Here is a 56,310-nt window from a genome sequence, read left to right on the forward strand (position 1 = left end):
TCCGAGTAGTCCTTCATCGCCATCGGCGGTCTTCTCGCTTCCTCCGGATCAAGCAGATCCAGTATCAGCGTGTCCACCACTCAGGGGGAGGCCCCAGATCCGCGGATCGCAGCGCAGATTCACGCGGCGCTCGGGGACGCCTCGGATGTGATCAATGTAGGAGCGGGTACTGGCTCCTACGAGCCACCGCAGACGGTTCTCGCTGTCGAGCCGAGCCAGATCATGATCGCTCAGCGCCCAAGCCGGTCCGCGCCCGCCGTGCGCGCGGTCGCCGAGCATCTTCCGTTGTGCGACAACGCTGCCGACGCCGTCATGGCACTGCTGACCGTCCACCACTGGAGTGACCTCGCGGCCGGCATTGCCGAACTCCGCCGGGTCGCGCGCCGCCGCATCGTGATCCTGACCTGGGACCAGCAGATCTTCCGCGAGACATTCTGGCTCGTACGCGAGTACCTCCCGCAAGCCGCAGCTTTCGATGACACCCGTGCCATTCCGATCGACCGGCTGGCCGCTCTCCTTGGCGGGGCGCGCCAGGAGCCTGTCCGTGTCCCGCACGACTGCACGGACGGGTTCGGCGCAGCATACTGGCGCCGCCCCCATGCCTACCTCGACCCACAAGTGCGCGCCGGAATCTCCATGTTCGCCCAGACCGGAGAAGACGCCCTCGCTCCCGGCCTGGCATCGCTCACCGAGGACCTGGCGACCGGCGATTGGAACCGTCGTCACGCCGATCTGCTCGCGCTCGACACCATCGACGTCGGCTATCGACTATTGGTGACAGACGCCTGACCTGCGCCAGGACTCGGGCGAAGAACGGGCTCGTAGTGCGACATCACGAGCTCACCATCAGTAGGGATGGGACCGAGGATTCTGATGGCACGAGACGGGCACGAGACTCATCTACCGCCGGCCGGCCAGCCGGTGAAATGGTCGGCAAGGCCGTCTGTATCAAGGTCACTGGGGCCCCTTCGAAGGCCGAACCCGCGTCGACCGTCTCGATCAGGACGGCGCACCGCCAATACGCACTGGCCCGCCCCCCCGGGCCAGTGATCAAGACTGCAGACATGCCGTCGCGGCACGGCACCGCGACGGCACTCGGTTCAGATCTGAGTGCGCGCTCGTTCGACCCATCCCAGCACGCCCTCGGCGCCGCACTGTTCGGCGGTGGTCTGCGCCTCGTCGAGGTATCCGAGGGCCGCCTCGCGGTCGCCCGTCTCAGCTGACAGGTAACCAAGCGCCACCAGACCCGCCGCCACTCCGGGCAAAAACCCGATCTCGCGTCGCAGGTTCACCGATTCGGTCAGCAGAGCATGGGCTCTGTCGAACCGTCCCGCCTCCTTCTCCGTGAAGCCGAGATGGCGCACCGAGTAGGACATGGTCTTCCGGTCACCGACGGACTGCGCCAGCGCATACGACGTTTCGAAGTACGGCCTGCCAGTGGCGCTGTCGTCGCGTACCACCTGGTGCCAGCAACCGATCCAGAACAGGGCGTCGGCCTCACCGCTCGCGTCATCCAGGCGGTGGTACAGCTCGGCCGCACGCTCGAACAGGACCAGTTTCCTGACCGGCGCGCTGTTCCTGATGCGCAGGATTCCACCGACCCAGGGCCGTACGCCGGCCACCGTGCTCGCGCTGTGGGCTTGGGGCCCGGTGGCCGGAACGCTGGCCGTGACCGTCTCCGCGCCGTGGCTGATCGCATCCCGGGGGCACGGCAGCTACCGGGTCCTGCCGCAGCTGGCGGGTGTGATCGCGTCGAGCGGGCCGGTCGTGGTGTTCGCGGGGCTGGTGACCACCCTGCTGACAGTGCTCGTGGCGCGTGTCACCGCCAAGGGTGAAGTTCCGCTGCCTCGGCAGAGTGTGCTGGCGCGCGCCGCCCGCCTGGCTGCGAGCGCCGGGACCGCGGTGATCGCGCTGTCGCTGGTGGTCCTGTCGTACGAATCGGTGGCGGCGCGGATCCAGACCTCGTTCAGCGGCGGAGGGCTGCTGTCCGAGCCGGGCGACCTGCTGCGCGAGTGGCTGCTGCTCGGCGGCCGGACGCGGCTGGCGACCACGCCGCTCGGCGACTGGTTGCTGTACCGAGCCGTCGACGCGCTCATGCTGGCGGTGGTGTGGTGGGCGTTGCGGCTGCTGCCCGGCCTGCTCACCCGGACCACGGCGCCGGCGATGGCGCTGGGCGCGGTCTGCGCAACCGTACTGGGACTGCTGGTGAGTCAAGTGCTGTACACGGCGTTGGGCGACACCGCCGCCGTGTGGGGGCCCGTGTACCTGTTTTCGAGGCTCGGCGAGGCTGTTCCGGCCGCCCTCATCTTCGGAGGCATGGCGGGGCTGGCGGCCTTCGCGACGCTGCGGCTTGCGGGGACCGTGACACGAGCGAGCTCCCCCGATGACGGAACGAGCTGAACCCGACACGGTGATCTCATCGGCTTCTCCTGCGACGGTGACCTCCCCGTCGTGGCTGAGCAGGTGGACGACGTGAACTGGTCCGGACTGTTCCACGCCCTGGGGCCCGCCTCTGACACGCCGCGGCATCTGGAAGTGCTCCTTGCTTGCGTGTCGTGTCTGCCAGTTCAGTTCCTGAGGACTCTCGTCGTTGCACTGCTCAGGACATTCGTGAGGCTCCTTGTGTGACACCTGTACTGCAGTATGTGTGCCTCTTGACACTGCACGAAGCCCGGTGACCTCCGTAGGCTTGGGGCATGTTCAAATCTCACAAACCAGGACCAGACGATGCCTGGGAAGGCATCGTCGAGAAGAAATCGCGGGGCATGCTCGACGGCTCGAACATGTACCACTTCGTCAGGGTGAGGCGTGTGGACGGCCAGTCCATAAAGGTGCGCATCGACCGTGGGCTGTGGAAGTCGATCGGGGTCGGCGATCGCATCGTAAAGGAGCCAGGCAGCGGCCCAGCCAAGGCGTAGCCTCCCAGGGCGCGGGACGGAGAACACCTCGCAACGACCCCCGCCAGCACCCACAGGCCGACCACCGCATCCCCGACTCATCCAACGCCGCACGTCGCTGCTCACTCGGCTTCGCGGCCCTCCGGCGGGCGTTACTTCGGCTCGTCAAGGTGCATTGTTCCGGAGTTCCTGATGAGCTCGATGTGGTGGCCGTATTTCGTGGTGTGTGAGGTATGCGGACGGGGGCGTGCTGGCTGCTGCGGGTCGGTGGCGCCGGGAGACGGTACGGATGCAGGCGACCGAGCTGTACCGCGGGTCGCCACCCCTCTCCGGTGCGTATGCCGATGCGGGGACCGGGGTCTCGGGCCGGCGGGCGTAGGACACCATGCGCACGGTGCGGGCCAGATCGGGGGTGTAGGTCCAGCGCCGGGCCAGCGAATCGGCGGCAGTAGCGCGAAGCTCCCCGGCCGGTACGAGCGGCGCAGGCACCCCTGTCCACGAACAGGCCCTCTACGCCGGCGCACCGCCCCCAGAACGTCTCCTTGCCCTCCTCGTCCTCATGGACCAGCAGGTACTTGACCGGGAAGCCTCGCCCCCAGGCAGCATGATGTTCGACCTGCACCCAACCCCCGAACGACCGGACGAGTCCTCGCATCCACGATACGTGGACCGTCCCCTGCGGCCTTGGCGATCGGACGAGGACGGCCCGCACGACCGAGCCCTGCCTTCTCGCGGCCGTCCGATCGAGGGCGGGCTCAAGTCGGCGGGCTCGATGCGGGCCTGGGGCGCTGCGGCGCGTTCGCCTCGTCTGGAGGTTCCGCCCGGCGCCGAACACCATTGCCGACGCTGGCGCCGAAGGTGCGTCAGTGGTGGTGGCCGTGCCGGCCGAGGGTCTCCACGGGGGTCGCGCCGGGGCGAGTCCACTGCGGTACGGGCCGGCTGGTCGGGCCCCAGGTGGCGACGCCGTCGGCGTCAGAGCGCCAGTACCAGCAGGCCTGGCGGCCGACGGAGGGGTGCGCCTCACGGACATCGCCGATCACGGGCCAGCCCTCGGGGTTGTCCTCCCACGCCTCGCCGCGGCCGTAGGGCGTCATGTCGAGCAGGCCGAGTGACCCGTTGACCGGCTCGTTGCCACGGCCCGTCGTGGAGTAGGTGAGGAACACGCGGTCGCCATCGCGCAGGAAACAGGTGATGTGCCCCATCTCTCCGCCGATCGGCGCCTCCACGCCTCGTACCGAGTACCAGGGCTGGACGTAGCCCATGAACTCGACGTAGGAGGCCACCTCGTCCCGAGGGCCCGTGGTCAGGATGGCGAACGAGACGCCGCGGGCGTTGAGATAGACGGCGTCCTTCACGTGCCAGGCCGTGGTGGTGCAGCCCTCGCACTGCCCCTGGTGCGGCGCGCCGTCGTACCACATGTGCTGGTAGACCACGAGCTCGTCGCGGCCCTGGAACAGGTCCAGGAACGGGACCGGGCCGTCGGGTCCGACGACCTCGACCGTCCCGTCGAGCTCCACCATCGGTAGCCGGCGGCGGGCCGCGGCGAGAGCGTCGCCCTCGCGGGTGTGGGCCTTCTCGCGGACCAGGAGCTCGTCACGGGCGGCCTGCCAGGTGGCCAGGTCGACGACGGGCGGGCGGCCGGGCAGCGCGGCGGTCGGGTCGTTCGGCGTGGTCGTCATGGTGTCCTCCGTGGTGTCTCGTGCCGGACAGCGTCGTACCACGTTCTACGACGGTCACCAGAACAGACTCGCGACCCGGCCGGAACTCATCGCGGCAGGGGGGGCGCCCTCCGCCGGCCTGCCCGAGCAGCTGGTGGCCTACCTGAAGCGCGACCGCGGCCGGCGGGGGAACGACCGGAAGGTGCGGACCCCGTCGGGCTGACACGTTCACGGACGCGCTCCCAGCCGGGCCTGACGGGCACCCGCTTCTCAGGGACGATGCTTCATACGGGTGGCCGGCTCAGCCGCGGGAAGCGTCGTCGTCGACACGGGGCGTCGGCCCCACCCCGTCCGATGACCTGCCGATCACATCGCGCCGCTGCTCAGAGGGCTCGTTCCTCCGGTGCCGAGCCCTTCGCACTCATCCGGGTCACCGGGCGCGCGGACACCGCGACCGGGCGGCAGGGTAGTGGTGCCGACGTCGGAGAGCACTGATGGGAATCGCCGTCCGGACCGCGGCGTCGTCCGCGGTTCCTGTCCCGGACGAGAGGCCCTTGAGCGCATTCATCAGGAGGTTTCGTGCACGACAAGCCGCTCCTCAAGAGCGTCGGTGAACTGCTGCGCCGACGGCACGGTTCCTCAGGCCGCGCCCAGGCGGCAGGGCCGGACGGGTTCGCCCTGGACGGCTTGAAGGTCAGCGGGTTCATCGCCGGCACGCTCAGCGCCGAGGACGAAGCCAGGCTCGCCGACGAAGTGGCTCAGCTCCTTCCCCATCACTGGGATCTCCCCACCAAGTCGGTGGAGGCATTGACTCCGGTCATCGACCACCTCGGTGGCCAGCCGGAGTTGATGGCCTGGCTGGACCGTCACCCCGGGCGGCCGCGGCTGATCGCGCGGATCTACGTCCTCCTGGGTCACCTCGACCAGTACAGCGACGACCCCGCGGTACTGGCGGCTGTGCGGCACGCCAGAGCTCAGGACCCGTACCCGGTCGGCCTGCGCGGCTACCTGACGCCGGAGACGAACGACGAAACCCTGGGCGGTCTCGCCTACCGGATCGAGGAGCTCCTCGGCGACAACCGCGAAGCGGACGCCACCGCACTCGCCCTGGCGGCCGCCGACTGGCTGCGCGGTGCGGCACGGAACGCCGACACTCCGAACGCCGACCTCCGCGAGATGGGCGAACTCATGGACCACATGCACCAGGACATCAGCGAGGCCGCCCCGCCCGCCTGACTCGGCAGCACGCAGGGGCGGAGCGCGCAGGGGCGGGTGGCCGCGCCGTCCGTATCCGCCCGCAGGTGGTTTTGTGACGTGTGAGGCAGCCGTGCGGCGACGCGGAACGGGCAGACGGACTCGATCCGGTGCCGTACGGCCGTTTGACCACCACGTCAGAAGCGCTCCGTGTGAAGATCCTCCAAAGCGTCGGGCTCGAGCCGGACGGTGCGGTGCCTTCCTCTTCCGCACCTCGACCCGGCCGTGGCAGTCGGCGCTGACGGCTGTGCCTCGGCCCGCGGTGGTGGGACGAGGTTGGGGAGAAGGGCATCGGATGAGCGCACGTTTCGAGGAGATCGACTGGCGGCCGACGGCCATGGGCGAGATCAGCCTGCGTCGTCGGCGAGATCCGCTGTCGGGCGAGGACGTGTACGAGGTGAAGCTCGGTGACGAGTACCTGATGTCCAGTCTCTTCACCACGGGCGAGGTCGAGCTGGCCCGGCTCGGCCTGGCGGAGCTGTCCGAGGGCCCGCTCGACGTCGTGGTGGGTGGACTCGGCCTGGGGTACACGGCGAGGACGGCGCTGGACGATCCACGAGTGCGCTCGCTCATCGTCGTCGACACCCTGGCCGAAGTGATCGACTGGCACCGGCGCGGGCTTGTCCCGCTGGGCGCGGGACTGGCGTCGGACCCCCGATGCCGTCTGGTGCGCGGGGACTTCTTCGCGATGACTGCCGGGAACGCGGCGGGCACACCGCCGTCTGCCGAGGGCGCGGGGGTGGACGCTTCGGCGCCGGCGGGAGACGAGGCCGCCGACGGTGCCGGCGCGGCGCCGCGCGGCTTGGACCCCGAAACTCCCGGCCGTCGTTTCCACGCGATCCTGCTGGACGTCGACCACTCGCCGCGTCATGTGCTGCACCCCGACCATGCCGCGCTCTACACACGGGCCGGTCTGACAGCTCTGGCCGAACTGCTGTATCCCGGCGGCGTGTTCGCACTCTGGTCGAACGACCCACCGGACAAGGAGTTCAGCTCGGTGCTCGCGGAAGTCTTCGCGGAGACCGCCGCGCACGTAGTGGATTTCGACAACCCGCTTCAAGGCGGGACCGCGGCCAACACCGTCTACGTCGCCCGAAGGCGCGATACCTGACAACGCCGAGCTGGACGGCGGCCTTCTCCACATCCCCGACGCCCCAGTACGACGCCGTTCTGCGCCGACCGCAGAGTGTGTCCCTTGGAGACTCAACTCTGGTGGAGGCACTGGAGGCGGTCCAGTTCGTCCTGCGAGAGCCGCAGCGCGCCCGCGCCGACGTTCTCGGTCAGGTGGTCAGGGTTGCGCGTGCCCGGGATGGCCAGCACATGTGGCCCACGGTGCAGGGTCCACGCCAGCCGGACCTGCGAGGGCGTCGCGCCGTGCGAGCGCGCGATGGCGAGCACTTCGTCGTGGTGCGTGCCGCTTGCACTCGCCTCGCGCTGGTCGCCGGAGATCGCGAAATACGGTACGAACGCGATGCCTTGCTCGCCGCAGCTGTCCAATAGGCCGTTGAAATCAGCGAGTCGGTGGTCGAGGCCGTACCAGTTCTGCACGCAGACCACCGGCGCGATGGCCTGGGCTTCGGCGAGGTGCTCGGGTTTGACGCTGGAGATGCCCAGGTGGCGGATGAGCCCGGCGTCGCGCAACTCGGCCAGGGCGCCGAAGTGTTCGGCGATCGAGTCCTGGTTCATCCTGCGCAGGTTGACGACGTCGAGGTGGTCGCGGCCGAGCTGGCGCAGGTTCTCCTCGACCTGGCCGCGCAGTTGCCCCGGCGTCGCGGGCGGCAGCCATTCACCCGACGGGCTCCGTCCCGGCCCGACCTTGGTGACGATGACCAGGTCATCGGGGTACGGGGCCAGCGCCCGGTTGATCAGCTCGTTGGCGGAGCACAGCGGGGAGAAGTAGAACGCGGCGGTGTCCATGTGGTTCACGCCGGCCTCGACCGCGCGGCGCAGGACCCTGACCGCGAGGTCGCGGTCGGTTGGGGCGCCATCAGAGTTCCCCCTCATCCCGTTCCCCGTAAGCCGCATCGTGCCGAAGCCGAGACGGTTGACTTCCCGGTCGCCGAGCATCCAGGTACCCGCGGCCGCCGCGGTGGTCGTCTCCGAGATCAAGATTGGGTCCTTCCCTACGACTTCGGAGCGCCTGACAGGGCGCTCCGATCCTTGGGCGCGGGCGGCCGATCCTGACCGGTACTGACTCCGGTCACCGCAGTTCGCCGCCGTTGCCGACCTCGGAGTATGGGGGCGCGATCACTACGAAAAGAAGGCATGGACCGGGCGGGAAGAGTCACATGGAGAACTGGAACGAGTTGGCATCGTGTCGCGTTGGAAGATATGTGAACGTCGCCACCTGGTGCGTGCTGGGGCGAAGGGGCGCGCACCGGATCTTCCGAGACCCCGGGAGCCGAACCGGCCTTCGGACCTAGCCGGTTGACGGGATCACCGGAAGAAGCGCGCGGTCCGGCAGACTCCGCGGGATGCGTTCCAGGACGCCGCCCGCGAAGACGTCGTACAGCGGAAGCGTCTCCAGGTGGACGTAGCCGATGTGGCAGTCACAGGTGGTCAGGGGGCAGGGGCGTGGGGCCAGTGCGGCGCGGTAGGAGCCGTCGTACAGGCGGCCCAGCTCGGTCCGTTCGAAGTGACAGCGGCTCACTCTTCCGTCGCCGTCGACCGAGATGACGGACTCGCCGGTGCGGCAGGGCAGGCCCGCCGACCGGTGCGGGTGGCGGCTGTAGGGGAAGAGGGGGTCGAGCTCGGTCCATTCGGCGGCCTGCTCGTCCGTGTACGTGTGTCCTTCGGCGGCGTTCACCCACAAGTACACGTGCTCCGGGAGTTCCGCGCGCAGTCTGCGTGCGGGTTCCCTGTGCTCGGGCAGGCCGACGACGCCGACACTGAAGCGGACGCCCAGAGCCGTCAATTGCCGGGTCTTGGCGACGAACCGTTCGTGCGGTGTCTGCCCGGGGTGGTACGTGCACCACAGCGCCACCGTCTCCCGGTCCGCTTCCGCCAGCCAGTCGGTACGGCAGCTGAGGTTCGTCTGGATCGCTACACGCCGGATGTGCGGCTGGTGCGACAGCTCCACGAGCGCGCGGCGGTACCAGGAGCGGACCAGCCCCTCGCCCCACGGGGTGAAGAGCACCGAGAGCCGGTCCTCGCGCTGCTCGCCCGCCCACGCGGTGAACCGTTCCAGCGCCGCGCGGTCGGCCCGCAGTTGTGCGGTGGTGTCGCGGCGCTTCGCGAACGGGCAGTACGGGCAGTCGTAGTCGCAGGAGGCGAGCGGGCCGCGGTACAGGATCGTCAGGTCCACGGAAGCCTCACTTCATCTCGTAGGCGGCCATGGAGTCCCGCACGGCCGGAGAGAAGAATTCGGGGCCTATCGCGTCCGAGTGGGCGAGTCCTTCCGCGGAGAGGCGGAGCCGTTCGTCCGCGGGGTGCGCGAGCCATCCCCGTGCGCCGAGTGTGTCGAGCTCGGACGGGAAGTCGTCGTACGGACCGGATCCGAAGCGCAGCCGGTAGTCCGCGACGGGCAGGCCCTCGGCCTGGAGAAGGGACTGAAGGAGATGCCGGCGCCGTGCCTCGTCCTCGTCGACACGGCGGCCGTGCAGTGCGCGCGAGAAGTCCTCGGTGGCGGTGTACTCGTCGATGATGCCGCGGATCTCCCGCATCGACACGGCGTAGTCGAAGGAGTAGTGCAGCGTCGACGTGTACGAACGGGCACCGCAGCCGAGGCCGATCATGCCGTCGGTCTGGCAGGCGTAGTCGTCCGGTCCCTGAGGCGGCGCGTCCGCGCGCCGGAACATGCGCATCGACACCTGCTCGTAGCCGTGTGCCAACAGGTGGTCGCGGCCCTCCCGGTACCGGCGCAGGCGCTGCTCGTCCCATTGCCGGTCGGCCGTCTGCGTGTCGGTGTGCCGGCCGAGTCCGGTGAGGGGGCGGATATAGAGGGGATAGAGGTAGATCTCCTCGGGTCGCCAGGCCAGGGCCGCGTCCAGGGAGAGACGCCAACTGGCGGCGGTCTGACCGTCGATGCCGTAGATGAGGTCGATGTTGAGGACGGGGACGGCCGCCTCGCGGATCCGTCCGAGCGCCGCCTCGACCTCGGAGCGCCGCTGCGGTCGTACGGCGGCACGGGATTCCTCCTCGACGAAGCTCTGCACCCCCAGACTGAGGCGCGTGGTGCCCCGCTCGACCAGCACGGCCAGCCGGTCGGCCGTGGCCGTGGAGGGCGAGGCCTCGACGGACAGCGGGATCGCGCGGAGATCGGCTCCCATCTCCTGCTCGGCGATGTCGCACAGCCGCTCCAGCTCGGCGGCCTCCAGGAACGTCGGTGTGCCGCCCCCGAACGCGGCGTTGGCGAAACGCGGGGTCTCCTCGTCGCCGAGGGCCTCGCGCATCGCGGCGGCCTGGCGCCGCACCGCGTCCAGATAGCGTCCTGTCAGGTCGCCGGGCGCGCCGATTCGGGTGAACAGGTTGCAGAAACCGCAGCGGACCTCGCAGAACGGGATGTGCAGGTACAGCGAGAGCGACCGCCGGGACTCGCCGGCCCACAGGTCCTTCAGCGCGGGGCGCGGGGCGAGGGGCCGGTAGGCGGTCTTGTGGGGATAGGCGTAGGTGTAGCTCTGGTACGGGCGCGGCAGGCCGGTCGGCGCGGCCACTGGGGCGAGGGTCATGCGGTCGGCTCCAGGAAGAAGTGGCTGTAGGGCACGGTCCACACGGAGTCGTGACCGAGGCGGTGGCCGGTGTAGCCGTCGTCTCCGTAGGCGGTGCCGTGGTCGGAACAGACGATGGCGAAGCAGCGGCGGCGCGAGCTCATCGCGCGGAACAGCCGTCCGACATGACGGTCCATGTACTCCAGGGCCGCCGCGTGGGTGACCCGGCTGTCGCCCGCCTCCCGGGTGGCGCCGGGCAGGTGGAACCAGTTCGGCTGGTGCAGCGCGGAGGCGTTCAGGAACAGGAACAGCCGCTGCTCCTCCGGGAGTTCGGCCACGGTCTTCTCCACCCGTGCGACCTGGGCTTCGAACGAGGTCGGGGAGGCCACCGAGAACTCCGGCTCCCAGTGGCTCTCCTGGAAGAGTCCTGGCAGTACGTCGCCCAGCGCGCCCTGCTTGTTGAAGAAGCCGACGCCGCCGATGCACACCGTGCGGTAGCCGCGGGCGGCGAGAGCGGACACCAGGTCGGGGGTGTCGAAGACGAACGTACGGTCCGCCGTGGTCTCGCTGCCCGCGAACCGTGCCGCGAACAACCGCGGATGAGGTCCCGGCGCCGCCGGGGTGGGCAGGAATCCCGCGAACATGGCCTGGTGGGAGGCGTAGGTGAAGTTCCCCGGCGCGTGCCGCCGTTCCCAGGTGCCGCCGGGCAGATGCGCGGCCAGGTTCGGCAGGCGGCCGGCTGCGGCGAGTTCGACTGCCACGTCGTAGCGCAGGGTGTCGAGGGTGAGCAGGAGCAGATCGTCCCGGCCCACCACCTCGTTCATGTCGGGTGTCCTGGCCGGTCCGGGGGCGGAAGATGTCACGTCCGATGTGCGCTCGGGGTCAGGCTGGTGCATGTGCTGTCCTGGCAGGGGTGTTGAGAAAGGGTTCGATCGGCGGCGCGGGTCGTACGGGGAACCGGTCGGGGGAGAGGGACCGGAACGCCGCGATCTGCGCCGCGTACGTGTCCAGGCCTTCCGCGCCGCTGCCCGGCAGCCCGGTCAGGCGGGGGAGCAGATCGCCGAAGGCGTTGACCTCCCCGACGGCGAACCGGCGCCAGCCGACGGCGGGCAGCAGATCGACGCCCACGCACAGGGTGCCGGGGAAACAGGCGGCTGCCCGCTCGCTGATGGAGAGGGCTTCTGCCCACCGGTCACCGGCCAGCGCGCGCACGGCCGCGAGTTCACCGCGGGCCCCGCCCAGATGCAGATTGGTCAGGGGAGAGCGGCTCGTACGGACCACGGCGTGGGTCGCGCGCCCGGCCACCACCACGACCCGCAGGTCCGCCGACCGGTTGCCGAGCGAGGCCTTCGGCAGCCAGCGCTCGATGTGCAGCCCGTCCGGCGCGAGCGTGTCCACGACCGCGGCGATCTCCGCCTCGTCCGTGTAGCGCCGGATCCGCAGGGAGTTGTGGAGACTGCCGTCCGCCGTGCGTTCCACCGAGGTGGTGGCCCGGATCCGGCCGGAGGCGGTCGTCTCCACGGCCAGTACACCCGACGCGGAGGAACCGTGCGCGAGCTTGACGAAGACCCGCCGCATCGCTGCTTCCGCCATGAGCTCCCGGACGCCGCTCCATCCTTCCACCGCTCGGTGGGCACCGGAGGTGGGGGACTGGGGAACCGGAACGCCCGCGGCGTCGAGGCGGGCGTGGCACAACCGCTTGTCGAAGAGCACCGCCAGATCCGCCGGGTCGTCGAGCCGCCTGCCCCCGCGCAGCGAACCCACACAGTCCAGGAAGCCCGCGTACCAGCGCGCGGAACCCTCCACCCGGGTCGGCTCGTCGGCGCCGCGCAGCAGACGGTCCACCTCCGCGTTCTCGCCTGGGGAGTCCAGCCGTACCACCTCGTCGTCGGCGAAGTCGTGCCCGCCGTCCCGCAGTACGTCCCGCCACTCGACGACACGGGGTGTGCCGCAGTCCGCCTCCTCGGCCGCCGTCGTGAACAGGCCCACACGGCGGTTCTCTCCGTTGGCGACAACCGCCCACTTCACCGGCGCGCCCTGCGGCCGCATCTCGCCCATCCCGCTTCCTCGTTCCGTGTTCCGGCGCCGGTCTGCGCTACTCACCCACCGCGACGAAACGCCAGACCGTCCCGTCCTCCTCCTCGTCGGACTCTGCGTCGTCCTGATCGACGTTGACCAGTACACCGGCGGGCTCCAGCGTCTCCAGCAGGCGCGTCCGCACCGCCGTGCTCAGGTAGTTGTGGTGCAGGTCGAGCATCTTGAGGTGTGTCAGCGGCTGGCCCGAGAGCAGGGCCGTCGCGCCGTCGTCGGTGAGCACGCCCATGGAGAGGTCGAGGTGCTCAAGACGCGCCACGACCGGGGCCGAGGCCAGCGCCGTGCAGATGCCGTCCTGGATCTCGCTGTTGCGCAGGCCGAGACGGATCAGGCTGGGCAGCCGGGTGCCCGCGAAGAATGGCTCCAGGTCGGCGACATCGGCGTCGCCCCCGTACTCGGAGGTGCCGAGCCACAGGTCGAGTGTGGTCAGCGCGGGCAGATCGCTGCCTGCGATGCCGCGCACCGCTTCGACGGGCATGCCACCGGTCTCGACGGTCAGCGTGCGCAGCTGCTCGTGCCGAACGGCGGGGAAGACCAGCTGATTGCCGCCCCGGACGCCGAATTCCTCGAGGGCGGGGAAGGCCCCCAGCAGCGGCGACACGTCACCCTGGACGATCCAGGAGATCTCGCACTCCTCCATCACGATGTCGGCGAGGAACAGTCCGCGCAGTGCGGGCAGCCGGTCGCGCGCGGCCACCAGAGCCGCGATCACCGAGTCGGGAGACGTGTCGTACACATCGCTCCACGCGCCGACGATCAGCGCCCGCACCTGCTCGGTGTCCACGGTCGCCAGGAAGCGCGCGAAGGCGTCCTCCCATTGCTCCTCGCTGTCGTAGGCGTCCACGGCGATGCGCCAGGCGACGGTTTCGGGCGCGGGAAGTGACGTGGACCGGGGCGACTTGTCGTCGGCGCCCGGAAAGGTGAAGGCCGGCAGGCCGTGGAATTCCTTGAGGTGGCTGTTGACGGTCATGCGCGCCCGCTCCTTCGTCCTGGTTCCGGTGGATCGACATGCGTGGTGGAGAGTCCGGAGCGCGCGACCGCACCCAGGTAGACGAGTTCTACCAAGCCCCACTGACATCACGGCGAACAGGGGTCGGCACCTGGGGACGGGAAGTGGGGGAGCGGCCGCCGGCGAGCGGCCCCGAGTGGCTTCGGGCTGGGTATGACGCCTGGTCACGGGGGATATGTCGCCGAGTCATCGAGGGTACGGCGCCGGGGTCCGGAGGCCGATTGTCAGTGGTCGCCTCTACGGTTTTTCCCATGGCACACCCCGTGCCGTGCCGGGAGGGAGACCCATGTTCCGCCAAGGAGACGTGCTGATCGTGCCGTTGGACGAGAAGGCGGTGCCGGACCACGCCCTCGACGCGGTGTCCGAGCCGCGCGACGGACGCGGACGACTCGTGCTGGCCCTCGGTGAAGTCACCGGGCACGCCCATGCCGTGGTCGGTCCTGGGCGGTTGATACGGGAGGCCGGGGTGTTCGGCCCGATGCTGCTGCACGTGCCCGACGGTGCGCGCGTCGTGCACGAGGAGCACGGGGCGATCTCGCTCCACAAGGGCTGGTACCGGGTGATCCGCCAGCGGGAGTACGTGCCGGGCTCGGTGCGGATCGTGGCCGACTGACGCGTCCGCCGGTGGTTTCCGCTCCGGCTGCGGAGCGGTTCGCGGGAGCGTGTGGACAGCACGCTCGGAGGCAGGACCGGGTGGCACCGCGGGTGTCGCGCCGCTTGGGTACAGGGATTCTGAGAGGAACGGCGTGATGGAACAGGGCAGTTGGCGTGCTACCGCAACGCGGACGGGAGTGGGCGACCGGGCGGCGGCCGAGGAGGGTGTCAGGCTCGCCTACCGGAAGGCGGGGCTGGACGCACCCGCGCGTATCGTCTGGGCGCGCTCGCCCCACGAGGCCGTGCGCATGCTCATGGGTGCAGCACTCGTGGACGGTGCGGGACTTGGGGACACCGGCCCCAGTGTCCGAAGCGCGGTCGTGGCCGGACCCTGGGCGGCGGAACGGGCTCGCGCCCACGAACGGCTGGGGCCGGAGGGGTGGAGCGGACACTGGCGGGCCACGGGAGCGGCCCTGTGGGAGTCGACCCGCACGCTGGCCGACCGGGTGCGGTCGGGGATCGTCGAGGACCTCGCCACCGACCGGCACGAGGAGAGCCGGATCCGGCTGCTGCTTCTGGACGCGACCCTGGGCCAGCACGACGCGGCGTGGCTGTGCGCGTTCGATCCCGACGAAGCGAGCGCTTTGGTCGGAATCGCAGCGGTGGCTCGCGACGCGGGCTGGTGGTGGCCGTACGAGAAGGTGGCGGTCCTCAGTGAACGGCCGCTGAGCCTGCACCGCGACGAGGCAGGTCGCCTGGACCGGGGAGACGGCCCGGCACTGCGCTACGCGGACGGCTTCGAGCTCTACGCATGGCGCGGGATGCCGGTCCCGCGCACCTTCCTCGACGAACTCACCGCGCTGACGCCCGAGCGGATCCGCGCCGAGGAGAACGCCGAACTGCGCCGCGTGATGCTGGAGTACTACGGCTACGACCGGTACCTGGACGAGTCGGGGGCGGTTCCCGTCCACCGCGACGAGACGGGGGTGCTGTGGCGGGTCGAACTGCTCGGAGACGAGGACGTGGTGATGGTGGAGGTCGTCAACTCCACACCGGAACCCGACGGTACGACCCGTACGTACTGGCTGCGTGTCCCGCCGACGACCCGTACGGCCCGTGAGGGAGTGGCGTGGACGTTCGGCCTCGCCGCTGAGACGTACGAGCCGTCTCGGCAGACGTGAGGACGGACGGGCGGCCTTTGGCGATGCTGTTGCAGGAGAGGTCTCCGGGAACCCGCGGGCCGTTGTCCGGGACCGGGGCACCGGTCGCGTCACCGGCCGCCGACTGGACGAGTCGTTCGTCGGAGCCGGATTCATGCGCGCCGCGGCTTGCACGTCGCGCCGTGAACGTCGGCCGGCCGATGATGACGGCCGCTGCCCACGGCTCAGCGCCGCTGCCCCCAGGCCATCATCAGCCCGGGGCCGAGTTCGGCGAGCTGGGGCGACGCCAGGTAGGCGAGTGCGTCGTCGATGACGGCGGAGTCCACTTGCCCGGTTTCCTCCAGGGCGGGCCGCATCCGGTTCCACGTCTCGGACCAGAAACGAGCCAGAGGGCTGCCCGCGACCAGTGGTGGGCAGAAGAGTTCACCGGCGACGTTCTGGAGGCCTTCCTCTCTCAGGAAGTGCGGATATGCCGGGACGGCCGACGTGTCGGTGCCGATGGTCGACCGCAGTGCCTGCCACATGGCGTCCATGGTCCGCCGGTAGGCCGACGAGGTGTCCAAAGCATTCGGCACCTCCACGGCATCACCGAGCACCAGCCAGCCGCCCGGGTTCAGCCATCGCGCGAGACGTGAGACGAGCCGACGACGTTCGGGCAGATGCATGAGAACGAACCTGGCATGAATCAGGTCGAAGCTGCCCAGGTCCAGGCTCTCGTCCCTCAGATCGGCGGTGACGACCCGTACCCGCGAACCCCCGAGGTCGTCCAGGCCGCCGGTGTCCCGGTCCAGTGCGACCACCTCCGCGGCGCCCTCCTCCAGCAGCCAGCGGACCACGGTCCCCGTTCCGGCCCCGACTTCCAGGCAGCGGCTGCCCGGCCCTGAGCCCAGAGCGCGCAGACGACCTGTGGTGACCGGGTCGTAGACCAGCGCAGCCGCATCGATGCGCTCGGCTTCCTGCGGGTGCTCCGGCTCGAACAGGTCCTGTCCGTAGTGGCCGCCGGCAGCTGGAGGGCCGGTCATGACCGGCCCTCCAGCCTCGGTCCTCCTGCACCTCTCCTGCCTGTCCGTGCCATGAAGACTCCTGACCATGGAAGATCGGTTACGGCCAGGGTGACAGCTTTCGGGCCGCGCGGCAGATCGTCGATCACAAGATCGGCTTACCTTTGCACCGCCTGTGACCCTTGAAACCCACCTGTAACGCTCATAGCATGATCGAACTCACGACGATTGCCCTGATCGTCCGTCCTTCACTAGAAGAACACGCCGTCTAGCGCGAAGGGTGAGCCACTTGACCAACATCTAACAAATCGGCCAAATAGTTGATATCTATATCATCGCGAATGCTTTCGCGAATAAACAGCAGAATTGCGTTCGTTGCGCGACGTCAACCACAGGCGATGCTGTGGGCCACGGCGGGTGTGGTGGCCTTCGGATTCCTCGTCACGATGGAGATCGTCGCGCGTCGCTACGGCCTGCCGGGACCGATGACCAACCAGGCGCGGGAGGTGATAGTCGCCCCCACTTCGGGACCGCTGTTGTATGCCGGCCTCGCGTTGATGATGGTGGTGCTCACCTGGCGGCAACGGTTCATCGCGTTGGGTGCGGCGATCGCCATCGACGTCGTCTTCCTGCTGGTGCGGTTGGCGGTCGATGCCAGACTGAGCTTCGGCAATGGCGCGCTGTGGGTGATTTTGGCCTATGCGTTCATCGCCATCACGCGCCGCGCGGGCCAGGAACGTGTCCTGCTGCTGAAGGGTGTCGGGCTGGGCCTGCTCCTGGTGGCCGGCCACAAGACGGGCGACACCTGGCTGCTCATCACATCGAAGACCCGTCCGGCAGTCCTCGACCCGTACGTGGCGACAGCCGATCACGCGCTGGGCAACCCGTCATGGGTGGTAGGCCGCATCGTCGCGGCCACCGGCCCGATCGGCACCCACGCTCTCCACCTCGTCTACGGTCAGCTCCCGCTGGCGGCGGCCGTCTTCGCGCTGTACCAGCTGCGTCACGTGGCGGTCGAGCGCCGATTCCCGGGCCATCATCTGGTGCGCACCTTTCTGGTCATCGGCCTGCTCGGGCCCCTCATCTACATGATCTTCCCGGTGGCCGGACCCGTCTTCGCCTACGGTGCCGAAGGCGGGCACTGGGCGGCGGCCAACCTGTGGCCGCACACGGCGCCGCCGATCAGGGCCCCGCACAAGATTCTGTTCGACGAGATCACCCCTCGCAACTGCATGCCCAGCCTGCATACGGCCTGGGCCACCACGCTCTTCATCCATTCCCGAGAGGCCTCAAGGACTCTGCGATTCGCAGGCACCTTCTGGCTGGTCGGTACGCTCACCGCAACGCTGGGATTCGGCTACCACTACGGCGCGGATCTCGTCGCCGGCGTGGTGTTCGCGCTCACGGTCGAGGCGGCGATGCGCTCGCTCGACCGCGGCTGGGACCGGTCGGGTATCCGGCTGGTCGGCTACGGCACGGCCGTCTTCATCGCGCTCCTGGTTTCGTATCGCTACCTGCCGTTGGAGATGGCCAGATATCCCTGGGCGTTCGGACCAAGCCTTCTTCTGGCGATGAGCTCCGTGGTCTACGGCTACGTGCGGACCACCGAACTGTGGAGTCCGAAGACCGCACCAGCGCAACAACCGGAACCGCAACTCGTACAGGCGTAACCGCTGTCGGCCCACAACGCCTCGAAATACCCAGGACCGCCGCGGAGGCCTTCTGCACGGGGAGCTGGAGCCGGTGTTCGGGCCGCGCCCGGGAAGGCTGGAGTTGCCTTGGAGCCCACTCGAAGGTGTTGGGTGGTAGGACAGGCACCGCGACGCGACGTGGTGACCGAGTGGACGACGGGTTTCATGAGGAGCACTCCATGACACAGAAGATCTGGTTCATCACCGGCGCCTCACGCGGTTTCGGGCGGGAGTGGGCGATTGCCGCGCTGGAACGCGGCGACTCGGTGGCCGCGACGGCACGTGACCTGTCCACGTTGGGCGATCTTCGCGAGACCTACGGAGAGCGGCTGCTGCCTCTGCAACTCGATGTCACGGACCGCGACGCCGACTTCGACGCCGTAAGGCTGGCGCACGAGCGGTTCGGCCGGCTCGATGTGGTGGTCAACAATGCCGGCTACGGCCACTTCGGGATGGTCGAGGAAATCACGGAGGCGGAGGCTCGCGCGCAACTGGAGACCAACCTGTTCGGGGCGCTGTGGGTCACCCAGGCGGCACTGCCGTTCCTGCGCGAGCAGGGCAGTGGCCATATTCTGCAGGTTTCCTCCATCGGCGGTATCAGCGCTTTTCCGCTGGTCGGCATCTACCACGCTTCGAAATGGGCGCTCGAAGGAATGAGTCAGGCGTTGGCTCAGGAAGTGGCGCCGTTCGGCATCAAGGTCACACTGATCGAGCCCGGCGGGTTCGCCACCGACTGGGCCGGTTCGTCGTCGAGCACGTCCCAGGAGTTGCCGGCGTACGCCGAGTTCCACAAGGAAGTACAGGAACAGCGGCGCAAGCGCGTCGGCACCCCGGGCGACCCGCGCGCGTCCGCCGCAGCGGTGCTTGAAATCGTGGACGCCGAAGAGCCGCCGCTGCGCTGCTTCTTCGGTTCGGCGCCGCTGGGTATCGCCAAGGCCGACTACGAGCAGCGTCTGGCCTCATGGGAGAAGTGGCAGCCGGTGGCGGAGCTGGCCCAGGGCTGAGCAACTGCTGGACCCGGTGCGGAGCAAGCGGCCGGGCCCTGTCCAGGAGCAGGGGGCCGACCGGAGTTCTCCGGTCGGCCCCCTGCGGCTTGGAGCCAGGGTTCAGGAGCGGTGGCTCTGGTAGTAGCCGCCGACCTGCTCGTGATAGTCGGCGTCGCCGACGTGCTTGGCCCTGTCGAATTCGGGCGATTCCCTGATCTGTTCCTGGGTGAGCGCGACGTAGATCTTCCGCTCGGCCCGGTCCACCCTCTTCACGGTGCCGGCGGGCAGCAGGACATGCCTGCCGAAGATCCACACGCCGATGTCGACGACGAGGTACGAGGAGCCGACGTCGTCCGCATGCTTGTCGACCTTCCCGATGGCGCCGTCGGTGGCCTCGACCTTGTACCCGACCAGATCGGTGCCCACGATGTGCCCGGCGGTCGGGTGGTAGCCCCAGATGTTGTCACTCATGAACGGCTCCCTCGTCGAAATTCCTCGCTCTTCCGCAGCAGAACCGGGGAATCGCAGAGGCGTCATCCAGATTAGATGACCCTTTCGCGGAACGCCGCGCGCCGCGCGTCCCGAATGCCACCGTCGCACACGCGCATCGAAACAATTCGATATCCGTAATCACCGCTGCACGCCTCGGCGGCGGAACGGCAGAGGGCTCGACAGGAAATCACGGGGACGAAGACGGAGAGCGGATCCACGAGGGGTGCGTGCGCCGGTGGGGGCCGAGTACGGTTCGCCCCGTGAACGCGGACGGGGACGTGGAGGGGTGGGAGTCGGGGCACCAGGTCGCCTACGGCTGCGGGGCGTGGGAGCGGGCATGTCACCAGGCACGCCTGTTGGTCGCCTGGCACGAGGAGCGTGATCTCGGCTTCGGCGCGCCGGTACCCCGGCGGTTCTCCGCGGATCCCGGTCCGCGGGCGAAGTGGCCGTGGGGGAGCGCCAGACACACCACGGTGGGCCTGCTGTTGTGGCGGGCCGCCTACGACACCGGGATCCTGGTCGACCAGGTCCCCCTGGCCGATGCCATGCGCTACGGCGTCCAGGGGGCCGATCCATTGGACACAGGTCCCCTGCCCGATGCGGCCCGCAAAGCGGGGATCGGAGTCGGCAGCGCCGCATCGGTGGCCGGCATCAGGCACGTACTGCAGGCCCATGTCGAGGCCGATCCTGTGCGGCCGCGCCCCACCGGGGTGCGGCTGACGCTCGGCTACCGCGTTCGGGAGTTGCGGGCGACGCCCGACTGGGAACTCGGCGACTGGCCGGCGGCCCTCGCCATGGCCCGGCAGGCCATGGGGCGGGCGGACGATCTGCGGGCGCAGGGGACCTGGCACCCCACCGACCAGGAACGGTCTGTCGGCGCGCGGATCGGCCGGGACTGGGAACCACGGCCCGACACGAGCGCCGCCTTCGGGCGCCCGGCATCGCGTTGGCTGGAGCGGGCATCGCGCCTGGCCGAGACCGCCGCCGCACTGTCCGTGGCAGCCGACAAACTGCCGAGCGACGGCCCGGGCAGGGCAGGCCCGCTGGCGCAGGTCCTCGGCGCCACGGCCGATGCGTGCGCCAGGCTGAGGGCCGACACCGAGGAGATCGGGCGCCTGTGGGCGGCGGAGCCGCGCGAACCCGCGGACCCGGCTTCCTGGGAGCTGTCCCACGTACCGGGCGCGCTGCTGGCCCAGACGGAGGAAACGGAACACCTGCTGCGGGCGGTCGCAGTCTTCTTGTGGGTCCTGGCGTGCGGCTGACCGGTGGGAGGATGTCGCTGCGGGCGGCCGTGGCCAGGCTGTGCCCGGTGGTGCGGTCCTACCCCCGATGGACATGGTCAGTAAAAGTTGTCCCGGCGCTGCGCGGGGTTGACGGTGTCACGCCGCTGCTGCTGCAGGCGGGCTGTCCTGACAGCTGATATCTCCCGCAGGTGCGCCTGACTCTCCAGCATCATCATCGAGCCCAGTGCGTGGCGGCCGGTCCTCGGGTTGTCCACACAGGACTGGTACATCACGGCGGCTCGTTCGTTGTCCTGGTAGAGGGTGCGGTAGACCTCCGCGGCACGGTACTGGGCGTACGGGTGGTTGCGTGTGGCGGCCGCGAGGAATTGCTCCAGGGCATGTTCCGCCGGGGACCGGGTGAGAGGCAGCAGCCGCTCCAGGTAGAGGTCGCCCAGGGCGAGCATCGCCTCGGGCTCACCCAGTTCGGCCGAGGCGTGATACCAGCGGGCTGCTTCGTCCAACGACTGAACGATGCCCGCTTGGGGGCAGCCCTGGTGGTAGAGCGAAGCGAGGTAGTAGGCCGCTCGCGGCGAAGCGCTGCTGTGCCGCAGCCGCGGCACCGCGCTCGCATACCGCCCCTGCACAAAGTCGATGTGCCCCAGCAGCTCGATCGCGGCACTGTGGCCGGTGGACGCCGCGGCTTCCAGGAAGAAGACGTCCGCACCGTGGTGCTGCGCGCTGTTCCAGCAGTGCAGGCCGATCTGGTAATACTCCTCGGCGCTGGTCGGCTCGTGTCCGTCCACGGTGAAGTTGGTCCCCTGCCACTGCACCACGTCGCTGCCTTTCGCGTCTTGGCCCGCCTTGGCGGGCACGTGTGGCTCATTGCGCCACAGCCTCGCAAGGAGGGCCGGATCGGCGGTGAGGGACAAGCCAGTTGTACCCGTATGCGTCCCGGTGTGTCGGGCCTCAACAGATGGTATGGCTTGTCGGTCGACACAATCGTAGGCCCGGTCCATGGAATGCCCACTTGTCGTGCGACGTGGATCGGCACCGTGGCCCGTTTCCAGTGGTCGCGGCGGCGAGGCGATGGGCACCGACGGTCGCCGGGTCCCCTGCCGCGATCCCGTCCGGGTTGCCCACGGAGTCCCCTCGGGCCAGCGGGTTTCCAGCCTCGCGCCAATTCGCCTTTACGTCACTGATCACCGCTTCCATCGCGAGTGGGACACGCCTTGACACGCCATCGGACGCTACGACGGCTGGCTGAAGACGTGCGGGGTACCGAAGATCGGCGTCGTGCTCACCTCATCCGTCCGTACAGGGAGGTCTCACCTGTCCGCACCTGGACAACCTCACCCGGAGGGATCGGGTGACGCTTCCTGCCGCTCCGGCGGAAGACGGGTGAGTACGGCCTCGAAGAACCGCCACCCATCAACATAGGTGGCGTGCCCGAAGCGCTGCCCATCTGCCAAGACCTCATCGAGCAAGGCTCTTACGGTCGCCGGCCTGTGGAGATTGAGATACCCGCCGCCATTCAACCGGCTGACGCCTCCCTCGTGAGCCCCCCAACCACCGCCGCCCACCACGCGATCGGGACCGGAGGCGAAGACGATGCGGATGGCACCTGGCGAGCCTTCGCGCGCGACCGCGAGGACCTCTTGGCACGAGCCTCCGACCACACTGCCAGGGTCCGAGTCCGGCACATGGCGATGGCTGACCCACCACCGGAAACGCTCGGGCCCAACAGCCAAGTGCCGATATCGACATCGTCCCATGCCGTCACGTTAACAATGTTGCGACCAACGGCCTGGGCTATTTTTCGTCCCGAGCCACGAGCGTCCCGGCCACCGGGAACGCGGGAACCCCGACCGGAAGGTCGGCGCGCAGGGCCCCAGGACGTACGTCTGGACGAGTCCTAGGTCAGGTCGGGAGGAGCGCCGGGAAGCGACCGGTCTGAGGTGGCTACGGCAAAGAATCGTGCGGCCGGAAGACGTCAACGCTGCTTGTTCTGGAGCCGTGTGATCAGGTCGAGCACCGGGACGGGTGCGCAGAGAACGATCGTGCCGACAAGTAAATACCAGCCACCACCCATCATGGTGATGACCCAGAACAGATAGACCACCAGTGTGCCGGCTGCCGCTGTCATCAGGCAGATCAATACCCTCAACGCAACTGTGATGCTGTAGCGGCGGCGACGGGTTTCGGCCGGGGCGCCCTCCGCCCGGGATATGGCGGGCGCCGAACGAACCGGAGGCGACGGGTCCCGACCGTTTTCCGGGGTGCCCGTCGAGGTCTTGTCATGCATGTGTGTCCGAGCCCCTTCGCGCAACACATGGGAATTCGCGGAACGAAATTCGATGGAGTTCTGGCGCTTGGTCGGATGCATGGCTGGGCGCGCCTCGTAGCTCCCGTGATCCTGGAAGAGGCGCCCGATCCCCGACGTCAGGCGGCGATCATCTTCACATGAAGGTCCGTCAGATGGGAAATCCCGGGCGCGGGACAAGCGGTTCGTGAGCAATGGAGCTCGCGCCCCGAACGGGGCCACCCACGTATGGCCGGGCCTCGTTCGAACTCCTCTGGATCCGCATTCTCACCCAGTCATGAGAGCGACCGTCCGGAAGGCCTTCGGTCGTTCAATTCGTAAGGGCTCGTACAGCGATCCGCCGCAGTAAAGCGGTCGGCATTGTCTGACCCGGATGCCATGCTGTGCCGTCATGGACATCGAATGGTTCTGGAACCTGATTGCCCAAGCCGGCGGCGGAGCAGACGATTCGATCGAAGCCGAAGAAATCGCCCGGCGTGCCGCCGTGCTCCTGGCCGCCCATGAGCCCCGGCAGATCCTCGATGCCCAGCAGATTCTGTGGGACTTGATGGCAGCCTCCTACCGAGCTCCCCTCTGGGCAGCGGCCTATGTCATCAATGGCGGGTGCTCCGACGACGGCTTCGACTACTTCCGCGGCTGGTTGATCGCCCAAGGCCGTACCGATTTTGAGCAGGTCGTGGCGGATGCCGACCATCTGGCCGACCTGCAAGCTGTCCGTACGGCAGCAGCCGAAGGAATCGACCTGGAAGGTGAGCGATCCCTGAGCATCGCCTGGGACGCCTACCGGGCGGCAACCCGTAAGAAACTTCCCGGCCACGCCTTCACCATCAACTACCCCGATCTCGATCCCGCCTGGAACTTCGACTTCGACGACCACGGCAGGATCGCCGCCCGACTGCCGCGGATCGCCGCGCTCCACACGGACTGATCGACCCACCCGGCAAAGATCTTCGGCCAGGGAGACCGTATCCCCGAGCCACCTCAAGAATGGCCGGAGGAGTTCCTCCACCTGTATCGCAAGTGGCTGTCATTTCTGTACGTACGACATGGACCGGCTCGGAGGAGCGGTTGAGCGGACCTGTCGACAACTGGCCCCGGATTTCCGCCGGGTGAACCTGGAGATTCTGGGGAACACCGACCCGTTTTCGCACGCCCACGTCTGGCCGCGGTGCGAGCGGGAGCCCGCCGGGCCTTGGGCCCGGCAGGTCGGGGCGGGGATTGGGGCGGCAGACAACGGCGTCACCCCCTGTCGCGGAGCAGGGTGACCCTGCACAGCCCTCATCCCGGGACGTCGTACGTCCGTGGCACAGGACTTCGTGTGGCGTTGCGGGGGCGTGCCGGTCGCTCAGAACCGAGGCCGGGGGACCCGTGGTCGCGGAGTGGACCGACTTCGTAGCCTCGCTGCTCGCAGGTGTCGAGAATGCGGGGGAGAGCGCCCAGGGCGGACCGCCAAGCGCCGGCGCGGAGGTGCAGTCCGAGTCATGGAGCAACACGGTGCCTCCGCCGTACAGGTCGCTGACGACGGTGCGGTGAACCGACTCCGGGGTGGCCCTGGCGGTCCAGTCCTCGCCCCAGCAGGTCCACAGCACGGGGGTGAGTCCGAGGCAGCGGGCCGCCACATGGGCCGATCCCGACATGACGCCGTACGGGGGCCGGAAGAGTGTGGGCTGCCTCCCCGTGATCTCGGCGACGGTGTCACGTGCCCAACAGCAACGGACGGTGAACCAGCCGTGCACGCCGATTTCATGGCCTGCCGCGGCGATCTCGCGGACCAGTGACGCAGTTCGGCCTGCACCGGCTCGAATCCGCGACCGCCGTCGACAACGCCGCATCGCAGGGGGCGTTCCCAGGACAGCCCGTACTCCCGGGCCGTGGTTGGCTGTTCCAACTGTGAAAGAGCGCGGCACTGTTGATGGCCGTGGCTGAACGGCCACGGCGACGCCGTCGGGGCCGTGCCCCTCTCGGCTTCTCGTCGAGACGTCATGACGAGCTGATCGCCTGTGAGTTGCCTCACCTGCCGCAGTCGGTCGGCGTTCACAAACTGCCTGGCCAGCGGCCACTCTTGCTCATCCAGCGACTGTCTGCTGGCCGGATACGTCAATAAACTGTCATTGCAGTCGGTGTGAGGATCAATACAGGCTGTGACCGTGGCAGAGCGACGTGTTGTTGTGGTGGTGTACGCGGGCGCCATGGCGCTGGACATCACCGGACCGATTGAAGTGTTCGATGTCGCCAACCGGCTTCTTGGCCCGGCGGCCGCCCCCTATCGGATCGACCTGGTATCCGCTGACGCGCCGATGGTGCGCACGAGTTCAGGAGTGGTCGTGGGGGCGCTGCCGCTGGAGGCGGGGCAGGGACCCATCGACACCCTCCTCGTCCCGGGCGGGTGGAGTGTCGGCGAGGTACTCGAGGACCGGGCGCTGGTTTCGTGGATCGGCACGGCGGCGGCCCGGTCGCGAAGGGTCGCCTCTGTGTGCGGCGGAGCCTTTCTGCTGGCCGAGGCGGGCCTTTTGGACGGCAGACGTGCCACCACGCACTGGGCTTACACCGAGGCGATGGCCTGCCGCTATCCGGCCGTGACGGTGGACGCCGAGCCGATCTTCGTCTGGGACGGCCCCTTCGTGACCTCGGCGGGCGTGTCGACCGGGATCGACATGGCGCTGGCCCTGGTTGAGGCCGATCACGGTGCGGCACTCGCATTGGAGACGGCACGGTTTCTGGTGCTCTTCCTCAAACGGCACGGAGGGCAGTCCCAGTTCAGCGCGATGCTCGACGCCCAGTTGGCAGACCATCCGCCGATCCGGACCGCCCAGGAGTGGATTCTGGAGAACCTGCACAACCCGTTACCCGTGGCCGAGATGGCCCAGCGGGCCAACATGAGCCCGCGCAACTTCGCCCGGGTCTTCAGGCGCGAGGTGGGCACGACCCCCGGCCAGTACGTCGAGCGCACGCGCATCTCCCGAGCGCGCGAGCTGCTGGAAACCACCGATCTGCCGATCGGTCAGATAGCGGGCCGCTGCGGATTCGGCGCCCCCGAGACCTTCTTCCGTTCCTTCGGACGAACCCTGGGACTCACCCCGAAGGAGTACCGGCACCGCTTCCAGGTCATGACGCCGTCCGGCCTCATCGACCGGCGCCACGAGACGGACAGGAGCCACGCATGACCACCACCACCTCGGGCGAGCCCGAGGCAGGGACGGTACGCCTGGTCGACCATGTGGCCGACGAGCTCGCGAGGGCGGGTGTCACCCACATGTTCGGCGTCGGCGGCGCGAACATCGAAGACCTGTATGACGCCGTTCATCGCGGCGGCACCGTACTCGGTGTCGTCGCCAAGCACGAGTTCTCGGCCGTGACGATGGCCGACGGATACGCCCGAACCACCGGGCGCCTGGGCGTTGTTGCCGCCACCTCGGGCGGCGGTGCGATGAACCTGGTACCGGGTCTGGCGGAGGCGTACGCCTCCCGGGTGCCCGTGCTGGCCCTGGTGGGCCAGCCCCCGACCGGCCAGGAAGGCCACGGAGCGTTCCAGGACACCAGCGGCAAGGGGGACTCCTTCGACGCCGGGGAGGTCTTCACGCCGATCTCCCGGTTCTGTGCCCGGGTCGAGGACGCGGACTCGCTCATCGAGCTGTTGCCGCGGGCGCTGGCGGCGGCGCAGGCCGATCCGCGCGGTCCAGCGGTGCTGCTGCTGCCCAAGGACGTGCAGCAGGCGCGCATCCGGTTGCCCGACCGTGGCCCGGCGCCCGCATCGGGCGGGCCGTTGTCGGTGCCCACACCTGACGTGCCGACATCGGCGTCGCCCACACCTGACGTGCCGACTCCGGCGTCGCCCATGCATGACGTGCAGACGCCGGAGCCGGCACCGGCGCCGTCGGCGACACGGCTCGACGACGCGGCTCTCGCCGAGGTGTCGGACATCCTTCGCAGGGCGGACAGGGTCCTGATCATCGCCGGTGAGGACGTCGCCGCCGCGGACGCGCGGACGGAACTGGCCGAACTGGCCCGGAACCTCGGGGCGTGGGTGGCGGTCACCCCGGACGCCAAGGACGTCTTCGACAACCGTGATCCCCGGTTCGCCGGCGTGGCCGGGGTCATGGGCCATGCCAACGTCGAGGACTGTCTGCGCCGGGCCGACGTGTGCGTGCTGGTCGGAACCCCGCTGCCGCTCCTGGCGCGCGGCGGCCTTGAGCGCGCCCTCGCCACCACCGACGTCGTATACCTGGGCCCCGAACGGCCGTTCATGGCGGCCACCACACTGGGCGGGGACCTGCGGGACGCGCTGCGCGCGGTGACCGGCCGGCTCCCGCCACGCCCAGCTGCCTGCCCCGAGCACTCCGGCCCCCTCCCCACCGCCATGGCGGGCCCGAACCCCTCGGCCACCCGGGGGCGAAACGTTGCCTACACCCAGGCGGTCGCCGCGGTGGAGGCGGCGCTCCCTCAGGACGCGCACGTTTTCGTGGACGCCGGCAACGCAGGCGCCAGCGCGGTCCATCTCCTCCCGGCACCGCGCCACGGCCGTTTCGTGGTGGCGCTCGGTATGGGGGGCATGGGCTACACCTTCGGCGCCGGGATCGGCGCAGCCCTCGCCACCGGACGACGTACCTACGTACTCGCCGGCGATGGGTCCTTCTTCATGCACGGGATGGAAGTGCACACCGCCGTGGAGTACGCGGCACCCGTGACCTTCGTGATTTTCAACAACAACGCCCACGCCATGTGCTCGCTGCGCGAGGAGTTCCTTCAGGGCGGCGTCCGCGCCAACGACCTTTTCGGCCGGACCGACATCGCCGCCGGGGTGGCCGCCGCCTTCCCGGACCTCGACGTCACCGGAGCCGAGAACGCGGCGCAGTTGCGCCAGGCACTGCTTCGCGGCAACACGGGCGGCGGCCCGGCATTCGTCGCGCTGAACTGCGACCCGGGGGAGATCCCTCCGTTCCTCCCCTTCCAGCCTTTCACCGAAGCCACCAGCAGTACCCAGCACGCCGACAGCAAGGAGAATTCAGATGAGCGACGAGTCGTCCACGTTGGCTGACATCCCCGGCCTGATGAGGATCGAGAACCCCGGCAGGGACGAGCTGACCGCCCACTGCATGGAGCTCACTCACGCCGTCTACCCCCATCACCAGGTCTACGGGCAGTACTGCACCATCCACGAGTACGTCGACTGCCCCCCGGAACTGGCCTACGACTACCTCCGCCAGGGCCACAACCTGGAGGAGTGGACCTGCAGCCTGCGGGACTTCGCTCCCTCCGGCACGCCTGGGCTGTGGGTCGGCCACGACCGGCTCGAGGACGACACCGAGATCTACTGCGAGGTGGTCGCCAACCCCGACGCCATGACCGTGGACTACCACTGCTCCTGGGACCAGGGCGACAAGCTGTGGATGATCTACCTGATGCGCGTCGTGCCGGCCCGCCTGGTGCTCGACAAGCCGGGCTCGGTGATCACCTGGACCAACTGCCGGCATCCCTATTACGACAACAACCCGCACCCCGGCCTGGCTCCCCGCCCGGACCGGCCCTGGGTGGGCGACTTCTGGGACCTCTTCTACGCGGGGCACACCGTGGAGATGAACAACCTCAAGGCGATCCTGGAACACCGTCACCGCAACGGACTTCCGATCAGCGTGGCTCCGGTGAGGGCGGTGGCACAGTGACCACGGTCAGCCTTACCGACGTCGCGAGCTACCTTCCCGGCGAGCCGGTACCCGCGGAGTTCTACACCGACTACCCCGGAGCGGAGGACAAGCTCCGCAGCAACCCCATGTTCAAGGTGCCGCCGGCACGGCACCACGTGGCCGCGGACGAGACCAACGCGGACATGGTCGAGCGCGCGGTGCAGCCCCTGATCGAACGGCACGGCAGGGACGAGATCCGCGGCGTCGATGTGCTGCTGGTGCACAGCCAGCTCCCTGATCTGCCGTTCGTGGGCGCCGGCACCGAGGTGGCACGCCGACTGGGGCTGAACCCGGAGTGGCTCATCGATGTGGCCAACGCCGGCTGCGCCTCCTTCGTGTACATGCTGAAGCTGGCCCGGCAGATCCTCAGCACCACCGATGCGAAGACCGCGCTGATCTGCAACGCGCAGAGCGCCGCGGGCCAGTGTTTCACCCAGTCCGAAGTGCGAAGGCTCGCGCAGGCCGCGATCCCGGGCGACGGCTGCGGCGTGGGATTCGTGACGACATCGGCCGGTGCCCCGATCCTCGACGTGGAGACGCGGCACATCGGCGACTACGCCGGGGACATGACCGTGGCGGTCGACGACGGCCGCAAGTACTGGGAGCCGGGGAAGTCCCAGCTGCGGATCGCGTTCACCGACGCCAGCGTCGCCAAGGTCCTGGCACGCGGCAACCGCCTCGTGCCGGAGGTGATCACGGACCTGTGCGGGCGGCTCGGCGTGGCCACCGGCGACATCGACGTCTTCATCACCAACCAGCCGAACCGCACCTTCCTGCGGAACTGGCGGGAGGCGCTGCAACTGCCCGCCGAACGCCACCTGAACACCTTCGACCAGTACGGGAACCTCTTCGGAGCGGCGATCCCGGTCACCCTGGACCACGCGATCCGCTCGGGTCAGGTGAAGGACGGTGACCTGGTGGTACTGGGGGGATTCGCCCACGCCGGCGACTTCGCCGGCGGCGCCGCCGTCCGCTGGCACGGCGGGCGGGGATGACCTATGGGCGTTCCCGTACTGCACCGACTGGCCCTCAACGAGAGCCCGTACCCTCCCTTGCCCTCCGTGCGCAAGGCGATGCAACAGGCCGTGGCACAGGCTCACCGGTACCCGGAGTTCTATCCCGACGATCTCGCTGAGCGGATCGCCACCTGGTGCCGGGTGGCACCCGACAACGTCGCGGTCGGCAGCGGATCGGTGGGGGTGGCGCTGCAGTTGCTTCAGGCGGTGATGGAGCCCGGCGACACGATGGTCCACGCCTGGCGCACCTTCGACGCCTATCCCTTGCTGGCCGCCATGGTCCGCGCGCAACCCGTTCCTGTGCCCCTGACGCCGGACGGTCGGCAGGACCTGGACGCGCTGCTGGCCGCGCTCGACCACCGCACCCGGGTCGTGGTGGTGTGCAATCCGCACAACCCCACCGGAAGCCGGATCACCGCCGACGCCCTGTCGGCGTTCCTGCACCGGGTCCCCCGGCACATCACCGTGCTCCTCGACGAGGCGTACGTGGAGTTCGCCGGCGACACCGACGCGCCGGACATGTCCGCGTTCCTGGGCGCGCACCCCAACGTCCTGGTTCTGCGCACCTTCTCCAAGGCCTACGGCCTCGCCGCCCTGCGGATCGGCTACGGCATGGGCGCCCCCGCCCTGATGGATCGGATCCGCCGACAACAACTGCCCTTCGGCGTCAACGCGGTGGCGACCGCGGCGGTGCACGCCTCCCTGCGCGCCGGCAGCGAGTTGCGCCTGCGCGTCGACACCATCGTCGCCGAACGCGAACGGCTCCGGCACGAGCTCCTCGGCCTGGGCTGGCATGTACGTCCGGGCCACACCAATTCCGTCTGGCTCGCCGCGCCCGATCCGATCGATGAGGGCGCCGCGGCACTCACCGACGCGAGTGTCCTGACGCGCCACTACCCCGGCGAGGGACTGAGGATCACCGTCGGCAGCCGAAAGGCCAACGACACGGTGCTTGCCGCACTGGCGGGACTGCCCGCACCCCGGTTCGTATCGCGGGCCCTCGACGCCGTCTCACCGGTGGCTTCGGCGCGACGTACCGTCGGCGATCCGAGCCCCGTAGGAGATCGCCCTCGGGTCTGAGCGAGCCGCCCGCAGGACAGCGAACGGTCCCGGTGCAGGTCGGACAGTGCCCGGTGACTCCGGTGACTCCGGTGACTCCGGTGACTCCGGTGACTCCGGAGACCGGAACGCGCATCTGCCAGCCGCCCCGTCGGCTTGCCGCAGTGATGCCTCCGGCGCCCTCTGGGAATGGGAGTTGAGTCACTGAGACGGAAGGGTGAAAGCCGGCGGCGCCATTGCCTTCGCTCAGCGAAGCGTCGCACCCGCCGATGCCGACGCTGATGCCGACGCGGCCGCAGCTGCCGCCGCCGAGGGCGGTGCCGTGGCCGCAGCTGCCGCCGCCGAGGTTGGTGCCCCGGCGGAGCCGCGCCCCGCGTCGGACCCCGCCGTGGCGGAGTCCGAGGCCGTGTCGGGGGCTGCGCCGGACCCGCCGGACGAAGTGTGGGCGGTCGCGCTGTAGGAGGCGGCGCCGGCAGCGCTCGGGTCGGTGCCGTCGACGCGGTGCCCTGGCCGCAGCGGCTATCCTTCTCACCGGCCAGGGCCGACCGCCACAGCCGGGGGGACCGGGCTCGGCCCGATGCAGCAAGCCGCAGGTCGATCTTGGAATGGATGACCCTTCTGCATTGCTGCACTCCCCATGGGCTCGTCCCATTCCAGGGGTGCTCCGGGCGATGGTGCTCGGCACGACCGGACACGAGAACCGCCAACGATCTCGATCCTGTCTGCTCCCTCGCCCTGGCCCGCTGTCTTCGAAAGGTTTTCCTGCACCATGCCCCTGGCTCTGCTGGCCCTGGCGGTCGTCGCGTTCGGTATCGGCACGACGGAGTTCGCCACGATGGGGCTGCTGCCTCAGATCGCCCACGGGATCGGTGTGTCCGTGCCGCACGCCGGCAACGTCGTATCGGCCTACGCCCTCGGTGTCGTCGTCGGCGCGCCGTTGCTGACGGGTATCGGCGCGCGCGTCCCGCACAAGCGCTTGCTGATGCTCCTGACCGGGCTGTTCGTGGTCGGCAACATAGCGTCCGCCCTCGCCCCCGACTTCGGCACGCTCTTCGCCGCGCGCTTCCTGGCAGGTCTGCCGCACGGCGCGCTGTTCGGCGTGGGCGCCGTCGTCGCCTCACGCCTGGTCGCCCCGGAGCGTGCGGCCCGCGCCGTGTCGAAGATGTTCCTCGGTCTCACGATCGCCAACATCGTCGGGGTGCCGGCCTGTACTTCCCTCGGCCAGCAGCTGGGCTGGCGGTCCGCCTACGGCGCGGTCGCCGTCATCGGCGTCATCGCCCTCGCCGGAGTGGCCGCCTTCGTCCCGCACCAGCCTCGCGGGCAGCAGTCCGGCATACGGCACGAACTGCGGGCCATGGGCAACAAGCAGGTCGCCATGGGTCTGACCACCGCCGTCATCGGGTTCGGCGGATTCTTCGCCGTCTACAGCTATCTCGTGCCCATGCTCACGCACCTGACCGGAATCGCCGACTCCTCGACCACCTGGGTCCTCGCGCTCTACGGCGTAGGCATGACGCTTGGCACCCTGATCGCCGGTCCGCTCACGGACCGCGCACTACGCCCCACGATGTACTGGGGACTGATTCTGCTCGCAGCGGCGTTGACGACGTTCTACTTCACGGTCCACAGCACCGTGCCCGCCCTGCTCACCATCACGTTCATCGGTGCGATGGGTTCCCTCATCACCACGCCGATACAGATGCTGCTCATGTCCAAGGCGAAGAACGCGCCGACGATGGCGGCGGCCTCCAACCACTCCGCTTTCAACCTGGCCAACGCGGGCGGTGCCTGGCTCGGCGGCCTGGTCATCTCGGCGGGCTGGGGCTGGGCCTCCCCCAACCTGGTCGGCGCGGCTCTCGCCCTGGCCGGTCTTGGCCTCGCCTTCACGAGCGGTTTCATGGAACGGGGCTACCGACGCTCCGAAGTGATCACGCAAGCGTCGCCCGTAGCCGAACCGGAGTCGCGCGTCCGTACAGCGGACTGACGCAGAGACCTTCGATTGATCTTCGAAAGGGCGCTGGGACCGTTCGGACGACGGGACGCCGGGACTACTCGGACCTGACCGTGCCGTCCACGGCCGGCCCGGCGGACCGCATCGGCCCAGCATGGTCCGTGACACCGGCGTGGTGCGACGGAGTGGCGAATCCACATGGCGCACATCCCTGTGCCTTGTCCGGGCTCAGCGGCACTCCATTGCTGCGCAGCACGTCGCGGAGGTCCAGGATGAGCGGGAACACCTCGTGGTTGCGGTCTTCGCTCTGTTCGTCCCACGCACGCTGTTCGGCCTCGACCGCCGTCCGGTCCTGGGCGAAGACGCGCTCGGTGAAGCGGCGGATGAGCGGCCAGGCGAGATGGAGCGCCCCGGGAACCGATGGCTTCGCGATCGTCAGCAGACCGTAGGCGTGGTTGATGCGCTGCTCGGCATCCTCCGGTACGTAGGCGGCCCAGAGGGAGAACACCGGGAGGTCGGTACCTTCAGGGACGTCCCGCAGCGTCTGGTACGGATACTCGGTGCGGATGGTGATGACGTCGGGCCTGTCCCGGCCGCCCATCCCCTCCGCGGACAGCAGGCCCGCGCCCCGGTCCTTGCGGCCTCCGGCGGGGACGAAAAGATACCGGGCCTCGACATGGCGTGGGCCGGTCTCGTATCCGAGCAGTTCGGGCCGGATCCTGCCGAGCACACTCCGGTGCAGGAACTGGTGGTTCATGTCGAGCAGGTTCTCGTGCATGAACGAGTAGTGGCACCGCACGGTGCGGGAGAACGTCATCGTGCGGTGGGCGGCCGAATGGTATTCGGGCAGCAACGGGAACGGCGCCGCCGCGGCCAGAGCCGGGTCTCCGGGGAACACGAACACCAGGCCGTAGGCTTCCCGGACCGGGTAGGAACGCACCCCGCGCGGCGGCCGCTCGCAGCCCTTGGGCAGGTAGGGGATCTGCGAGATGCGGCCGTCGCCCCGGTAGGCCCAGGCGTGGTAGCAGCAGCGCAGAATGTCACCCTCCACCACACCCATGCTCAGTGGCACCTGACGGTGCGCGCAGCGGTCCTCCAACGCGTGGACGGTGCCGCTGCGCCCCCGGTACAACGCGATCCGTTCGCCGGCGAACACGGCCGCGAACGTCCGGTTGCGCCGCACGTTCCGGGAGGTCGCCACCGGATACCAGTGATCCGGGGAGATACCGATCCGCCGCAGGTCGGGGACGGGACCGGACAGGTCCCTCAGACGGCTGTCCAGGACATGGGGCGGATACGCCACCGGGTCGGTGGTGGACGACGGGTCCTGCCGGTCTGCTCCGGAGCGGCCGGGTCGGGCCTCGGTCATGGGCTGTGGTCCTTTGCACTCGCGCGGGAGGTCGTGTCGTGCGGTCGGGGATGCCGCCCACCAGGTTCACGGTGTCCCGCACGCCCACGACGCCGCCGCGGACGGCCGCCACCGACGCGGCTGTCCGCCCGCCGCCGCAGGGGCTCCACCTCCCTACGGTCGCCGGGGGCACCCCGGTCGTCAACCGCAGAGGCGCGTTGGTGTCGCAGCCGGGCCGGCCCGCGCCGAGGCGGCCGGGGTCCGATGCTGTCACTGAGATTTCGGTCGACTTGTCGCCGCGATCAGGGAGCCGACTTTGCCCTCGGCCACCGGTGCGGACGGCATGGCTGGGACGATGGCTCGGTGGGCCACTTCTCGTCCTTCAGCGTCGGCCCCGGCCAGGACAGGCAGTACCTCCCGCAGCCCGGGCGAGCCGATCCGGGAGAGCGTCGGCAGCACGGTCGACGGTAGCCGCGGCCCAGGTACCCCTCTCTCACGTCGAACTGTCCGAGGACGGCCTGCCCGACCCAGGTGGGCACCACGCACGGGAGGCAGCATGGCCGACAGCAGTTGCGGATACGTCAGGGACCGGCGCGGATGCCGCCATTGGGGCCCGCACGGTGCCGCAGGACTGCTTCTGCGCCAGGGCAGCGGCTTTCTGCTCCAGCGCCGTTCCTGGCGGGTCCACCACGGCCGCAGTTGGAGCATTCCCGGCGGAGCGCTGAAAGCCGGTGAAAGCCCGCGGGAGGGGGCCCTCCGGGAGTTCGAGGAGGAACTCGGCGTGGTTCCCGCACTTCGTCACGTCCGCACCTTCGTGGACGACCACGGCGGATGGGCCTACCACACGCTCGTCATGGACGTCACGGAGCCGTTCTCCCCGCGCCATGGTGACGGCGAAGGCGCCGCGTATCGGTGGTGCCTCCCTGCCGAGATCGACTCGCTTCCTCTCCACCCCGGATTCGCGGCCACATGGCCGCAGTTGCTGACGGACTTGGAGGCAGTCTGACCCTTCATCCCGTACGAAACCTGTCGCGCTGTCTCCGTGCATGGTGGTAGAGACTGCGGGCATGGAATTCCTCTGCTACCACCGCGATCGGTCCGGCTCCGTGGCGTTGCGCAGCGAGTTGCTGGAAGAGCACTGGTCCTATATAGACGGGTACGCGAAGGAGATGATCGCCCGGGGCCCGACCCTCGCCGGCGATGGCGACACGCCCACCGGCAGCGTGCACATCGTCGACCTGCCCGATCCCGTCGCCGCCCGCGCGTTCGCCTTCGACGAGCCCGGCTATCAGGCCGGCGTGTACCGGGACGTGCTGCTGCGCCGGTGGCGCAACATGCTGGGGCGCACCATGTGGGATTTCCCTGGTGGTCGGACCGGTGGCAACCGGTACCTGGTGCTCGGTCTCGGCTCGGGGGAGGCCGCCGACGTCGTCGTACCGCACGACCGGGACGAGCTGATCGCATACGGGCCGCTGCTGTCCGACGACGGCGCCACGTGGCTGGGTACGGCGGCACTCGTCCGGGCGCCGGACCCGGACACGGCACGCGCTGTTCTGACCCCGGACCGGTACGCCGTCATCGAGGTCCACAACTGGCAGTTCGGCGGCCGGCCGTCATGAACCGGGGGTGTCCAATCAGTGATGAAGTACGTACGGTGACGGCATGGGCAGGGTCGGTGTTCCCCGGCTGAGGCTGAGGCTGAGGCTGAGGCTGAGGCGGGCGACTTGCTTACCACCCGCAGGAAGATCAACAACCACAACGTGTCACCGGGTCAAGGAAGTTGTCCTGCTCCCTGCAAACGTTGCCTGATGCGGCACTGGCAGCCGCACCCTTGGGTGAGGGCAGCCGCAGAGCCTCCCGTGGGGAGCCGGGAGGAGCGGCGGGCATCGCCAAGAGCGCAGCTCAGGCGGGACCCGAGGGGGTGATCCCGACCTGAGGAGGACACAGGATGGGCTCACGCACACCTTGCACCTAAACCAGCCACAGCAATAGATGGCGGCTGGAAATATTCGTCCGGGGGCCGAGTTCGGCTGCCTGGGGCGATGGCGGTCATGCGGATGCCTCGGTCAGGGGGCTGGGGTATCACGCGGCGGCCGTCGCCGGATCATCTCGTCGGTGCTGTGCTTCGTGCGGCGGTCCACAGCGAAGCCGGGTGGCCGTCTACCGTGCGAACCCTTCGGCAGCCGGCAGGGCGTGCTCGTTGTCGGCGCTCTGCCAGGCCATGAACTGGCCTGCCGTAAGCGGGTATCGGTGCTGAGCGATAGATTCTGCTCGCGCGGGTCGTCACGCGGCGGCCGACCGTGCGGGAGGGCGGCTTGATGAACCGCGGACGTACGGACAACGGGCTGCGCTGGATAGCCGATGCCTACAGCACCAGCTTCACGCTCACACTCGGCGAAGGCCTCTCGCCGGACGACCTGCTGCGCCGCGTCGGGACCGAGGAGCGCGACATTGTCCCGCTCACCCGCTCCGCAGCGTACGAGCTGCTGCTGAGGGATGAGGCGGACGACATCGGTGACCTCGACTTCCTGGACTGGGAAGACGAAAGGGCGGTTGCCCAGCTGACGAGCGCCGGCTTTCTGCCTGCCCCGCCGGACACCATCGTCCGAGCCAGCTCGGTGGCGGGCTGGGCATACGCGCTGGAGGAGTTCCACTGTCGGACTGGCACGTACCTCGCGGCGCTGTCCGAGCGGGGACGGGCGTTCTGCGTGCATCGCAACGCTAAGGGCTTCAGCCGCGTCGGGTATGCCTGCCACGGTGATGTGGTGACGTCCTTCGAGCCTGACCTGCCACACCTTTCGAACGGCGCCCCGGCCGCGGCGGCGCTCGGCTTCGTGCACCACGGTGACGAGCTGGGCGATGTCGCGTTTCTGCGGTTCCTGGAGGGCGAGCTCGGCGTCCACCTCTCCTGGGAGGCGACGGAGGCAGAGCTTCCGGCAGCCGCTTTCACTGACGCCGCCCCGGGATAGCGAGGTCGTCCTGTTTCCCGCTGGTGCGAGCCGACCACAGAACTTCGTGGCTTGCTGAGCCGATCCCCTCAGGCCGAACGGCATGCTGCCTGAACCGAGGACCGGCCAGCGGGGACAGTCGCTATCTTCGTCGCACGGGCCGCGAGCCGCACGCCCAGGTCGTCCTGCGAGGACTCGCGTTCGGCGCGCATGCCGGCCCGGGCCAGCTCGGCGAGGATCTCGGGGTCGCGTTCCCCGGCGATCAGAGCTTCCAGCATCGCGTGGGCGGACTTGCCCAACAGGTCCGAGACGACTGCAGATAGTTTGATCCCGGCGTCCTGCTCAATGTCGGGTCACTGAGGTCGGCGGCCAAGGATGCAGAACTCGTTGCCCTCGGGGTCTGCCAGGACAACCCACGACTGGTCACCCTGGCCAATGTCGACACGCTTCGCGCCAAGAGCCTGAAGACGAGCCACCTCGGCGTCCTGATCATCCGGCACGAAGTCGAGATGCAGTCGGCTCTTGGCCTTCTTGGGCTCATCGAGCAGGACGAACTCCAGCCCCGGTGACCGATCCGGCTCCGGGCGGATCGCGAACTCCACATCAGAGGTGTGGACCACAACCCAACCGAGAACCTCGGCCCACCACTGTCCCAGGGCCGCCGGATCTGCCGAGTGAACGATTACATTTTGCCATTTCAAGGTCACCAACCGAGCCTAGGCTTCCCGGGACTTCGAGAACAGTCGTTTGAAGGGAATCCGTGCGGCCGCTGACTGGTCGGTCCGGCCACCCTCAGGCCCGCGGTTTACCATCGGGGATGTCGTTTTCTGAGCCTCCTCCACGCGATGAGCGCAGTCGCCAGGGCTTCATCGTGCGCGAGTTGGACCTGGCCGAGGAGGCGACGGCGGCAGCGGTGCACCGGATCGGTCGCCGTGCGTACGCGGTCGAGGCTGACTTGATCGGCTTCGACGGTATCCCGGCTCTGCGAGAGAGCGTGGATGAGATGCGGGCCCAGCCTGTGCGCTGGCTCGGGGCAGCGACGGATGACGGACACGTCGCTGCTTTCGTCGCCTGGCAGTGGTCGGCGGGAGAGGACGTTCTCGACATCGACCGCGTGTGCGTTGACCCCGCATGGTTTCGCCGCGGACTGGCTTCAGGGTTGCTCGGTCATCTCCTGGCCGACCTCGTCCCCAGCGGGTGCGTTCTGGTGAGTACCGGTGCCGACAATCGTCCGGCAGTCGCGCTTTACGAGCGCCTCGGGTTCTCCCGCGTGGGCACCATCGAGCCCGCCCCCGGATTGCGGGTGGCTCAGTTCCGGCTCACCCGGGATTGAGCCGAATGGCAGTGTCTCGGGCTGGGCGGCTGCCCGGCGAACGCAGTCGTCCCGCAGGTGAATCGGCAGACCTGTAACTGGACTACGACGTCGTCCAGTCCTCGGACCATCAACGGAGAACCGCGAACGGGCCGACGGGCGCGGACGGACCTTCTTCCGCGCCAGGGCACGCGGCGCCCGCATCAGTCCTGGCCCGCGACGCGCACAGTCCCGATATTCACGTTCACCGGCAGCACGGCGACGTCCGCGATCGACGGGAACATGAACCTTTCAGGCCGAGCACGACCTCTTCGACGCCTCGGAAATGTCGGCCCAACCACCTTGCCCACGGCTCGCTTTCGGGCGATTTCGGATGCCGTCCGGGGGCGTTGTGTCGTCACCGCATCGTGGTGGTTGAGCCAGAACCGCCGCCCAGGGACAGAGCCAGCCACCCGGCGCGCGCCGGAGCGATGATTCCCCGGCCCTGCGGGAGTCTTACTGCAGGAGGCACGGACCCCGTACGGAAGGTGTGAACCGATGCACAGCCTGCACGACCTGCTTCAGGCGTACGTCGACGACGGCACGGTGCCCGGCGCGGTGGGCCTGGTGGCCCGCGGCGACCGGGTCGATGTCCGGGCCGTCGGATGCGTCGACTTCGAGGCCGGCGCTCCGATGGCACGGGACTCGATCTTCCGGATCGCTTCGATCACCAAACCGGTCACCGCGGCCGCCGTGATGATGCTGGTCGATGACGGTGCGATCAGCCTGGATGATCCGATCGAGGCGTGGCTGCCCGAGCTGGCGAAGCCCATGGTCGTACGGACACCGGCCGCCCCGGTCGACGACGTCGTCCCGGCGGTGCGGCCGATCACGGTCGCCGATCTGCTCTCCTCCCGGGCGGGTTGGGGATTTCCCTCCGACTTCACGTTGCCGCAGGTCCGGGAGCTGTTCGCGGTACAGCCGGACGGCCGGGACCCTGGGGCTCTCGCGTCACCGGAAGCGTGGCTGGCGGACCTCGCTCGGGTTCCGCTCCTCTACCAGCCGGGCGAGGCCTGGCTGTACAACACCTGCTCCGACCTCCAGGGCGTCCTGGTCTCCCGGGTCACGGGCCGTCCGTTGCCGGAGTTCCTCGCGGAGCGCGTCTTCGAGCCGCTCCGCATGACGGACACCGCGTTCGAGGTGCCGGCGAGCAAGCGGCACCGCTTCACCACCTTCTACCGGCCGGGCCCCGACGGCGGCGGGCTCACCCGGGCCGACGCCCCCGACGGGAGCTGGAGCAGCGTGCCGGCATTCCCGTCCGGCGCCGGCGGGCTGGTCTCGACCGCCGACGACTGGCTGGCCTTCGCCCGGATGCTGCTCGCCGACGGCACCGCTGGGGGCCGCGCCCTGCTGTCCCCGGCCTCCGTACGACGGATGACCACCAACCACCTCACCCGGGCCCAGCGCGACATCGGCGCGCTGTTCCTGGAGGGCCAGGGGTGGGGTTACGGCGCCCAGGTCGACATCGCCCCCACGGAACCCTGGAACGTGCCCGGCCGCTACGGCTGGATCGGCGGCACCGGGACGACGGGCCACCTCATCCCGTCCACCGGCACGGTCACCCTCCTGCTCACCCAGGTCGCCATGGCGAACCCGACGCCCACCCCGCTGATGCGGGACTTCTGGCGCGTCACCGCGCGGTGAGCAGCGTTCGTATCAACTCGTCGGCTTTGCCGAGCAGTTCGAGGTCGTGGAGGAAGAGTTCGTCACTGGTGCGGTAGCGGGTACTCACCGCGGCGCGAGAGCGGCCTCCTCGCACACGGTCCGTACATCGGGATCCTTCCGCAGTCAGGGCGTCAGACGGAACGTGGCGCACTGACCGAACTCCTGACTTCCGGAGGCGGGGAGACGCCGGCTGTCGTCTGCTGGTCACACGAGGTGATCAGCCGTCGATGGCGCCGTCCGTGTGGTGTTGTGCGGCGGACGCAACCGGACGGGTCGTTGCGGTGCTCTGGGCAGGTAGTTCGTACGTCACCTGGTGAGGAGACAGAGATGACCCCCTGGAACAGCGAGAGCCTCGGTTCCTGTGCCTTCGTCGACCCCTATGCCGCACCTTCCCGGGACGATGCCTGGCCGGCTCCGGAGCAGTCCTGCGATGGCATCGACGCCTGCCTGCCGGCGCCCGACCCCGCCCGCCGCCTCGCCTACACCCTCGACCCGCACGACCGGCGACGCCTGGACCTGCATGCGACGCTCACCGCCGCGGGCATCCCGCCGATGCCCGAAGACCGTGCCGTCATCGACCAGATCAGCGCCCTGCCCGCAGACGTCAACAACGTGCTCCAGCGCTGGCTGCACCACGCCCTGTGAACCCGAGGGAACCGCTCCGCCACACCTGGCCGGCGCCCTCGAGACCTTGCCGGCACTCGGACGCGATCCGAGCCGTCCGGTCATGGGACATCGATTGTTATCCTGCCTCGTCCTGAACAGGCCAGAGAGGTTCCGCACCATGAACAGCACCATGCCGTCGTTTCCCGAGCGGATCGAGCTCTCGGGGGAGGGGCTCGTCCTCCGTGACTGGACGGAGGCGGACCTGACGGCGATGCCGGAGCTGTTCGACCACCCCGACATCGCGTACTGGACACCGCTCGTCTCCCCCTTCGACGAAGCGGCCGCCCGCGCCCGCCTGGACCGGGACCGGCGGATGCGGGCGGAGGGCACGACCGTCCTCCTCGCCATCACTGTCGACGGCGGCGCACCGCTCGGCGAAGTGATGCTGCGGCGTGCCCCGGAGGGCACGGAACTCGGCTACGCGGTCGGTCCCGCGCACCGCGGCCAGGGGCTCGCGGTGCGGGCGGTACGGGTCATGGCCGCTTATGCCTTCGAGGAGCTGGGCGCGGGGCAGGTGATCCTGGAGCTGGAGGCAGAGAACGCCGCCAGCGTCGCCGTGGCCACCAAGGCGGGCTTCGGACTGCTCGACGTGCCGCTGATCACAGGCGAGGAGAAGGGACGCCCCTACGCCTTGCAGACGTGGGGGCTGAACCGCCCCTGACCCCCGCTTCGCGACTCGCCTGCCGCTGTCTTCGGCGACAGCAGAGCCGTTCGCAGGGACTTGGGTCTTCCTGAGGAAGATCCGGACGTGCCGCCGGTTACCCTCCTCCCCAGCCGCGAAGAGCAAGAGGCGGCGGGGGAGGAGGGACGGGGTCCGGCCGAAAGTGATCAGCCTAGGCTGATCGCCATGGCTACTGCACTCCCTGATCCGTCCACGCTCGTTGCCGATCCCCACGCTGCGTATGCCCGTCTGCGGGAGGCCGGGCCGGTGCACAGGATCACCGGGCCGGACGGTCTGCCCCTATGGATCGTCACTCGCTACGCCGACGTACGGCAACTGCTCGCCGACCCCCGGCTCTCCTTAGACAAAACACACAGGCTTCCCGGCCAGTACAAAGGCTTCACCCTGCCGGCGGCCCTCGACGCCAACCTTCTGAATATGGATCCGCCCGATCACACCCGGATCAGGCGACTGGTCACCCGGGCGTTCACCCCGGCCCGCATCCAGCGGATGCGCCCGGACATTCAGTTCCTGGCCGACCGACTACTGGACGGTGTGGCCGACCGAGGGCACGCCGACCTCGTCGCCGAGTTCGCCGCACCGCTGCCGATCACGGTCGTCTGCGACCTGCTCGGTGTGCCGCACGACTCTCGCCGCGACTTCCGCGACTGGACCGATGCGCTGGTCGCCCCGGATCCCGCGAACCCCGACGGGGCGAAGCACGCCGTCGCCGCCATGCTGTCGTACTTCCCACAACTGATCGCCGACAAGCGCCGCACGCCTGGCAACGACCTGTTGTCCGACCTGATCAACGTCCGCGACGGCAGCGACAGACTCACCGAAGACGAGCTGACGTCACTCGCGTTCCTCATTCTGTCCGCCGGCTACGAAAACACGGTGCAGCTCATCGGCACCGCCGTACTGGCGCTGCTGGACCACCCGGAGCAACTGGCCGCCCTGCGCGACAGTCCGGCCAAAGTCGATGATGCTGTCGAGGAGTTCGCACGCTTCGACGGTCCTGCGCTCCTTGCCATTCGACGCTTCCCGGTCGAAGACCTGGAGATCGGTGACGTGACGATCCCGGCGGGCCAGACGGTCATGCTGTCGCTTGCCTCCGCCAACCGTGACCCCGCCCGTTTCCACGACCCCGATCGACTCGACGTGGACAGAAGGGACAGTGGGCATGTGGCGCTCGGTCACGGCATCCACTACTGCGTGGGCGCTCCGCTGGCACGACTGGAAACACAGATCGCCGTGAGCACGCTCCTGCGCCGGTTCCCTTCCCTCCAACTGGCAGTGTCCCGTGACGAGTTGAGGTGGCGGCCCTCAATGCGGGCCCGCGGGTTGCTCGCGCTGCCGGTGAGCTTCTGACCCACCGCGTTCATCGCGGCCCATGAGGACTCGTGGGTGCGGTGGGCAGCGGCGAAGGCGGAAGTCAGTGGGGCGGCGATCCTGCGCGGCGGCCTGACGCCGCCATGGCGTCACGTCGCAGTGAAGAACTCGGTGGCGTACAAGGGCCGTCGCGGACAACCATGCGACGTATGAGTGACCGACCGGCACGATGGACCCAGGCAACCGTCTACCCCGACATGTGGGCCGACCCGGACGACGACCCCCGCAACACGCAAGGGGTCAGTCCGGACGGCGAACTCGCCACACTGCATGACTTCCTGACGGGCTATCGCATGACCCTGCGGATGAAGTGCGAGGGCCTGGACGCGGAGCAGTTGGCCCGTCGATCGGTCCCGCCGTCGACGATGTCGCTGCTCGGCCTGGTCCGGCACCTCGCCGAGGTGGAACGGGACTGGCGCAACTGGATCAGCGACGCCGACCCGCTGCCAGAGCTGTACGGCCGACGTGACGCGGACTTCGAGGAAGCTGTCGCCGATCAGGCCATGGTCGAGGCCGCGTACTCCGATCTGGAGCGTGAGCAGGGGGCGACCGACGCCGCGCTGGCTGAACACCCGGATCTGGGCGAGCGTGTGGGGAAGGACGGGATCGCGATCCGGGAGCTCATGGTGCACAGGATCGAGGAGTACGCCCGTCACTGCGGGCACGCCGACCTCTTGCGCGAGTGCACCGACGGCAGGGTGGGGCAGTGACGAGCGCCGGGTTTCACGCCCGCCCCACCACGCCGGGTTCACACCGGCGCCCACAATGCTGGGTTCACACCCGCGCCGAGAGCGGCCGCGAAAAGGGGGCGTCACGCCCCGTGCCCCGGCCCGTGCTGTCCTGGGACAGCACGGGCCGGGGCACGGTTGACGATGTGGCACAGCGCCGGGGGGCGCAGCCGTCGGGAGCCGGCGCCTGCGGTGCTGTCTGAACTGCGAGGCCCGCCCGGTTGGTTGGGGTGGCGCCCCGCGTTCTAGGTTCTACGGTCCGGTGTCGAACTCGGGAGGCTGGAGACCTGCGAGGCAACTCGTGTTCGGCGCCGTCGGGCTGTTGAAGAACGAGTTGGTGATCGCTTGGGCACACGGCGACTCGGCGAAGGTGACATGGGCGACGTAGGGGACCGTGATCGCGGTGGACCGGCTCAGCGTACGAGCCACGTACGCACCGTTGCTCGGCGCGGTCTGGGCGTCGAACCCGCCTGACATGACGAGGGTCGGGATGTTGCTTCGCGTCACGTCACGCACCGAGCGCGGTGCCGCCGGGACGTCCCAGGCGCGGCAGTCCGCATGGAGGAAGGGGAGTTGGGGTGCGTTGGCGAGCACCGAGCGGGGGAAGGAGGGGAAGGCGCGCCGCCCTCCCCGGATCACATCGGCCTCGCTCTCGAAGGGTGTCCACTCTCTGCAGAAGACGCCGTAGGCGAGCCCGTGGGCAATCCTGCCCACGGCCTGCGGGCTGAGTTTGCCCCCCGCCCACTGCTCCGCGATGCGCTGCGGGTTGCCGTGGGCCAGCTCGTCGATGGAGCGGGGCACTCCGGCCGCCACATGGGTGGCGGAGGTCAGCCAGTTCACCAGGACCCCGCCGTCCAGCACGACCTTCACCGGCGCCGGTTGGCCCGGGACCGTGACGGTGGTGGTGAGCGGTCGGGCTTCGAGCTGACGGACGAGGCGTTCGAAGGTGTCCGACAGGTTCGGATACCGGCCGTTGCAGGCGGCCTGCTCGGCGCAGGCCTTGAACAGGCCGTCGAAGCCCTGCCGTGCGGCGCTCCAGGTCACGGCACCCCCTGCCAGGGACGGCGGCAGGACACCGTCGATGCCGACCGACCGGATGCCCTTGGGGTGGTCGCGCATGTAGATGAGCGCCAGGTCGGTGCCGTAGGAGATACCGAACACGTTCCACCGCTTGATGCCCAGCGCGACGCGCAGGTCGGCGTAGTCGGTGGCGCTCTCGGTGCTGTCGTAGGCGCTGATGTCGGCGCGGCTCGCCGACTGCTCGCGGCAGACCCGCGTCGCCCTGACGTGCAGACGCCCGGTGGACGGCGCGCCGTAGACGAGGCCGAGCGCGCGTGCGTTGAACTCGTCGATGTTCGGACAGGTGAGCGTCGGGTCGGCCGAATAGGTCCCCCGCTGGGACATGAAGATCACGTCCCGGTCGCGGTTCAGGCCGCCGTCGATCGCCAGCTGGGCCTCGGAGACCGCGTCGTCGCCGGGCCCGCCGGCGAACCACACGATCGGATCGCGTGCCGGTCTGCTCGTGGCCGCCGGAACGATCGCGACGCCGAGGGTGATCTTCCGTCCCTTGTGGCGGGCACGGTTCTCGGGCACGGTGAGCGTTCCGCAGCGGGCCCCTTCGAGAGCGGGGACCGGATCCGCCGTCCTCGGGCAGGGGCCCGGCACGAAGCGGGCGTCGCCCACCGTCCGGGCGACCGTGCCGAGCGGCGCTGCGGGGACGCCCTCGGCTCGCGCGGGTGTCACGGCGAGGCCGACGGCGAGGACTCCGGCCGTTGCTCCGGCCAGCGCGGCCGGGATCCGTCGCAGGGTGCGCCGGTGGTGGGGCGGGCGGATGGACATCATGAGCTCTCCGGATCGGGGGTGATGGTGAACGGCTTCGGTGCGAGTCCCGCCACGCAGGCGGTGTCGGGCGAGACCGGACGTGTGAGGAAAGAGGCCAGGACGCTTTGCGCGCAGGGCGACTGGGGGACCACCCAGTGGCCGATGCCGGGAATCTGCACGGCGGTCGAGCGGGACAGCGTACGGCCCGTGTACGGCCCCCAGCTGGCTCCGGTCTTCGCGTCGAAGGTCCCCGAGAGGATGAGCGTCGGCACCTTGCTGACGGTCGCCACCCGCTGGACGGGGGTGCGGTCCGGGACGTTCCAGACCCGGCAGACGTCGTGCTCGAAGGGAAGCTGCGGTGCCTGGGCCAGCACCGTGTCGGGCCACCCGGGGAAGGCCCTGCGTCCGGCCTTCAGCAGGTCGGACCTCGAATATCCGGGCACCCACTCGCTGCAGGCCACCGATTGTGTGAGGCCGTGCGCGAACTCGCCGATCACGGGATTCGCCCCGGCGGCGCGGGCCTGCGCGAAGCGCTCAGGGTTTCCGTGGGCGAGTTCGTCGAGGGCCGCGGGGACGTCGACGGCGGGGACGGCGTTGGCGACCAGCAGGTTCACCAGCGCGCCCCCGTCGAGGACGACCTTCACCGGGTCTCCGCCGCCCGGCGGCGGCGTTGTCACTGTCAGGGGGTGCGCCTCCAGCCGTCGGATCTGCCGGGTCAGCGTGCGCGGGAGATCGGGGTAGCGGCTGTGGCAGCGGGGCTGGGCCGCGCACGCCGCGAAGATCGCGCCGATCCCTTCCCGGGTGCTGTCCCAGGTCCACGGCAGGCTCACGATCTGCGGAGGTACGACGGAGTCGATCGCCACCGAACGGATCCCCTGGGGGTGTCGGCGCAGGAACGTGAGGGCCAGGTCGGTGCCGTAGGAGTACCCGTAGACGTTCCACCGGTGGATGCCCAGCGCCTTGCGCAGATCGGCGAAGTCGGCGGCGTTCTCGGTGGTGTTGTACGCACTCAGGTCGACCCCGTCGGCCGTCAGACGGTCCCGGCACTTCTTCGCCGCGCGCACCAGGAGGCGACCGGTCGACGGCGCGTCGTAGCGCAGCCCCACGGCGTCCGCGTAGAACCGGTCGATCTCCGGGCAGGCGAGGTTCGGCTGCGTATAGAGGGTTCCGCGCTGGCTCATGACGATGAGATCGCGGTCCCGGTTCACACCGGCGCCGATCACGAATGGCATGTCATCGATCGCGTCGCCTCCGGGACCCCCGGTCATGAACACCACGGGGTCCTTGGCCGGGCTCGCCGACGCGGCCGGAATGATGGCGACCGTCAGCCGGATGGTCCGCCCTCCGCGGTGGGCGCGGTTCTCGGGCACCTCCAGGACCCCGCATCGCCCGGGGATCGGCTCGGGCGTCTTCGGGCAAGGACCGGGTACGAACCGTCCCGGGGGTCCCGACCGAGTCTCGCCGACGGGTGGTGACACGGCACCGCCCGGTGTCGCGCCGGCCGCTCCCATGAAGGCGAGCGAGGCTGCGACGAGCGCCATCGTGGTGCGCGCCCGCCGGGAGCGTTGCCGGGCGTACCGGTGGTGCGCCCTCCTTCGTAGGGTCCTGCCGCTCCCGCGAACGGACGGCAGGCAACCTGGACCGATGTCCTGTTCCCTCATCTGATCCCGTCTCTCTGACGGCCCCGGCCGTCTCGGCCGGGGTGACGTCGCGTGACTTCGCCCGCCGCCGCATGGCCGGGGCGGGCACTGCGTACGCCAGCCTGAGTCGGCGGGGAGACGTCCACCACTCGTGGGCTCCACTTGGGGCCTCGGCGTCACCCAGGCGTCCGTCACTCCGCTGGGCCGCGCAGTCACTCGACTGCTCCATGTGCCGCGCCCCGAGGCCGACTGACGCAGGCACAGAGCGCCCCGGCTGTGCGGGCGGCCGCCGGTGGGATGTGTCCTGTCCCCGAGCGCTCGTCACCAGGTGCTGGCGCAGGCGTGCAGGACTCGGCTGCCAGGGCGACGCCGACGCCGGTCTCTTACAGCAGGGCCGTCATGGCGCGGGGTCGGCTCCGGACGGCGCTCTTTGGTCGTCTCATGTCCGGGTGTCCTGGTGGTTCTGCTTGACCTCGACGCTCCATGCGGACGTCTTGGGGTCGGGGGCGAACCGCTACTTCAGAGGAGGGGGAACGTGCAGGCGCGAGACGTCTGTCTCTCAACATGTTCGAAGTACGGTGCTCCCGGGGCGCGTTGGCCGCGGCGCCGCCAGCAGTCCGTCAACCGTGGCTGGTGTCGATGACGCAGAACCGATTGCCCTCAGGGTCGGCGAGCACGATGAAATCGGCGTCGTCAGGATAAAGATCCCAGTCCACGCGCCGGGCGCCCAGGGCCACCAGCCGCTCGACCTCGGCTGCCTGGTCTGCCGCGTCCCCGGCATAGAGGTCCAGATGGACCCGCGGACGGGCCTGGACCACCGTCTCGCTGAGGCCGAGCGACAGTTGGGGCCCGTACCCTTCGGTCGGCACCAGCACCACCCAGTCGTCCTCCATCTCCTCGCGCGGGACGTAACCCAGAGCCTCCATCCAGAACGCGGCAGCGCGCGACACATCCGAGACACCCAACACAATGGATCCGATTCTCAGCATGCGCTGATTCTGGCGGACAGCGGCAGACTGGTCATTGACTGCGGACCCCACGGTGGGTCGAACGGTGCCTGACGCAGCGGCGCCCGACACCAGCAAGGACGAACACTGGCGGCTGTCTCAAGTCATTCGCGAGCGAGCCAGGTTCATCTACCGCTGATGTCGACGAGGGGCAGGGCGTTCGCGGGCCCGTCAACCGCGACCTGTTGGCCTGCCTGAGGTGCTGAGGCTCTGCCACCTCTGACTACCCGCGACGCGTGCCGGACCGCGCGCCAACGAGGTGCGGGCCCCGTCTCGACCGAACGTCAGGCTTCGTGGCTGGGCTCGGCGCCGGACGGGAAGCCGTAGATCCCTGGGGCATCGACCGTGTTGTCCGGGATATCGATGGGGCAGATGCCCCAGTTCCGGGCGATTCGCAGGACATCGTGTTCGCTGGGCATGGCGGCGAACCAGGCGTCCCATTCGGGTTCGCGCCAGTCCCGCCATCCGTCTTCGAGCCAACGCTGTCCGACACCCAGATCCAACTCGACGTCGGTGGGTTCGCCGATATGCAGCGGCACGTCGCCACGCTCTCCGATGTAGCAGTAGGCGCGGGTCAGCGCGCCGGATTCAACCTTGGCCCAGGCGTAGTAGTCGCCGATGCGGTCTGAGGCGAAGTACTGGACATCCCCAAGTTGCTTACTCAGCGCCTGAAGCCAGGCCGGGAAGCGTGGATCGGTGGCGTCGATTTCGGGGGGCAGATCGATCCGACCGTGGGCGATGGTCCAGTCGGGAACCGGCCTGGCCACGAAGACTCCCTGGCGGTAGGCGGCGTTGGTGCCGTCCTCCCAGTCCACGATCCGCCGGTCTCGCAGGCCGAGGGCGTCGGCGACCTCCTCCGGTCCGGCGTCGTGCACAGCGAGCCATGACGTCTTGTAGCCGAAGCCCATGATTCCTCCAACCGAGGGGAATCGTCGCACCTGGTACTGACACTCTTTGGGCCGTGCCGGAACCTGGAAGGACGCTCAACGACGAGCAATGCTGACGACCGTCGACAGCCAAGTCGCTGTCGCCGGCCGCGGTGACCCGATTGACCGTCCAGTGGCAGGCTGACCACGCCGCCTCCCGGGACCGGGATGCTGTCCATGCACCAGGGTGGAACCGGGTGGAACCACGCACCATGCCATCAGCGTCCGTCACGGGCATGGGCGGGCATGGGCGAAACTCCACTGGACGGGACATGACCACCACTTCAAAGACGACCGGCGGCGCCGGATGGCTCCTTGCCGGTCTCGGCGCGGTGACAGCGGCACTTGTGTGGGCACCGCGGGCAGCGTTCAGTATCGACGGCGGGTTCGAGGGCCATGCCCGTAACCTGAGGGTGGTCTACGTCGACCTTCCGCTCATCGTGCTCGGCGGCGCTCTGGTGCCGCTCCTGGCCTGGTCGCTGACCACACGCTGGACAGGCCGACCGTGGGTCTCGGTACTCGCGGCCTTGGCCACGCTCGTGCTCGGGACATGGGGACTGATGGAGTGGTGGACCCCTCGACAGCACCCGGACCCGGGCTACGGACCAGGACTCTGACTCTCCGCCGACGGCGACTCCCATGTCCAGCCGAAACGGTGGCTGCGACAGCCTGGCTACAGGCGTCGACCGTGAAGGTGACGCCTTCGTCGATGGCTACCGCTCGTCATCGATTCGGCGGGGTGCCCGGGACTGGCCTGGAGGTTGCTGAGAGGGCCGGAAAAGTGTTGCGGGGCAGGCGTGGCGGCTGCATCATCCACCGGATGGACGACATGCCGAGCCGATTCCCGGCTTCTCTGCCGACCCTGCGTGCCGCGGCGCGCGAAGCGGGCTTCATCAGATCCTGCGAGGAGCGCACGGGCAGCTTGCTGGCCGTCCTCGCGGCTGCCTGTCCCGGTGGCCGCATCCTCGAACTCGGCACGGGCGTGGGCGAGGGTACCGCCTGGCTTCTCAGTGGGATGGACAGCGCTTCTCATCTGGTCACGATCGAACTCGACGAGGCCGTACAGAAGGTCGCCCGCGAGGAGTTGGGGTCCGATCCGCGGGTGACCCTTGTGGCCGGGGACGGTGGCGCATGGCTGCAGAACTACGACGGGGAGCCGTTCGACTTGGTGTTCGCGGACACCTGGCCCGGCAAGTTCAGCCACCTGGAACGGGCCTTGCAACTCGTGGCCCTCGGCGGAACGTACCTGATCGACGACCTCGACCCGCAGCCCGACTGGCCGGAAGACCACGGAGCCGCGGTCAAGCGTCTCCTGGTCGACCTGGAGGTACGAGAGGACTTTCACTCCGTGCGTATGGCATGGGCGAGCGGGCTCCTTATGGCGGTGCGGTCAGCCCGGGCTTGAGGACGATCAACAGTGCGAAGACCGGCTGGTGATCCGGCCGCCCTCACCCGCTCACCCGCTCCGACGGCACCCCGCTCATCGCCGCGCCGCAGACGCCGAACCGCCACGGCCGCCTCCGCGAGGTCCGGGTCCCGGCCGCCACGGGCCGCCTCGGCGGTGGCCTGGTCCGGCCGTACGTCGCCGTCGCACGACAGCCAAGTCCCTTGACTGCGCCCCCCGGCGGGCGTACGCCGAGGATCGCCCGAGGTGATGTGCCCGAGGGTGACCCGCTCCAGCCCGTTCTCGTCCTTCTTGGCCGACACGGTGCGGTGAACGCCGTAGGCATGATTTACCGGCCGGGAACTCCGAGGTCGGCCATATGGACACCGCGAGAGTGGACATGCTCTGATGCCAAGTGCTGATCTCTGTGGGCGGGGTCCGAGGAGGGTTTCATCCTCCACCGCCGCGCTCCGGAGGACGCCGCAGCCCGAACAATGCCCGCCAAGCGGAAAACCCCACTCCGGGTCTCAACCGGCATACCGGAAACGGGTTTCCCCCACAGCAAGCAGAACGGATGTTGCGCATGAGGACTGCTTCAAAGGGGCGACGGCTGAGATCCGCACGGCAGCAGGTGAGCGTCGCCGCTGCCCTGGCCGTGGCCGCCGCCATGACACTGACAGGCGCTGACTCAGCGTCAGCCAATGGTGCGCACAGCCATCGAATCCCAACCCTCTCGTCGGGGGACGCACGCTTCGAGATCCTCTCGCCCACGCTGATCCGTACCGAATACGCGGGCGACGGGAAGTTCACCGACGAACCGACCTTCAACGCCATCGGCCGCGAAGGGTTCGAGCCGGCCGCCTACAGTGCCGGCACGTCCAACGGCTGGCTCACCATACGGACGAGCGCGATGAGCCTGCGCTACAAGGTCGGCTCCGGACCGTTCAATGCCCAGAACCTTTCAGTGCAGTTGGCGGCGGGACCCACTCCCGTGACTGCCGCGCCCTGGCAGCGTCTGACCTGCACGCTCGGCGCACTGTGTGAGGCCGAGAATCTGCGTCTCAACGGGCTTTCCGTAGCCTCCGACCACGCCGGCCACACCGGGACGGGCTTCGCTGCGGGATTCGAAGGCACTGGCAGCTCGGCGTCTGCTGACATCGATGTCAAAGACGATGGGACCTATCAGCTCGACCTGCGGTACGCCAACTCCCGTGGCGGTGACGGCCAGACCCTGACCCGCACCTTGACGCTCTCCGTGGACGGCGGAGCGCAGCAGACGGTGTCTTTGCCGGTCACGGCGAACTGGGACACGTGGAACGTCACCAAGGCGAACGTCCAACTCGGCGCGGGTCACCACACGCTCGCCCTGACCCGAACCGCCGCGGACTCCGGCAATGTCAATGTCGACAGCGTCGCGCTCGTCCGGCCCGGCGACACCTACCCGCCCGTCTCCAGCACCGCGATCACGGACTGCCTGTACGGCGTGAGTTGTGAGGCGGAGGCCGGACGCATCGGCGGTACAGCGGTCAACGCCACGGATCACAAGGGATATTCCGGCACTGGCTTCGCCGGTGACCTCCACCAAGGATCGAGCCTGACGACCCATGTGGTCGGCGTGCCGGCCAACGGTGTCTACACCCTAAGGGTGCGCTACGCCAACGGCATCGGCGGCGACGGCCTCCACCAGGCGCGCACCGCCACGGTGTCCGCCGCGGGCTCCAACAGCACCATGTCGTTCCCCGCCACAACAGACTGGGGTGATTGGCAGTCGGCCTCGGTGTCCGTCACCCTTGCGGCGGGCACGGACGACATCACTCTCGGCTGCCCCGGCACGGCCAGCTGTCACATCAACGCGGACACCGTCTCGGTGGCCGCCCCCGGGGCGGCCACGCCACCGCCTCACATGGCGCTCGGCGGATACCGCCGAGGCCTCGACGGCGTGACCGGCAACGAAGACTCCCTTGTCACCACGCCTGGCCTGCTCAACCAGGACGGTTGGTATCTGTTGGACGACACGCCGTCAGCGCTGTACGACACCACATCGCAGAAGGCGACGCCCCGCCCGGACCATGGCGGCGCGCCCTACCAGGACGGCTACGTCTTCGGCTACGGACACGACTACAAGCGGGGACTCACCGATCTGGCCACGCTGACCGGACCGCCCGCACTGCTGCCGCAGTGGGCATATGGCGTCTGGTACTCGGAGTACATCGACCGCACCGCGGCGGACTACCAGAACGCCATTCTCCCGGCGTTCCGCTCCGAAGGCACGCCGCTGGACGTCCTGGTGACCGACACGGACTTCAAAGCCGTGAACAATTGGAGCGGTTGGGAGATGGATCCCGCGAAGTTCCCCGATCTCCAGGGCTTCTTCGACTGGTCGGCATCCCAGGGCCTGCACAACACACTCAATGTGCACCCCAGCATTCTCGCGTCCGATCCCCAGTTCGCCCAGGCGCAGGCCACGGCCAAGGGCAAGCTGACAAAGGACGGTTGCGCCTCGGGCGCCAACGTCGAGAACAACTGCTACACCTTCGACTTCGGCGACCCGGACCAGCTCAAGGCGTATATGGACCTGCACCGGACCATGGATCAGCAGGGCAACGACTTCTGGTGGCTCGACTGGTGCTGCGACGCATCGCGCTCGTCGCTGCCGGGCGTGACCCCGGACGCCTGGATCAACCAGCAGTACGCGACCGCCGGCGCCAAGACCCTCGGCCGCGGATTCGTTCTCTCGCGTGCGTACGGCTCGTTGCAGGCGGCCGGGTACAGCGGCCAGCAGGGGCTGCCGACCGGACCGTGGGCGGACAAGCGAACCACCGTCCACTTCACCGGCGACACCTCCTCGACGTGGGGCACATTGAAACTGGAGGTCGGTTACACCCCGGGCGAGTCCGCCGCGACCGGGATGGCCGCCATCACCCACGACATCGGCGGCCACAACGACACGACAGGGCTGACCGGTTCGGAGACGTACACCGAAGGCGGGCAGAGCCGCACCACGCACAAACTGCCCGACGACCTGTACGCCCGGTGGGTCCAGTTCGGAGCCTTCCAGCCGATCGACCGCCTGCACAGCAACCACAGCGACCGGCTGCCCTGGCAGTACGGCACGGCGGCGCGCCAATCGGCCGACAAGTTCCTCAATCTCCGCGAGAACCTGGTGCCCTACACCTACACGCTCGCCGAGGAGGCGAACCGCACCGGCGTGCCGATCGTCCGTCCCACTTACCTGGAGTACCCCGACGAGCCCCAGGCGTACGCTGCCGCCAACAGCGAGTACTTCTACGGCTCCGACATACTGGTCGCCCCCGTGACCACGCCGGGCACCTCTGCCACCACCTCGGTATGGCTCCCGCCCGGCCAGTGGACCAACTACTTCACCGGCGAGACCTACACCGGCGGCGGCATCCAGGACGTGACCACCGACCTGAACTCGATGCCGGTGTTCATCAAGGCGGGCGGCATCCTGCCCACCCGCACCCACGACGTGTCCAGCAACGACCGAAGCCCCCTGACCGATGTCACGCTCACCTTCGCGACCGGTTCGTCGGGGTCGTTCCACCTCTACGAGGACAACGGGACGACCAAGAAGAAGAGCCAAAGCGCCACAACGACCATCCGGTACCGGCAGAACGGTCCGCGCCACACGGTGTCGATCCGGCCGGTGCAGGGTTCCTTCCCCGGTCAGGTGAAGACCCGCCAGTGGACGCTCTCACTCCTGGGGACCCACGCACCCACCAAGGTCTCAGCGACCGGCATGCAACTGTCCCCGCACGCGTACCACTGGGACAGCACCTCCAAGGTTCTGACCATCACGCTCCCACGCCAGAGCGTGCACGCCCCGATCACCGTCACCTACCAGTAGCTCGGTCCGCACCCGCTGAGTGGCGTTGACAACTCTGCCCGTCCGTCGCCTGCCGATGGGCGGGCAGAAGCCTGCGCATACCGGTGCCACCCAGCGTCTTGAATGAGGCCTTGCGGCTCTGGGGCACCGGAGGTTGGCGATGAGAGCGGGCCGTGATCGCCCGCCGCGTGCTGCGGGGTCTTTTGCGGGTGACCCGGGGTAGTCGCGATGCCCCAGGAATCATTGGTTCGTTCAAGACTGAGTGGAGGTCCCACTGCCGAGGGCCCAAGCCTCGATGTCGCGGTAGTGGATCGGTCCGCTGCTACGGCCGACGTTGCTGCCGACCAGGTGCAGACGTTCGGCGGCCCACTCGTGGCCGGTGAATTCCGCGATCCCTTGGGCGATTTCCGCTGCCGAGGTTCGGTCTCCTCTGCGGGCACGGGCCAACGTCAGATGGGGGCGGAGCGGTCGGTCCTCCAAGATGACCCCGCAGTCCTTGACGACGGTACGCACATCGGCGGCGAGCTTGTGCAGCGCGTCGAGGTCTCCGTCGATTCCGCTCCACAGCACGCGGTCGTCGAACCTACCGCTGCCGCGCAGTGACAGGCAGAGTGGTTGGTGGTGCGCGGCGAGGTCGGCGAGTGCCGGTCGCAGGAGTGGCACTGTCCCAACCGGCAGTTCTCCCAGGAACGCGAGGGTGATGTGCCAGTCCTCAATGCGGTTCCACCGCATGTGAGGGTGTGTTTCGTAGGCGGGGCCCAACTCCCGGGCCAGTTCTTCTTTCGCGTGGTCAGGTGGGGCAAGAGCGATGAACACGCGAACGGTCGCGGGCTGCGTCTGATCGTTCACACCAGAATTCATACCGCACCTGCCACCGGTGACGGCGCCCGCACCGTTCGCCGCTGCGGACCCGCCCCAGGCCAAGCCGCTGCCGGGCCCACCATCGGTTTGGAAGGTCACCAGGCCGGGGGAGTGGCTGCCGGATTCCGTGTAGTGGTGGATCACCTCTTCCATCGCCCAGTGGTAGTTCGTGCGCCCCATGTGGCCGAGGTTTTCATGGAGTTTGCTGATGCGGCCCAGGGCAGCCGGGATGCTCCTGAGTCATTGGCCCTGTTGCTACGACGTAGCCGGCGAGTTCCCCCGCGATTGAGACGGGGGTACGAAGTGGGCGATGGTGTGGTGCCGGCCCGCCCGATCGCCGTCCTGGCAAGATGGCGGGATGGAACGTGTGCTTGGAATCGGTGGATACTTCATGCGGGCCTCCGACCCGGTGTCCCTGGGCGCTTGGTATCGCGATTGCCTGGGCCTGGACGCCGATGAGAACGGCCTGTGGCATCAGGGCGCCGGGCCGACGGTGTTCGCGACGTTCGAGTCCGAGACCGACTACTTCGGGTCCCGCGCCCAGCAGACGATGCTCAACTTCCGGGTCCGCGACCTGGATGCGATGCTCGCGCAATTGCGCGCCAAGGGAGCGGACGTGGTGCAAGAGACGCAGGACATGGAGGGTGTCGGTCGATTCGGCTGGGTCATCGATCCCGAGGGCAATCGGGTCGAGCTGTGGGAGCCCGCCTGACCGCGTCTTCACGTGGGCGGTGACGTAAGCACGAGCCGGCCGGCCCAGCTCGCCGTCGCCCATCTCCGCAACGGTCACCGCTACGCCCGACTCGCGGCCGGGTTGGGTGTCGGCAGGCGCTCGACACCGCGGTCCGCGAGGCCAAGCACGGCGGTCGGTCACCGGTCATCAACGACGGCATGCCCGACACCGCGCTCCGCGGCCCCAAGGCCGCAGCTTTCGACGACACCGCGCTCCGCCGCCCCAAGGCCGCGGCTTTCGACGACACCCGTGCGCCGCTGTCCGCCGGAATCAGCGCATGCGACGAACCACCGCGCCCTCGCCGATCACGCCCGACGAGAGGCGTACCCCGAGGCCGTCGACCACGTCCACACCGACCTCGGCGCCCTCCCGAGCGGTGAATTCCCGGGTCCTCATGTGGCGACGGCATAGCCGATCTCAGTGATTTCCTCGGCCAAGTCCGACAGGTTTGTCTCCCGGTTCAACGACGACACGAGTTCCGGGGTCAGGGGTCGCAACGCATACACATGACGTACCGCTGCCAGGTCCACGGCAACCTCGTAATAGTCCTCGGCGAACCGCTGGTATGCCTCGGGTGAACGATCCACGAGCAGTTGGAAC

51 protein-coding genes and 4 pseudogenes (1 of these 55 only partly in view) are annotated in these 56,310 nt (G+C 68.9%); 32 read left to right on the top strand and 23 right to left on the bottom strand.

Annotation, left to right across the window (positions count from 1 at the left end; translation table 11 throughout):
* The first annotated feature begins 69 nt into the window (after positions 1–69).
* A complete protein-coding gene (locus ACZ4N5_RS29845) occupies positions 70–789 on the top strand; it encodes a class I SAM-dependent methyltransferase (RefSeq protein ID WP_467760151.1) in 720 nt (239 codons plus the stop codon).
* Positions 790–1,100: 311 nt separating this feature from the next.
* Here ACZ4N5_RS29845 and ACZ4N5_RS29850 read toward each other — a convergent pair whose 3' ends face one another.
* Positions 1,101–1,622, bottom strand: coding sequence for a tetratricopeptide repeat protein (locus ACZ4N5_RS29850; protein WP_467760152.1), 522 nt, complete (start codon positions 1,620–1,622; stop codon positions 1,101–1,103).
* On the opposite strand from ACZ4N5_RS29850, the pseudogene ACZ4N5_RS29855 reads away from it, so the two are divergent.
* Together ACZ4N5_RS29855 and ACZ4N5_RS29860 are read left to right on the top strand one after the other, a co-directional pair.
* A pseudogene (locus ACZ4N5_RS29855) lies at positions 1,558–2,400 on the top strand (hypothetical protein); the annotation flags it as partial. The gene ACZ4N5_RS29850 and the pseudogene ACZ4N5_RS29855 overlap by 65 nt on opposite strands.
* A 296-nt stretch (positions 2,401–2,696) precedes the next feature.
* Positions 2,697–2,918, top strand: coding sequence for a DUF7489 domain-containing protein (locus tag ACZ4N5_RS29860; RefSeq protein ID WP_467760153.1), 222 nt, complete (start codon positions 2,697–2,699; stop codon positions 2,916–2,918).
* An 842-nt stretch (positions 2,919–3,760) separates the two neighbouring features.
* Here ACZ4N5_RS29860 and ACZ4N5_RS29865 read toward each other — a convergent pair.
* Entirely contained in the window at positions 3,761–4,576 is an 816-nt protein-coding gene (locus tag ACZ4N5_RS29865; RefSeq protein WP_467760154.1) for a DUF899 domain-containing protein, read from the bottom strand.
* A gap of 10 nt (positions 4,577–4,586) precedes the next feature.
* Here ACZ4N5_RS29865 and ACZ4N5_RS29870 point away from each other — a divergent pair, with 10 nt between their 5' ends.
* The 3 genes from ACZ4N5_RS29870 (at position 4,587) to ACZ4N5_RS29880 (ending at position 6,920) form a co-directional block, all read left to right on the top strand.
* Positions 4,587–4,778, top strand: a complete 192-nt coding sequence (locus tag ACZ4N5_RS29870) for a hypothetical protein (RefSeq protein ID WP_467760155.1) — start codon at positions 4,587–4,589, stop codon at positions 4,776–4,778.
* 356 nt (positions 4,779–5,134) lie between these two features.
* Entirely contained in the window at positions 5,135–5,791 is a 657-nt protein-coding gene (locus ACZ4N5_RS29875; protein ID WP_467760156.1) for a hypothetical protein, read from the top strand.
* 313 nt (positions 5,792–6,104) lie between these two features.
* Positions 6,105–6,920, top strand: a complete 816-nt coding sequence (locus ACZ4N5_RS29880; protein WP_467760157.1) for a polyamine aminopropyltransferase — start codon at positions 6,105–6,107, stop codon at positions 6,918–6,920.
* Between the two features lie 92 nt (positions 6,921–7,012).
* On the opposite strand, the gene ACZ4N5_RS29885 is transcribed toward ACZ4N5_RS29880, so the two are convergent.
* From ACZ4N5_RS29885 to ACZ4N5_RS29910, 6 genes are all read right to left on the bottom strand, one after another.
* Positions 7,013–7,918 (bottom strand): oxidoreductase, encoded by a 906-nt coding sequence (locus tag ACZ4N5_RS29885; protein WP_467760158.1) that lies wholly within the window; start codon positions 7,916–7,918, stop codon positions 7,013–7,015.
* Between the two features lie 310 nt (positions 7,919–8,228).
* Positions 8,229–9,113, bottom strand: coding sequence for an STM4011 family radical SAM protein (locus ACZ4N5_RS29890; RefSeq protein WP_467760159.1), 885 nt, complete (start codon positions 9,111–9,113; stop codon positions 8,229–8,231).
* Between the two features lie 7 nt (positions 9,114–9,120).
* Positions 9,121–10,476, bottom strand: coding sequence for an STM4012 family radical SAM protein (locus ACZ4N5_RS29895; RefSeq protein WP_467760160.1), 1,356 nt, complete (start codon positions 10,474–10,476; stop codon positions 9,121–9,123).
* Positions 10,473–11,279 (bottom strand): STM4013/SEN3800 family hydrolase, encoded by an 807-nt coding sequence (locus ACZ4N5_RS29900; protein WP_467760161.1) that lies wholly within the window; start codon positions 11,277–11,279, stop codon positions 10,473–10,475. Before ACZ4N5_RS29900 ends, ACZ4N5_RS29895 begins: the two co-directional genes overlap by 4 nt.
* A gap of 58 nt (positions 11,280–11,337) precedes the next feature.
* Entirely contained in the window at positions 11,338–12,513 is a 1,176-nt protein-coding gene (locus tag ACZ4N5_RS29905; protein ID WP_467760162.1) for an STM4014 family protein, read from the bottom strand.
* A 37-nt stretch (positions 12,514–12,550) separates the two neighbouring features.
* Complete coding sequence (locus ACZ4N5_RS29910) at positions 12,551–13,519, bottom strand: STM4015 family protein (protein ID WP_467760163.1); 969 nt, start codon at positions 13,517–13,519, stop codon at positions 12,551–12,553.
* A gap of 325 nt (positions 13,520–13,844) precedes the next feature.
* Here ACZ4N5_RS29910 and ACZ4N5_RS29915 point away from each other — a divergent pair, with 325 nt between their 5' ends.
* On the top strand, positions 13,845–14,171 hold the full coding sequence (locus ACZ4N5_RS29915) for a hypothetical protein (RefSeq protein ID WP_467760164.1): 327 nt from the start codon (positions 13,845–13,847) through the stop codon (positions 14,169–14,171).
* A gap of 133 nt (positions 14,172–14,304) precedes the next feature.
* Positions 14,305–15,333, top strand: coding sequence for a DUF6745 domain-containing protein (locus ACZ4N5_RS29920; RefSeq protein ID WP_467760165.1), 1,029 nt, complete (start codon positions 14,305–14,307; stop codon positions 15,331–15,333).
* A 203-nt stretch (positions 15,334–15,536) separates the two neighbouring features.
* On the opposite strand, the gene ACZ4N5_RS29925 is transcribed toward ACZ4N5_RS29920, so the two are convergent.
* Entirely contained in the window at positions 15,537–16,334 is a 798-nt protein-coding gene (locus tag ACZ4N5_RS29925; protein WP_467760166.1) for a class I SAM-dependent methyltransferase, read from the bottom strand.
* A gap of 377 nt (positions 16,335–16,711) precedes the next feature.
* Between ACZ4N5_RS29925 and ACZ4N5_RS29930 the strand changes: the two genes are divergently transcribed.
* Together ACZ4N5_RS29930 and ACZ4N5_RS29935 are read left to right on the top strand one after the other, a co-directional pair.
* Positions 16,712–17,983: a phosphatase PAP2 family protein gene (locus ACZ4N5_RS29930; protein WP_467760167.1), complete on the top strand. Its 1,272-nt coding sequence runs from the start codon at positions 16,712–16,714 to the stop codon at positions 17,981–17,983.
* A gap of 200 nt (positions 17,984–18,183) precedes the next feature.
* Positions 18,184–19,008, top strand: a complete 825-nt coding sequence (locus ACZ4N5_RS29935; RefSeq protein WP_467760168.1) for an SDR family oxidoreductase — start codon at positions 18,184–18,186, stop codon at positions 19,006–19,008.
* A gap of 102 nt (positions 19,009–19,110) precedes the next feature.
* On the opposite strand, the gene ACZ4N5_RS29940 is transcribed toward ACZ4N5_RS29935, so the two are convergent.
* Positions 19,111–19,461 carry a PRC-barrel domain-containing protein gene (locus ACZ4N5_RS29940; protein WP_467760169.1) on the bottom strand — a complete coding sequence of 117 codons (351 nt, stop codon included), beginning with the start codon at positions 19,459–19,461 and terminating at the stop codon, positions 19,111–19,113.
* Positions 19,462–19,742: 281 nt separating this feature from the next.
* Here ACZ4N5_RS29940 and ACZ4N5_RS29945 point away from each other — a divergent pair, with 281 nt between their 5' ends.
* Positions 19,743–20,744: a hypothetical protein gene (locus tag ACZ4N5_RS29945; protein WP_467760170.1), complete on the top strand. Its 1,002-nt coding sequence runs from the start codon at positions 19,743–19,745 to the stop codon at positions 20,742–20,744.
* 77 nt (positions 20,745–20,821) lie between these two features.
* Here the strand turns inward: ACZ4N5_RS29945 and ACZ4N5_RS29950 are convergent, their stop codons facing one another.
* On the bottom strand, positions 20,822–21,577 hold the full coding sequence (locus ACZ4N5_RS29950; RefSeq protein ID WP_467760171.1) for a tetratricopeptide repeat protein: 756 nt from the start codon (positions 21,575–21,577) through the stop codon (positions 20,822–20,824).
* 1,118 nt (positions 21,578–22,695) lie between these two features.
* Positions 22,696–23,007 carry a hypothetical protein gene (locus ACZ4N5_RS29955; protein WP_467760172.1) on the bottom strand — a complete coding sequence of 104 codons (312 nt, stop codon included), beginning with the start codon at positions 23,005–23,007 and terminating at the stop codon, positions 22,696–22,698.
* Positions 23,008–23,416: 409 nt separating this feature from the next.
* Here ACZ4N5_RS29955 and ACZ4N5_RS29960 point away from each other — a divergent pair, with 409 nt between their 5' ends.
* Both ACZ4N5_RS29960 and ACZ4N5_RS29965 read left to right on the top strand, forming a co-directional pair.
* Complete coding sequence (locus ACZ4N5_RS29960) at positions 23,417–23,953, top strand: DUF4240 domain-containing protein (protein WP_467760173.1); 537 nt, start codon at positions 23,417–23,419, stop codon at positions 23,951–23,953.
* A gap of 115 nt (positions 23,954–24,068) precedes the next feature.
* Positions 24,069–24,212 (top strand): annotated as a pseudogene (locus tag ACZ4N5_RS29965) (diadenosine tetraphosphate hydrolase); the annotation flags it as partial.
* A gap of 462 nt (positions 24,213–24,674) precedes the next feature.
* Here ACZ4N5_RS29965 and ACZ4N5_RS29970 read toward each other — a convergent pair.
* Positions 24,675–24,857, bottom strand: a pseudogene (locus ACZ4N5_RS29970) (hypothetical protein); the annotation flags it as partial.
* Positions 24,858–25,172: 315 nt separating this feature from the next.
* Here ACZ4N5_RS29970 and ACZ4N5_RS29975 point away from each other — a divergent pair.
* The 6 genes from ACZ4N5_RS29975 (at position 25,173) to ACZ4N5_RS30000 (ending at position 32,765) form a co-directional block, all read left to right on the top strand.
* Positions 25,173–26,189: a GlxA family transcriptional regulator gene (locus tag ACZ4N5_RS29975; RefSeq protein WP_467760174.1), complete on the top strand. Its 1,017-nt coding sequence runs from the start codon at positions 25,173–25,175 to the stop codon at positions 26,187–26,189.
* A complete protein-coding gene (locus ACZ4N5_RS29980) occupies positions 26,186–28,060 on the top strand; it encodes a thiamine pyrophosphate-binding protein (protein ID WP_467760175.1) in 1,875 nt (624 codons plus the stop codon). The genes ACZ4N5_RS29975 and ACZ4N5_RS29980 overlap by 4 nt, the downstream gene beginning before the upstream one ends.
* The gene (locus ACZ4N5_RS29985) at positions 28,032–28,685 is read left to right on the top strand and encodes an SRPBCC family protein (protein ID WP_467760176.1); all 654 of its coding nucleotides are present in this window, start codon (positions 28,032–28,034) and stop codon (positions 28,683–28,685) included. The genes ACZ4N5_RS29980 and ACZ4N5_RS29985 overlap by 29 nt, the downstream gene beginning before the upstream one ends.
* Positions 28,682–29,701, top strand: a complete 1,020-nt coding sequence (locus ACZ4N5_RS29990) for a 3-oxoacyl-ACP synthase III family protein (RefSeq protein ID WP_467760177.1) — start codon at positions 28,682–28,684, stop codon at positions 29,699–29,701. The genes ACZ4N5_RS29985 and ACZ4N5_RS29990 overlap by 4 nt, the downstream gene beginning before the upstream one ends.
* 3 nt (positions 29,702–29,704) lie before the next feature.
* Positions 29,705–30,802, top strand: a complete 1,098-nt coding sequence (locus ACZ4N5_RS29995) for a histidinol-phosphate transaminase (RefSeq protein ID WP_467760178.1) — start codon at positions 29,705–29,707, stop codon at positions 30,800–30,802.
* A gap of 748 nt (positions 30,803–31,550) precedes the next feature.
* Positions 31,551–32,765: an MFS transporter gene (locus tag ACZ4N5_RS30000; RefSeq protein WP_467760179.1), complete on the top strand. Its 1,215-nt coding sequence runs from the start codon at positions 31,551–31,553 to the stop codon at positions 32,763–32,765.
* 64 nt (positions 32,766–32,829) lie between these two features.
* On the opposite strand, the gene ACZ4N5_RS30005 is transcribed toward ACZ4N5_RS30000, so the two are convergent.
* A complete protein-coding gene (locus ACZ4N5_RS30005; protein ID WP_467760180.1) occupies positions 32,830–34,101 on the bottom strand; it encodes a Rieske 2Fe-2S domain-containing protein in 1,272 nt (423 codons plus the stop codon).
* Between the two features lie 535 nt (positions 34,102–34,636).
* Between ACZ4N5_RS30005 and ACZ4N5_RS30010 the strand changes: the two genes are divergently transcribed.
* The 3 genes from ACZ4N5_RS30010 to ACZ4N5_RS30020 all read left to right on the top strand — a co-directional run bounded on the left by ACZ4N5_RS30010 (position 34,637) and on the right by ACZ4N5_RS30020 (position 37,049).
* Entirely contained in the window at positions 34,637–35,086 is a 450-nt protein-coding gene (locus tag ACZ4N5_RS30010) for an NUDIX domain-containing protein (RefSeq protein ID WP_467760181.1), read from the top strand.
* A 61-nt stretch (positions 35,087–35,147) separates the two neighbouring features.
* Positions 35,148–35,699, top strand: coding sequence for a YciI family protein (locus tag ACZ4N5_RS30015; RefSeq protein ID WP_467760297.1), 552 nt, complete (start codon positions 35,148–35,150; stop codon positions 35,697–35,699).
* Positions 35,700–36,398: 699 nt separating this feature from the next.
* The gene (locus ACZ4N5_RS30020; protein ID WP_467760182.1) at positions 36,399–37,049 is read left to right on the top strand and encodes a DUF6461 domain-containing protein; all 651 of its coding nucleotides are present in this window, start codon (positions 36,399–36,401) and stop codon (positions 37,047–37,049) included.
* 176 nt (positions 37,050–37,225) lie between these two features.
* Here the strand turns inward: ACZ4N5_RS30020 and ACZ4N5_RS30025 are convergent.
* Positions 37,226–37,369: pseudogene (locus ACZ4N5_RS30025) on the bottom strand (IS110 family transposase); the annotation flags it as partial.
* Positions 37,370–37,381: 12 nt separating this feature from the next.
* Positions 37,382–37,735 (bottom strand): VOC family protein, encoded by a 354-nt coding sequence (locus ACZ4N5_RS30030; RefSeq protein ID WP_467760183.1) that lies wholly within the window; start codon positions 37,733–37,735, stop codon positions 37,382–37,384.
* Positions 37,736–37,845: 110 nt separating this feature from the next.
* Between ACZ4N5_RS30030 and ACZ4N5_RS30035 the strand changes: the two genes are divergently transcribed.
* The 6 genes from ACZ4N5_RS30035 (at position 37,846) to ACZ4N5_RS30060 (ending at position 43,473) form a co-directional block, all read left to right on the top strand.
* A complete protein-coding gene (locus tag ACZ4N5_RS30035) occupies positions 37,846–38,361 on the top strand; it encodes a GNAT family N-acetyltransferase (RefSeq protein WP_467760184.1) in 516 nt (171 codons plus the stop codon).
* Between the two features lie 516 nt (positions 38,362–38,877).
* Positions 38,878–40,023, top strand: coding sequence for a serine hydrolase domain-containing protein (locus ACZ4N5_RS30040; RefSeq protein ID WP_467760185.1), 1,146 nt, complete (start codon positions 38,878–38,880; stop codon positions 40,021–40,023).
* A 348-nt stretch (positions 40,024–40,371) separates the two neighbouring features.
* On the top strand, positions 40,372–40,689 hold the full coding sequence (locus ACZ4N5_RS30045) for a hypothetical protein (RefSeq protein ID WP_467760186.1): 318 nt from the start codon (positions 40,372–40,374) through the stop codon (positions 40,687–40,689).
* Between the two features lie 139 nt (positions 40,690–40,828).
* Complete coding sequence (locus ACZ4N5_RS30050; protein ID WP_467760187.1) at positions 40,829–41,371, top strand: GNAT family N-acetyltransferase; 543 nt, start codon at positions 40,829–40,831, stop codon at positions 41,369–41,371.
* A gap of 186 nt (positions 41,372–41,557) precedes the next feature.
* Entirely contained in the window at positions 41,558–42,742 is a 1,185-nt protein-coding gene (locus tag ACZ4N5_RS30055) for a cytochrome P450 family protein (RefSeq protein WP_467760188.1), read from the top strand.
* 161 nt (positions 42,743–42,903) lie between these two features.
* Positions 42,904–43,473 (top strand): DinB family protein, encoded by a 570-nt coding sequence (locus tag ACZ4N5_RS30060; protein ID WP_467760189.1) that lies wholly within the window; start codon positions 42,904–42,906, stop codon positions 43,471–43,473.
* A gap of 270 nt (positions 43,474–43,743) precedes the next feature.
* Here ACZ4N5_RS30060 and ACZ4N5_RS30065 read toward each other — a convergent pair whose 3' ends face one another.
* From ACZ4N5_RS30065 to ACZ4N5_RS30080, 4 genes are all read right to left on the bottom strand, one after another.
* Positions 43,744–45,333: an alpha/beta fold hydrolase gene (locus tag ACZ4N5_RS30065; protein WP_467760190.1), complete on the bottom strand. Its 1,590-nt coding sequence runs from the start codon at positions 45,331–45,333 to the stop codon at positions 43,744–43,746.
* Positions 45,330–46,682 carry an alpha/beta fold hydrolase gene (locus ACZ4N5_RS30070; protein ID WP_467760191.1) on the bottom strand — a complete coding sequence of 451 codons (1,353 nt, stop codon included), beginning with the start codon at positions 46,680–46,682 and terminating at the stop codon, positions 45,330–45,332. The genes ACZ4N5_RS30065 and ACZ4N5_RS30070 overlap by 4 nt, the downstream gene beginning before the upstream one ends.
* An 890-nt stretch (positions 46,683–47,572) precedes the next feature.
* Positions 47,573–47,941: a VOC family protein gene (locus ACZ4N5_RS30075; RefSeq protein ID WP_467760192.1), complete on the bottom strand. Its 369-nt coding sequence runs from the start codon at positions 47,939–47,941 to the stop codon at positions 47,573–47,575.
* Between the two features lie 302 nt (positions 47,942–48,243).
* Complete coding sequence (locus ACZ4N5_RS30080; protein WP_467760193.1) at positions 48,244–48,867, bottom strand: hypothetical protein; 624 nt, start codon at positions 48,865–48,867, stop codon at positions 48,244–48,246.
* 290 nt (positions 48,868–49,157) lie between these two features.
* Between ACZ4N5_RS30080 and ACZ4N5_RS30085 the strand changes: the two genes are divergently transcribed.
* From ACZ4N5_RS30085 to ACZ4N5_RS30095, 3 genes are all read left to right on the top strand, one after another.
* Positions 49,158–49,502 (top strand): hypothetical protein, encoded by a 345-nt coding sequence (locus ACZ4N5_RS30085; RefSeq protein ID WP_467760194.1) that lies wholly within the window; start codon positions 49,158–49,160, stop codon positions 49,500–49,502.
* Positions 49,503–49,705: 203 nt separating this feature from the next.
* Positions 49,706–50,290, top strand: coding sequence for an O-methyltransferase (locus ACZ4N5_RS30090; RefSeq protein WP_467760195.1), 585 nt, complete (start codon positions 49,706–49,708; stop codon positions 50,288–50,290).
* Between the two features lie 646 nt (positions 50,291–50,936).
* On the top strand, positions 50,937–54,137 hold the full coding sequence (locus ACZ4N5_RS30095) for a TIM-barrel domain-containing protein (RefSeq protein WP_467760298.1): 3,201 nt from the start codon (positions 50,937–50,939) through the stop codon (positions 54,135–54,137).
* A gap of 231 nt (positions 54,138–54,368) precedes the next feature.
* On the opposite strand, the gene thpR is transcribed toward ACZ4N5_RS30095, so the two are convergent.
* Positions 54,369–54,977, bottom strand: a complete 609-nt coding sequence (gene thpR / locus ACZ4N5_RS30100) for an RNA 2',3'-cyclic phosphodiesterase (RefSeq protein ID WP_467760299.1) — start codon at positions 54,975–54,977, stop codon at positions 54,369–54,371.
* A gap of 358 nt (positions 54,978–55,335) precedes the next feature.
* On the opposite strand from thpR, the gene ACZ4N5_RS30105 reads away from it, so the two are divergent.
* The gene (locus ACZ4N5_RS30105; RefSeq protein WP_467760196.1) at positions 55,336–55,689 is read left to right on the top strand and encodes a VOC family protein; all 354 of its coding nucleotides are present in this window, start codon (positions 55,336–55,338) and stop codon (positions 55,687–55,689) included.
* A 291-nt stretch (positions 55,690–55,980) separates the two neighbouring features.
* Here ACZ4N5_RS30105 and ACZ4N5_RS30110 read toward each other — a convergent pair whose 3' ends face one another.
* Positions 55,981–56,106, bottom strand: coding sequence for a hypothetical protein (locus ACZ4N5_RS30110; RefSeq protein WP_467760197.1), 126 nt, complete (start codon positions 56,104–56,106; stop codon positions 55,981–55,983).
* Positions 56,103–56,310 carry the 3' portion of a hypothetical protein gene (locus tag ACZ4N5_RS30115; protein WP_467760198.1) on the bottom strand. It continues 461 nt past the right edge of the window, so 208 of the gene's 669 nt are visible here — the last part of the coding sequence; the start codon falls outside the window, past its right edge — the gene reads right to left on this strand; its stop codon occupies positions 56,103–56,105. The genes ACZ4N5_RS30110 and ACZ4N5_RS30115 overlap by 4 nt, the downstream gene beginning before the upstream one ends.

This window comes from Streptomyces sp. NPDC026500, from assembly GCF_055567635.1.

Bases quoted from the DNA above. Each gene is read 5' to 3' on its own strand.
- ACZ4N5_RS30040 (WP_467760185.1), top strand. From the start codon at position 38,878: ATGCACAGCCTGCACGACCTGCTTCAGGCGTACGTCGACGACGGCACG.
- ACZ4N5_RS29940 (WP_467760169.1), bottom strand. From the start codon at position 19,461: ATGAGTGACAACATCTGGGGCTACCACCCGACCGCCGGGCACATCGTG.
- ACZ4N5_RS30085 (WP_467760194.1), top strand. From the start codon at position 49,158: ATGACCACCACTTCAAAGACGACCGGCGGCGCCGGATGGCTCCTTGCC.
- ACZ4N5_RS30035 (WP_467760184.1), top strand. From the start codon at position 37,846: ATGTCGTTTTCTGAGCCTCCTCCACGCGATGAGCGCAGTCGCCAGGGC.
- ACZ4N5_RS30000 (WP_467760179.1), top strand. From the start codon at position 31,551: ATGCCCCTGGCTCTGCTGGCCCTGGCGGTCGTCGCGTTCGGTATCGGC.
- ACZ4N5_RS29930 (WP_467760167.1), top strand. From the start codon at position 16,712: ATGCTGTGGGCCACGGCGGGTGTGGTGGCCTTCGGATTCCTCGTCACG.
- ACZ4N5_RS30020 (WP_467760182.1), top strand. From the start codon at position 36,399: ATGAACCGCGGACGTACGGACAACGGGCTGCGCTGGATAGCCGATGCC.
- ACZ4N5_RS30010 (WP_467760181.1), top strand. From the start codon at position 34,637: ATGGCCGACAGCAGTTGCGGATACGTCAGGGACCGGCGCGGATGCCGC.
- ACZ4N5_RS30060 (WP_467760189.1), top strand. From the start codon at position 42,904: ATGCGACGTATGAGTGACCGACCGGCACGATGGACCCAGGCAACCGTC.
- ACZ4N5_RS30055 (WP_467760188.1), top strand. From the start codon at position 41,558: ATGGCTACTGCACTCCCTGATCCGTCCACGCTCGTTGCCGATCCCCAC.
- ACZ4N5_RS30065 (WP_467760190.1), bottom strand. From the start codon at position 45,333: ATGATGTCCATCCGCCCGCCCCACCACCGGCGCACCCTGCGACGGATC.
- ACZ4N5_RS30015 (WP_467760297.1), top strand. From the start codon at position 35,148: ATGGAATTCCTCTGCTACCACCGCGATCGGTCCGGCTCCGTGGCGTTG.
- thpR (WP_467760299.1), bottom strand. From the start codon at position 54,977: ATGAATTCTGGTGTGAACGATCAGACGCAGCCCGCGACCGTTCGCGTG.
- ACZ4N5_RS29880 (WP_467760157.1), top strand. From the start codon at position 6,105: ATGAGCGCACGTTTCGAGGAGATCGACTGGCGGCCGACGGCCATGGGC.
- ACZ4N5_RS29895 (WP_467760160.1), bottom strand. From the start codon at position 10,476: ATGACCCTCGCCCCAGTGGCCGCGCCGACCGGCCTGCCGCGCCCGTAC.
- ACZ4N5_RS29860 (WP_467760153.1), top strand. From the start codon at position 2,697: ATGTTCAAATCTCACAAACCAGGACCAGACGATGCCTGGGAAGGCATC.
- ACZ4N5_RS29935 (WP_467760168.1), top strand. From the start codon at position 18,184: ATGACACAGAAGATCTGGTTCATCACCGGCGCCTCACGCGGTTTCGGG.
- ACZ4N5_RS30090 (WP_467760195.1), top strand. From the start codon at position 49,706: ATGGACGACATGCCGAGCCGATTCCCGGCTTCTCTGCCGACCCTGCGT.
- ACZ4N5_RS29995 (WP_467760178.1), top strand. From the start codon at position 29,705: ATGGGCGTTCCCGTACTGCACCGACTGGCCCTCAACGAGAGCCCGTAC.
- ACZ4N5_RS29865 (WP_467760154.1), bottom strand. From the start codon at position 4,576: ATGACGACCACGCCGAACGACCCGACCGCCGCGCTGCCCGGCCGCCCG.
- ACZ4N5_RS29985 (WP_467760176.1), top strand. From the start codon at position 28,032: ATGAGCGACGAGTCGTCCACGTTGGCTGACATCCCCGGCCTGATGAGG.
- ACZ4N5_RS29910 (WP_467760163.1), bottom strand. From the start codon at position 13,519: ATGACCGTCAACAGCCACCTCAAGGAATTCCACGGCCTGCCGGCCTTC.
- ACZ4N5_RS30110 (WP_467760197.1), bottom strand. From the start codon at position 56,106: ATGAGGACCCGGGAATTCACCGCTCGGGAGGGCGCCGAGGTCGGTGTG.
- ACZ4N5_RS30080 (WP_467760193.1), bottom strand. From the start codon at position 48,867: ATGGGCTTCGGCTACAAGACGTCATGGCTCGCTGTGCACGACGCCGGA.
- ACZ4N5_RS29960 (WP_467760173.1), top strand. From the start codon at position 23,417: ATGGACATCGAATGGTTCTGGAACCTGATTGCCCAAGCCGGCGGCGGA.
- ACZ4N5_RS29900 (WP_467760161.1), bottom strand. From the start codon at position 11,279: ATGAACGAGGTGGTGGGCCGGGACGATCTGCTCCTGCTCACCCTCGAC.
- ACZ4N5_RS29925 (WP_467760166.1), bottom strand. From the start codon at position 16,334: ATGACCGGCCCTCCAGCTGCCGGCGGCCACTACGGACAGGACCTGTTC.
- ACZ4N5_RS29980 (WP_467760175.1), top strand. From the start codon at position 26,186: ATGACCACCACCACCTCGGGCGAGCCCGAGGCAGGGACGGTACGCCTG.
- ACZ4N5_RS30050 (WP_467760187.1), top strand. From the start codon at position 40,829: ATGAACAGCACCATGCCGTCGTTTCCCGAGCGGATCGAGCTCTCGGGG.
- ACZ4N5_RS30095 (WP_467760298.1), top strand. From the start codon at position 50,937: ATGACACTGACAGGCGCTGACTCAGCGTCAGCCAATGGTGCGCACAGC.
- ACZ4N5_RS29905 (WP_467760162.1), bottom strand. From the start codon at position 12,513: ATGGGCGAGATGCGGCCGCAGGGCGCGCCGGTGAAGTGGGCGGTTGTC.
- ACZ4N5_RS29955 (WP_467760172.1), bottom strand. From the start codon at position 23,007: ATGCATGACAAGACCTCGACGGGCACCCCGGAAAACGGTCGGGACCCG.
- ACZ4N5_RS30075 (WP_467760192.1), bottom strand. From the start codon at position 47,941: ATGCTGAGAATCGGATCCATTGTGTTGGGTGTCTCGGATGTGTCGCGC.
- ACZ4N5_RS30105 (WP_467760196.1), top strand. From the start codon at position 55,336: ATGGAACGTGTGCTTGGAATCGGTGGATACTTCATGCGGGCCTCCGAC.
- ACZ4N5_RS30005 (WP_467760180.1), bottom strand. From the start codon at position 34,101: ATGACCGAGGCCCGACCCGGCCGCTCCGGAGCAGACCGGCAGGACCCG.
- ACZ4N5_RS29915 (WP_467760164.1), top strand. From the start codon at position 13,845: ATGTTCCGCCAAGGAGACGTGCTGATCGTGCCGTTGGACGAGAAGGCG.
- ACZ4N5_RS30045 (WP_467760186.1), top strand. From the start codon at position 40,372: ATGACCCCCTGGAACAGCGAGAGCCTCGGTTCCTGTGCCTTCGTCGAC.